Raw genomic sequence first — 57,454 nt, 5'->3', positions numbered from 1 at the left:
TTCCGGTACAGGTTGCCGCCGGTGTCGCGGGAGACGAGGTCGGACCTGCCGTCGTCGTCGATGTCCCCGACGCCCACGACCACGTTGTAGGAGGCACCCCAGTCGGAGAAGACCTTCACCCGGGAGGCGAAGGTGCCGTCGCCCTTGCCGTTGTAGCGGTAGAGGGTGTTGGTCTTGTCCTGGGCGAGCAGGTCGGCCTTGCCGTCGCCGGTGATGTCACCGACGCCCACGATCTTCTTGTACGTCTTCCAGTTGTCGTAGAGCTTCACGCGGGCGGCGAGCTTGCCCGTGCTGGTGCCCTCGTGGAGGTAGACGGTGCCGGTGGAGGCGTTGCGGGCCAGCAGGTCCGGGCGGCCGTCGCCGCTGAGGTCACCCGGAGAGGTCAGTACGTCGTACTGGGTCCAGCCGCTGGTGGCGAGGGTGGTGTACGACGTCGACGGCTTGACCGCCGCGCCGCAGCCCGGCTTGTACAGGCGCAGGGCGCCGCTGCTGTAGCGGACCAGGACGTCGTTGCAGCGGTCACCGCTCAGGTCGCCGAAGGGGATGGCCTTGACGGTGGTGGGCCAGCCGGTGCCGGTCAGCTTCTCGCCGAACTTGCCCGAACCCGTGCCGGAGTGCCAGGTCAGGCCGCCGGAGGAGTTGAGGGTGAGCAGATCACCGCGGCCGTCGGGGCCGTCCACGCTGGTGAAATCGTGCCGGACCGCCGAGCCTCGCTCCATGAAGACGTTGCCGCTGACCACGGTGTTCGCGGTGGTGGTGCCGAGGCCGATGGCCTTCAGCGTCCAGGTGACGGGACCGTTCGGGAAGTAGGTTCCGTCGGCCGCCTTGCCGGTCCACGTCAGTGACACCCGGTCCGTGCTGGCGCCGCCCGTGAAGGTGCGCGTGGCCCTGCCGTTCGCCCCGCTCTGAAGGGAGGTGAAGGTGAGCGACCAGGAGGTGACCGGGCGGGACAGCTCCACGTCGGCCTCGTACGGCATGCCCGGCGTGACGAGGTCGGCGTACGCGCTGTCGAAGGCGGTCACTGCGGAAGGGGTGATGCCCGTGGTGGTGACCTGAACGCGCTCGTAGAGGTCGAACCAGGCGACCAGGCCCGTGTACTCGTCGACCGTCCAGCGGTAGCGGCGGTCCAGGGCAACGCCGCTGTCGGGGAGCCGGGAGGCCAGCACCCGGGTGGTGCCGGTGGCGGCCTCGGTCAGCACCAGGGCGCCGGTGGCGTGGTCGTGGCGGACCGTGAAGCCGTCGCCGAGCAGCACGTCACCAGGGGCTACCGCCTTCGCCGTACCCGCCTTCGTGTCGTACACGCCCGCCGAGGCCGACCCGCAGGCCCAGTACACCCAACGGCCCGCCGCCTGAAGCTCGCTCGGCACACAGCCGAGGCCCGGCACGGTCACCGTGGCGAGGGTCTTCCGCGTGGTGAGGCTGTACGAGGTCAGCTTGCCGGCGGTGGTGGTGGCGCTCCACAGGGTGGGGCCGTTGAGGGCGGCGGCACGCGCCGAACGCTTCAACTGCTGCCCCTGGCCGAATTCGCCGACGTACTGGGTGGATCCGGCGTTGTAGACGGCGTAGTCGTCGGAGACGTCGACGATCGAGCCGCCCCCGGTGCCGAACTCCAGGTCGCTGCCCGCGATGGCGGTGATCCGGTCGGCGTTCTCCAGACCGACGTCGGCAAACGTGCTGAGGTAGACGTCATCCGGCTCGGCGCCGGTGTTGCCCCACAGGGGTATGCAGGTGGTGCTGCCCTTGTGCGGGCAGACCGCTTTGGACGAGAGCTGGGCGCTGTCCACGGCGGCGGTCGCGGTCAGTTCCGTGGAACCGTTGGTGGTCAGGGAGCGCAGGGTCGAGTAGCGACCGGAGTCGACGACGCGCAGGCTGCCCCGGCTGAGGGCGAGGCCACGCTTGGCCTTTTCCAGCGCCGGGACCTGCTGCAGCTTCTCCAGCGCCGGGGTGCCGTCCTCGGCCTCGCTCACCCGCTGGAGCCACCAGTCGTCGGCGCCGGTGCCGCCGGTGACCAGGGCGCCGCCGGGGGCGGGGAGCGCGTATTCGCCGGCGTTCGACAGCAGCGTTCGCGTGGAGCCGTCGGTCAGCGAGAGGGCGACGACTTCGAAACCGGACGGCAGCAGGAGCCAGTCGCCGACCAGGACCGGCTCGCCGTTGATCTCGTCGGGATACGGCAGCGTGACGACCTGCTCCGGGGCGGTGAGGTCGGTGCGGGACTTCAGGTGCAGTTCGCCCGTGCTGCCGTCGTACCAGCCGACGCGGTCCGCGCTCAGCACGTAGTCGTCGGCGTCGCCTGCGAACACCTCGGTGCTCACGGCCGAGTCGACGTCGATGTAATGGATGCCGCCGTTGCGCGCCCACAGCACGCCCTTGGAGTCCGCGGCGACGACCTGGTTGTCCAGGATGTTCGTGGTCTCGCCGGTGAGGCGGCGGGTGCGCTGGGCGCCCTCGACGAAGTCGATCAGAGCGTTGTTCGTGACGATGGTGTCCCCGGCCAGGGCCCGGTAGTAGCCCTCACTCGAGCTGCTCCAGGTCACCGCCCTGGACGTGGCCGTCGCCGGGTCCCAGAGGGTGACGGACGGGGCGGACAGCGCCGAGGGCAGGGCGACCAGGTTGCTGTCCGAGCCGTACCAGGCCGTACGGCAGGCGGAGGTGAGGTAGGCGCAGCCGGCGCCGGGCGTGTAGACGCCGTCCGCGGTCTCGACGGTGACCGTGTCACCGGTCGCGTAGTCCGTCCACAGCAGCCCTGCCACACCGTCCGCCCGGTGCAGATAGCCGCTCTCGCCCGCGACGAAGGGGCGGTCCTCACGCGGATCGGCGGAGCTGGGATCGCTCAACGTGATCCTTGTGGTGGCGGCCTCGGCCGCCTGCGCCGTGTCGCCGCCCTCCGACAGGACGACGACGGACGCGGCCGCGACGGCGACCACGAGTGAGGAGACGGCAGCGGCCAGACCGCCCCGTCTCAGGGCGTGTCTGCCCACGTGAGGTTCCCTCCCCTGCGAGGGCCCTCGCCTTCGCACAAGTGGCCGGATGCTATCAGCGGTTGATCATCAGGCGGACGGTGCGGTGGCGCCGTCCGCCTGAGGGGGCCGCTAGCGGGCCACGTACTGGGTCAGGATGGCCTGGACCTCGTAGATGTCGACGCCCTTGGTGAAGGTCTTGGTGATCGGGAGCTGGGCGCCGGAGACCCAGATCTTCAGTTCGGCGTCGAGGTCGAAGGTGCCGGCCGTCTCCACCGCGAAGTGCGTGATGCTGCGGTAGGGGATGGAGTGGTACTCCGTCTTCTTGCCGGTGATGCCCTGCTTGTCGACCAGGATCAGGCGGCGGTCGGTCAGCAGGATGGTGTCGCGGACCAGCAGGTAGGCGGCGTGCACCTGCTCGCCCTGGCCCAGCAGCCGGGCGTAGTCCTGCGCGGCCTGCGCCGGGTCGATCGGGTGTGCGTTGCCGAAAAGAGCCATGAGAGGACCCCCCACTCGAATGTCACGCGGCCTTGGCCGGTCACGTGATCTTGGCCAGATATATCTGGTGAGTGAGGGGTCCGAGAAGGGCTGTTACGCGGCTGTGTCCCCGCCGAAGCGCTCCTTGTACGTCTCCAGGTCCTCGTCCGTGAGCTTGGCGAACAGCACCGGCGGGACCGTGAAGGGCGTGCCGGCCGGGACGAAGGACAGGGACTTCGCCTCGTCGGCCGACACCCAGGCGGCGGTGTCGTCGGCGAGCGTGAAGGCCTGGCGCATGGCCGCCGAGGTCGCCGGGATGAAGGGCTCCGAGACCACCGCGTACAGGTGGATCAGGTTCATCGCGGTACGCAGCGTCAGGGCCGCGGCGTCCTTGTCGGTCTTGATCTCCAGCCAGGGGGCCTTCTCCTCCAGGTAGGAGTTGCCCGCCGACCACAGCGCGCGCAGCGCGGCCGCGGCCTTGCGGAACTGCAGGGCCTCCATCTGCTGCTCGTACTCCGCGAGCAGGCGGGCGATCTCCTCGCCGAGGCGGGCCTCCGCCTCGCCGGGCGTGCCGCCGGCCGGGGCCTCCTCGCCGAAGCGCTTCTTGGAGAAGGACAGGACGCGGTTGACGAAGTTGCCCAGGGTGTCGGCCAGGTCCTTGTTCACCGTCGCCGTGAAGTGCTCCCAGGTGAAGGACGAGTCGTCCGACTCCGGGGCGTTGGCGATCAGGAAGTAGCGCCAGTAGTCGGCGGGGAGGATGTCCAGGGCCTGGTCGGTGAAGACGCCGCGCTTCTGGCTCGTGGAGAACTTGCCGCCGTAGTACGTCAGCCAGTTGAAGGCCTTGACGTAGTCGACCTTCTTCCACGGCTCGCGCACGCCCAGTTCGGTGGCCGGGAACATCACCGTGTGGAACGGGACGTTGTCCTTCGCCATGAACTCGGTGTAGCGGACGGTGTCGTCGGCCTCGTACCACCAGGACTTCCAGTCCCGGTTCTCCGGGTCCTGGTCCGCCCACTCCTTCGTCGCGCCGATGTACTCGATCGGGGCGTCGAACCAGACGTAGAAGACCTTGCCCTCCGCCGCCAGCTCCGGCCAGGTGTCGGCCGGGACCGGGACGCCCCAGTCCAGGTCACGGGTGATGGCGCGGTCGTGCAGGCCCTCGTTCAGCCACTTGCGGGCGATCGAGGAGGCGAGCTGGGGCCAGTCGTCCTCGTGGCGGGCGACCCACTCCTCGACCTCGTGCTGCAGCTTGGACTGGAGGAGGAAGAGGTGCTTGGTCTCGCGGACCTCCAGGTCGGTGGAGCCGGAGATCGCCGAGCGCGGGTCGATCAGGTCGGTGGGGTCCAGGACGCGGGTGCAGTTCTCGCACTGGTCGCCGCGGGCCTTGTCGTAGCCGCAGTGGGGGCAGGTGCCCTCGACGTAGCGGTCCGGGAGGAAGCGGCCGTCGGTGGGGCTGTACACCTGGCGGATGGCGCGCTCTTCGATGAAGCCGTTCTCGTTGAGGCGGCGGGCGAAGTGCTGGGTGATCTCGACGTTCTGCGGGCTGGAGCTGCGGCCGAAGTAGTCGAAGGCCAGCGCGAAGCCGTCGTAGACCGCCTTCTGCGCGTCGTGCGCCTGCGCGCAGAACTCGGCCACCGGCAGGCCCTGCTCCTTGGCGGCCAGTTCGGCGGGGGTGCCGTGCTCGTCGGTGGCGCAGATGTACAGGACGTCGTGGCCGCGCTGGCGGAGGTACCGGGAGTACACGTCCGCCGGGAGCATGGACCCCACCATGTTGCCCAGGTGCTTGATCCCGTTGATGTAGGGAAGGGCGCTGGTGATGAGGTGTCGAGCCATGGTGTGGCTGCTCCCGGGTCGGTCGTTTGCGAACCTAGGAATCGTAGCCGACATGGGTGGGCCGCCCGCTTCCCGTTTTGAGGGGTGGGAAGGGGCGGCCGTCGTCTTTCGGATGGCGTCTTGCGGTTGGCGTCTTTCGGTTACGGCTTCCAGTTCGCGAGTACGCCGGTGTAGAGCTCGGTGTCGGTGAGCTCGCGGGGGGTGGGGCCCGCGTGGAAGAAGGACGTGTTGCCGGTCTTCAGCTTGCGGAGGTAGTCGAAGGCCTTGTTGTCGTGCTCGCCGAAGGCGACGAAGGCGAAGTGGATGTGGGGGTGGTTCTTCGCCGCGTCGGTGAGGGCCTGGGTGGCGGGGGTCTTCGCGTCCGGGGCGCCGTCGGTCTGGAAGATGACGAGGGCGGGGGTGCGGGGGGCGTCGGGGTCGTCGGAGGTCGTCTTCTCGTGGTGGGTGACGACTTCCTCCACCGCTACGTGGTAGCTGGTGCGGCCCATGCGGCCGAGGGCCGCGTGCAACTCGTCGATCTTGTTCTCGTGGTTGGTGAGGGTGAGTTCGCCGGTGCCGTCGAGCTCCGTGGAGAAGAAGGTGACGTGGACCGTGGCCTCGGGGTCGAGGTGGGCGGCGAGGGCGAGGGTCTGTTCGGCGAGGGCCTGGGCGGAGCCGTCCTTGTAGTACGGGCGCATGGAGGCGGAGCGGTCCAGGACGAGGTGGACCTTGGCCCGGGTGCCGGTGAGGTCGTTCTTCTTGAGGGTGGTGGTGGCTGCGCGGTAGGCGGTGGCCAGGCTGGGGGCGGCGGTCTTGAGCTGGGTGAGGGTGGTGGCGGGGGACGTGGTGGCGGGTGTGGGTGTCTGCTCGGCCTCGGCTTCGCCTTCGGCCGGGTCGTTCCCACCCGCACCACCCGTGCGGGTCTCGTTGTCGGCCGCGGGTGGCCCCTGTGGGGCTTCCTCGCCGTCGGCGGCCGCGGGCTCCGGCTCTGCGGCGGCCTTCGGCTCCACGGCGGCCTTCGGCTCTGCGGCCGTTTCTGCCTCTACGGCCGGCTCGGGCTCTGCGACTGCGACGGGCTCCGCCGTCTTCGCGTCGGGCTTTGCTGTTTCCGTGACCGGCTCTGCCGTCTCCGCGACCGGTTCGGGCTCAGCCTCCGCCACCGGCTCGGGCTCGCGCTCCGTCACCGGTTCGGGCGTCTCCAGCTCCGGCTCGAGTTCGATCACCACCACCGGCTTCTCCGGCTCGGGCGTCTGTGACTCCGGCTCGGCCACCGGGGTCTCCGCCTCCGGCTCCCGGTCGATCACCGGCTCAGCCGTCTCCGCCGTCGGCTCGGCCACCGGCTCCGGCGTTTCAGCCTTCGGCTCGCGCTCTGCCGCCTGCTCAGCCGTCTCCGCCGCCGGCTCGGCCACCCGCTCCGCTGCCGTCGGCGGAGCCGTCTGCTTCGGGACCGTGACGTTGTCGAAGGCCGCCGCTACCAGTTCGTGGTCGTCCGTCGCCGGGCGGGGCTCGGGGACCTGAGCCGGTGCCGGGGCGGGGGTCTCGGCCGCCGGGGTTGTGGCGGGGGTCTCGGCCGCCGGGGTCGGGTCGGGGGTCGCCGTGGGCGCAGGCTGCGTCGGCACGGTCGGCTTTGTCCCTTCCGCACCCTCTGCCTCGGCCGTACGCCCCTTTCGGGTGCGGCCCAATGCGTTCCGCAGGAGAGTGAGAATGCCCATGTGCGCAACCCTTCGGATGAGTTGTAGCCCGTAAATCCCTGGCCAGGACGGACACGTAAGGTTAGCCGCCCCGGGCGATGATCTTCGGCTGCCCTCCCCCGAGCCGCGTCGCCCGCGACAACCGAGGGACCGATACCCCCAGTTCACTCGTCGTTCATCGCTCGTCCCCGCGTTCGCACAAACGCCCACCTACCGTCCGTCACGCTGGATCCAAGGGGAAGCTAGGGGAGAACAAAGTGCGCATTCCGCTGCCGCTCATCAGAACGAACGGTTCACATCCCGGCGGTCGTTCCGCCATGACCTGCCGTTTCCGGTGTGGTGACGCCTGTTTCCACGAGGTGCCCAACACCACCGCAAACCCGTACGTCGGCGACGTCATCGCCGGCGCCCTGAGCCGCCGTAGCGTGATGCGTGCCGCCGCCGTCGTGACCGCCGCGGCCGCCGCCGGCACCGCCGTGAGCGTCGCCGCCGCGCCCGCCGCCGAGGCCGCGCCCGCCGGCACGGGCAAGCCCGGCACCGCCAAGGGTGCCCGGGGCCTGCGCTTCACGGCCGTCGCGCCCAACACCGCCGACGCCGTCACCGTGCCCGAGGGCTACGGGCAGAACGTCGTCATCCGCTGGGGCGAGCCCATCCTGCGCGGTGCGCCCGCCTTCGACCCGGAGAAGCAGACCGCCAAGGCGCAGGCCCAGCAGTTCGGCTACAACTGCGACTACCTCGCCCTGCTCCCGCTGCCCGGCGAGTACAACCGGCAGATCCTCGTCGCCAACCACGAGTACACCGACGAGATCCTGATGTTCCGCGGCTACGACGCCGCCAACCCCACCCGCGAGCAGGTCGAGATCGCCTGGGCCGCGCACGGGCTGTCCGCCGTGGTGGTGGAGGGCAACAAGAAGAACGGGCAGCTCAAGCCCGTTCCCCGGCACCCGCTCAACCGGCGGATCACCGCCACGACCGAGTTCCGGATCACCGGCCCCGCCGCCGGTTCCGACCTGCTGAAGACCTCCGCCGACCCCTCCGGCACCAAGGTGCTCGGCACCCTCAACAACTGCGCCGGCGGCACCACCCCGTGGGGCACCACGCTGCACGGCGAGGAGAACTTCAACCAGTACTTCGCCAACAGCAGCCGCGCCACCGACAAGCGGTACGGCATCGGCACCGGCCCCACCGAGCGCAAGTGGGAGCTCTTCGACAAGCGCTTCGACGTGGCCCAGGAGCCCAACGAGGTGCACCGCTTCGGCTACGTCGTCGAGCTGGACCCGTACGACCCGCACTCCACGCCGCGCAAGCACACCGCGCTCGGCCGCTTCAAGCACGAGGGCGCCACCGTGCGGCTCACCCACGACGGCCGTCCCGTCGTCTACAGCGGTGACGACGAGCGGTTCGACTACTTCTACAAGTTCGTCGGCAGCAAGCGGATGAAGAAGGGTTCCGGCCGCGCGGTGCGCGAGCACAACCTCTCGCTGCTCGATGAGGGCACCCTCTACGTCGCCAGGCTCACCGGCGACTCGCCCGCCATCGAGATCGACGGCACCGGCAAGCTCCCGGCCGACGGCGAGTTCGACGGTTCCGGCGAGTGGATCCCGCTGGCCACCGCCACCGCCAAGGGCGCCGTCAGCCATGTCGAGGGCATGACCGCCGAGGAGGTGTTCGTCTTCACCCGGCTCGCCGGTGACAAGGTCGGCGCTACCAAGATGGACCGGCCCGAGGACGTCGAGCCCAACCCGCACACCGGCAAGGTGTACATCGCCCTCACCAACAACAGCAACCGCGGCAAGACCGGCTACGCCCCCGCCGACGAGGCCAACCCGCGCAACAGCAACAAGCACGGCCAGATCCTGGAGCTGACCGAGCGCTGGAACCGCGCCGACAGCACCCGGTTCGCCTGGAGCCTGTTCCTGGTCGCCGGTGACCCGAGCGACCCGGCCACCTACTTCGCGGGCTTCCCGAAGGACCAGGTCAGCCCGATCTCCTGCCCGGACAACGTCGCCTTCGACCCGTACGGCAACCTGTGGATCTCCACCGACGGCGCCCAGCTGGGCTCGCACGACGGCCTGTTCGGTGTCGCCACGCGCGGCGAGCGGCGCGGTGAGCTGAAGCAGTTCCTGACCGTGCCGAAGGGTGCCGAGACCTGCGGCCCGATCATCCAGGACCGCCGCGTCCTGGTCGCCGTGCAGCACCCGGGCGAGATCGACGGCGCGACGGTCGAGGCCCCGGCCTCCACCTGGCCCGACGGGCCCGGCACCTACGTCCGCCCGGCCGTCGTGGCCGTGTGGCGCAAGGACGGCCGCGACATCGGCGTCTGACCCGCAGCGGGGGCCGGGCACGGACCGGCGCGGCGGCCGCGTCCGTCCGTGCCCGGCGCCTCAGCGCGGGGAGGCGATGGCCCTGGCCGCCGCCACTTCCTGCCGCAGCGGCTCCAGGACGCTGCCCGACGGTCCGGTGAGGTCGGTGCGGACCGCGTACAGCACGTCCACCTCTCGCAGGCCCTCCGACAGCTCCCTCAGTTGCCGGGCGACCTGCGCGACCTCCGCCTGCGACGGCGGCACGGCTCCGTGCTTGACGCGGACCCGGGCCGCCGTCGTCGCGTCGACGATCCGTTCCACGGCGACGACCAGCGGCCACCAGGCGGCGGCCCGGCGGCCGGTGGGCGGCGGTTCGGTCAGGGCGCGCTGGAACTCCGTACGGATGACGGACAGGTCGCGGTACAGGCCGCGGCGCATCCGCGCGCGGGCGGGCGGGTCGACCGCGTCCGCGCCGAAGGCGCCCTCCACATAGCGGGCGGTGGCCGCCACCGCCTCCGCGAGCCGGTCGCCGACCCGGGTGTGCCAGCTCTCCGGCCACAGCAGGTACCCGGCGACCAGCGCGATGCCGCAGCCCATCAGCGAGTCCACCAGCCGGGGCAGGAGCAGCGCGGTGCCCTGCTGGTTCAGCACGTCGGACAGCAGCAGGATCACCGGTGTGATGGCCGCGGTCTGGTAGCCGTAGCCGCGCGGGGTGAGGGCCGGGATCAGCGGGGCGAGCAGCAGCATCACCGGTACGTCCCACCAGCCCCGGGGCACCTCCGAGAGCACCGCCGCCGCGACGACCAGTCCGGCGACCGTGCCGAGCGCGCGCAGCAGGGCCCGGGAGAAGACCGAGCCGAAGTCGGGCTTCATCACGAAGGTGATGGTCAGCGCCACCCAGTAGGAGCGCGGCACCGGCACGATCGACACCAGCACCTGGGCCACCCCGATGCACAGGGCGAGCCGCAGGCCGTAGCGCCAGGAGGCGGCGGACAGGGCGACGTTGCGGGCGGCGCGGGCGGCCCGGATGCCGAGGGCCGCGGGGCGGCCGAGCCGGTCGTCGATGCCGCGGGGGTCCACGTCGGGGGCGGCGACCACGTCGGCGGCATGGCGCAGGGCGTGGTCGACAGCGCGCCCGGTCTCGGTCGTCGGGGTGGGCAGCCGCAGCCCTATCGGGCCGGTGAAGCCGGTCTCCACGGCGTGCGCGAGGTGCCGTACCGCCTCGGGGAGTTCGGGGGGCAGCGGTCTGCCGTCCTGGTGAGCGGCGGGGGCGGCCTCCACGACCGGGATGACCGCGTTCAGCTGGGCGAGCAGCCGGGTCAGTTCGGGGCTGCGGCCGTGGTGGCGGGTGCGCCGGGCGAGGACGAGGTCGTAGGACTGGTTCAGGGACTGGGTGACGGTGTGCCGGACGGTGTCGTACGACTCCGGGTGGCCCGTCGCCGCCAGCAGATCGGCGACCGTGCGGTACGTGTCCGCCACCGCCGTCCGCTCCGGCACCCCGCCGCGCAGCGGCCAGGCGAGCAGCGCCAGCAGCAGCACGAGCAGCCCGCCGCCCGTCATCAGCACCGGCGCCAGCCACCAAGGGCCGGGCATCGGCAGCCCCGCCCCGACCACCGAGTTCAGCAGCAGGAGCAGCCCCGACACGGAGGCCACCGCGCCGATCGTCGAGATCATCCCGGAGACCAGCGCGACGGCGGTCACGACGGCGACCGCCACCCATCCGTGCCCGAACACCAGCGCGCCGAGGGTGATGCCGACCGCGCCGAAGAGCTGCGGCACGGCGATGTTGAGCAGCCGCATCCGGTAGGCGTCGGCGGTGTCCCCGATGACCCCGGACAGCGCGCCCATCGAGGCGAGCGCCCCGTACGCCGGTTCCCCGGCGGCGAGTCCGACGGCGAGCGGCAGCGCCATCGCGACCGCCGCCCGTGCCACGGCCGCCCGGTTGACGGGGGCCGGCTGGGTCTGGAGGTTCCGGACCAGCCAGTCGGGAGGGGTGAGGTCGATGGGGAACTCGCGGGACATGCGCCCATTATGGGCGGGCGGTGCGGATCAGCCGGGCCCGTGCAGCGTGAGGTCGGCGAGCACGGCCCGGTGGTCGGTGTCGGCCAGGTCCAGGAAGCGGGTCCGGCGCGCGGAGAACTCCCGGGACACCAGCACATGGTCGATCTGCACCCCCAGCGCCGGCGCCGTGCGCGAGGGCCAGGTCGGCGTGCGGTCGTCGTCGGTGAGCCGGGCCGCGTCCCGCAGACCGGCGTCCAGGACGCGGCGGAAGGACGCGTGGTCCTGGGAGGCGTTGAAGTCGCCCGCGAGGATCGTCGGGGCGTCGCCGCCCCGCGCCGCGAAATCCCGCAGCGCCGCCAACTCCTCCCGCCAGACGCCGACCTGACCCGGCACGGGGGGCATGGGGTGCGCGAGCTGGAGGCGTACGGCGTGACCCCGCACGTCCGCCACCGCGCCGGGCATGCCCATCGTGCCGGGGACGCCCCCGGTGCCCCGCAGCGGGAACCGGCTGAGGATCAGCGAGCCCGTCGAGCCGGTGCCGGGCACCGCCTCCCGGTGCGGGTAGCCGGCGTTCGCGCCGAGCCGCGCCTCGCACGCCGGATCGCACTCCGAGACGAACACCACGTCAGGTCGCTCCCGGCGTACGGCGGCGATCAGCGCGGGCGTACCGTTCCCGAACTCGACGTTCGCCGCCAGCACCCGGACGGAGGCCACGGCCGGTCCGCCCGGGGCGCCCGCCGTGCCGTACGGCTCCAGGAACCAGGCCAGCAGCCCCAGCAGCACCGCCCCCCACAACAAGCCGGGCCACCACCGGGCGAGCAGCGCGCACAGCACGCCGAGACCGGTGGGCACCAGCAGCCAGGGCAGGAAGGCCAGCATCTGCGGCACCGGCGTGATCCCGTCCGTGTCCGCCGCCCGGCACCCGACCACCACGCTCGCCCCGGCGCACGCCAGCCCCGCGCACCAGGCAAGGAACCGCCGCCCGTTCGCCCCCACCGACCGCCCCCTTCCCCCTCCTCAAGGACGGGGCGCCGCCACCGGAGGTTGCCGGTGCCGGGTGATCAGCCAGGTGGTGAGCGCCACCGCCAGACCGACGGCGACCAGCAGCCAGGACACCGTGCGCAGGGTCGCGGTGAGCGCGTCGTACACCGCTTCCGCGGCCGGCCGGTGCACGGTCTCGGGCAGGTCGGCCAGGGTCAGCCGGCGCCCCAGGAAGACGGCGAGGGCGAGGAAGGCGCCGCCCAGCGCGGTGCCGAGCGCGGTCGCGGTCACCGCGCGCCGGCGGCAGGCGGCGACGGCGATCCCGGCGACGGCGAGCAGCGCGGCCGTGACGGGCAGCCAGAAGGCGGCGACCTCCACCACGGACAACCCCCGGCGCAGCCGGTCCAGTTCACCGGCGGGGAGCACGGCGACCTCGGTGTGCTCGACCGGGATCCGGTCCGCCAGCGGCACGTTGTCGGCGGCCAGTTGCTGCTTCACCTCGGCGGCGACCGGGGCCAGATCGACCCGCACCTCGCCGCCCCGGCCGTCGCGCACGGCTCGCAGGACCGCGTCGTGGACGGCCCGGTTGCCGCTGGCCCAGGCGGTGCGGAAGGCGTCGGTGCCGGTGAAGGACCGCACCGCGTCGTGCACGAACGGCCGCATCGGCGCCCCGGCGTCCGTCTCCCGCACGATCCCGTCACCGACCGTGTCCGCGACCGCGTCCCGCACGGCCGGATCGGCGGCCAGCGGCGCCATCGCGGTGACGTACCGGCCGGTGTCGGCGAGCCCGTACGACACCCAGGCCGCCAGCGCGCCGAACGGCACCAGGAGGCAGGCCAGCGCGATCAGCGCGGCCGAGAGGGCGTTGTGCAGCCGGGAGGACACGTCCTCAGGCAAGCCCGGCCGGGCCGGGCCCGCCAGCGCTGAGCGGCCGTCCGGCGGAGCCGTGGACCCCTTGGGGGGACCGGGCCCCCGGCTCTCCGGTGGAGGGTTCACCCGAACGGGTGTTTCCTGGTGCTGGGGAGAAGGAGGCGATCATGCGCACCACTCCGGCCCTGCGGACCCTGGCCGTGGCCCTGCTCACCGGCGGCTCTCTGACCGCCGCCACAGCGGGCGCGACGGCAGCCGCGGCAGCACCGCCCGGCTACGCCGACGGACACGGCGGAGGCGGTGGCGGCCATGGCGGTCCGATCTGGGGCACCGTCGTTTCCCACACGAAGCTCAACGTCAGGCTGGAACCGACCGTTCACTCGCCCGTCGTGGCCCGGCTCGCGCCGGGCAGCCAGGACCGCGTGGACTGCAAGGTCCGCGGCCAGAGCGTCAACGGCAACCCGCACTGGTACTGGCTCGAGGGTGTCCAGGGCTGGGCCAGCGCCGCCTTCGTCGACACCGGCGGGGCACGGGTGCCGAACTGCTCGGACCCCTGCCCGGTGTGGAAGGACGGGTCCTGGACCAACTGGGAGGATCCGTACGTCAACGCCTCCTGGAGCGTGTCCGCGTCCGGCTCGTGGAGCTGGAGCGTCTCCGGATCGTCGTCCAGCGGCTGGAGCCTGCTGGGCGGCTGGTGAGGGGTAGGTGAGGGAGCGCGTGGGCCCCGGCAGCAGTGCCGGGGCCCACGCGTGCGGTCAGCGGGGCAGGGGATTGCCCTCGCCGTCCTCGTGCGTGTAGTAGCGGTAGAAGAACACCGCGAAGACGGCCGCGGTGATCAGCAGGCTCATCGTCACGGACCTGAGGACGGTGGCGCCGGCCTGGCTGTAGAGGAAGCCGAACGCCGCGCCCGCGAAGGCGGACTTCGTCAGCGAGTGCAGCTCCCTCTTCAGCCTGGGCGCCAGCACGGCCACCGCGATGCACAGCACCATGAACGTGATGGCGGTGGCGAAGCCGAACAGGATGTTCCAGCCGGTGATCTCACCGCCGTCGCGCCGGTTGGCCGCGGCCCAGTAGCCGTAGACCAGACCGAGGACGACCGGGATGCCGAACCGCGCGAGGGTGTGGGTGCGCTCGCTGAAGACGTCGGGTGTGACCGTGACCCTGCCGGTGGACCGGCCGGGTCTGGGTGCCGCATGAGCCATGGGAGCACCTCCTCCTTGGGGTTGTCCGCCCCCGGCTTCCAGAGCACACCCGGGGCGGGGACCCTGGCAACTCGAAGATGCGGTGCGCACGGCCGCGTGTTTCGCTGGCGGCATGAGCGGGCGCGGACCGAGACCGGTGAGCGGTCCCCCGGCCCGCCGCCGGGGACTTCCGGCCACCGCCGCCCCGGACCGTCTCCAGCGGCACCAGCTGCTGCGGGTGGGCGGCCGGAGCATGGCGTGGGTGCCGCCGCTGCTGCTGCTCGTGGGGATCGTGGCCACCGACTGGAACACCGCGCGGGACTTCCGGATCATCTCCTGGGTGGTCCTCGTGCCCGGTATCGCCGCGGCGATCTGCGGGGTGTGGGGCACGGCCGCGTTCGCGGTGCTGACCACGGCCACCTACTTCGTCGCGGACAGCGCCTGGCCGCGGGAGTTCCAGGCCGGCCTCGCCGACTTCCTGCTCTCCGCGATCGGCGGCGTCCTGGCCACGCTGGCCTGCGCCGTCCGGGTGCGCGGCGAGCGGCGCATGCTGCACATGCGGGACGTCACCGACACCATCCGCCGTACCGTGCTGCGCCCGCTGCCGCCGGGCTGGGGCGGCCTGGACCACGCCGCCGTCTATCTCACGGCCGACGTCGAGGCGGCGGTGGGCGGCGACTTCTACGACATCCAGCCCGGTCCGCACGGCACCCGCGTCCTCCTCGGCGACGTCCAGGGCAAAGGGCTCGGCGCGGTGGAGGCGGCCGCTGCCCTGCTCGGCACCTTCCGCGAGTCCGCCTACCACGAGCCGGACCTCGCCACCGTCGCCGAACGCCTGGAGATCCGGATGGTCCGGCACGCCGGCCACTGCGCGGACCTCGGCCGGGACGACGCCGACCGCTTCGCCACCGCCGTCCTGCTGAGCTTTCCCGCCGACGATCCCGGCACCCTGGAGTCGGTCGTCTTCGGCCACGACCCGCCCCTGGTCACGGGCCCCTCGGGGGTACGGCAGCTGCCCCCGGGCGAGGCCCTGCCGCTGGGCCTCGGCGAACTGGCCCGCCGGGCAGGCCCGCCCCCGGTGCTCCGCTCCGCCCTGGCCCCCGGCGAGACAGTGCTGCTGACCACCGACGGCGTCACCGAGGCCCGGGACACCGCCGGCGCCTTCTACCCGCTCGCCGACGAGGTCGCCCGGGCGGTGGCCGCCGACCCCCGTCTCACCGACCCCCACCTGCTGGTCGCCTTCGTCCGCGACGGCACGCTGCGGCACTGCGGCGGCCTGCTGGCCGATGACACCACCGTGTTCGCCGTACGACGGGCGGGCTGAAAGCCCGTTACGGTGCTGCCGTACGTGATCGACGGGGGATGGGGAGGGACCGATGCCCGGAACCGTGCTGCTGCTCGCCGCCGCCCCGGCGGGCAAGGGCTGTCTGGTGGACGCGGCGTCCGTGCTCCCCGTCCTAGCGGCGGTACCGCCCGCCGTGCTCGCGGGCACCGACACCGCGAACGTCGTCGAACTCGCCGACCCCCTCGAACCGCAGGCCGTCCTGACCCGGCTGCGCGCCGCCGCCGCGGCCCCCGGCCCGCTCACCGTGTTCCTCACCGGCCAGCTCCAACTCGACCGTCGGCAGCGGCGGGTGCACCTGGCGCTGGCCCGCACGACCGCCTCGACCGTGCGCTACACGGCCCTGCCGTGGCACTGGATCCGTGACGAGCTGCGGCTGCGGGCGCCCGGCAGCACGAGCCTGGTCCTCGATCTGCACGCCGACGCGGACACCTGGGAGCTGCTGCGGACCGAGCCGCTGGACTGCGGGGGCAACAGCGCGGTCTACGGCCGGATCGCGCCGCCCCCGCGGCGGCGGACCGTGGCGGTGCCCTCGTACATGAAGGCGGTCGCCACGATCCTGCGCAGCGGCCGGCGGCCGGAGCTCGGGCAGTTGCACGAGCAGGCGTGGGCGCGGGTGGGCAGCGAGGGGTACGCGGACCTCGTCCTCGGCTCCCTCGGCGCCCCCGCCCCGGACCCCCACTCCGTCCTCGCCGAGGCCGTGAGGGCGGGCCGGCACGGGGATGCCGACGCGCTCGCCGCCCATCATGAGCGCGGCGCCCTGCGGGCCCACGGGCCGGGTTCGCCCGAGGCCCTGCACTGGGCCGAGGTCCGGGCCGATCTGGCGATGTTCGCGGGCGACGCCGTACGCAGCTGCCGTGCCTGGCTCCAGGTGGCGTCCGCCCGGCTGGCCGCCGGGCAGTCGGCGGCGGACCCGGACGTCGAGTCCGCCGTGGACCGGGCCCACCACCAGTGGGGCCGCATCGGCGACCCGGCGCGGGCCCGCGAACTGGGGCTCGCGCTGGCGGAGTTGCGCACCCGGGTGCCGGGGCGGCGGCAGGGCGCGCTGGACGACGTCCAGCGGCAGCTGCAGCGGCTCGGATCCTGACCGGCTCAGGCCACGGACAAGAAGGAGAGCGCCCCCGACACCAGGGTCCGCACCCCCGTGGGCACGGTGGCCAGGTCGGGGGCGAAGAGCGGGCTGTGGTTGCTCGGCACCGACTCCGAGCGGCGCAGCACATTGTCCCCGGGCGCCGCGTCCCACAGCGCGGGCGGGGTGCTCGTCACGAACCAGTAGGAGTACGGCAGCCCGTCCACGGCGAGATGCGAGAAGTCCTCGCTGCCCATCGCCGGGCCCGGGTCGAAGACGGCCTCGGCGCCGAAGACCTCGCGGTGCGCCGCGGCCACCCGGTGGTCGGTGCCGGCGTCGTTGACGGTCATCGGGAACGTCCCGCCCACCGTCACCTCCGGCTCGCGCGGGCAGCCGGCGGCCAGGCACTCCCCGGCCGCCATCCGCCGGATCGCCGTGACCATGCGGTCCCGGACGCTCCCGGACTGCGTCCGGAGGTTGAGGGAGATGCGGGCGGTGGCCGGGATGACGTTGGCCGCCGTACCGGCCTCGATCCGCCCGACGGTCAGCACGGCCTGCTCCCGCGGGGCCAGTTCGCGGCTGACCACGGTCTGCAGGCGCGTGACGAGGAACGCGGCCGTCACCACCGGATCGACCGTCGTCTCGGGCCGCGAGCCGTGCCCGCCGCGGCCGTGCACGACGATCTCCACATCCGTCGTCGCCGACATGATCAGCCCCGGCACATGCGCGATCCCGCCCACCGGGCCCGGCGTCACGTGCTGGCCCAGCAGCACGTCGGGGCGGGGGAACCGGTCGTAGAGCCCGTCCGCGACCATCGCCGCCGCACCGCCCCCGGACTCCTCCGCGGGCTGCCCCACCATCAGCAGCGTCCCCGACCAGGCGTCCCGCCCCGCCGCCAGCGCCTCGGCGGCGCCGGCCAGCCAGGTGACGTGCAGGTCGTGCCCGCAGGCGTGCATCACGCCGGGCACGGTGGAGGCGTACGGCAGTCCCGTCCGCTCCTCGACGGGCAGAGCGTCCATGTCGGCGCGCAGCAGGACGGTGGGCCCCTCGCCGTTGCGCAGCAGCCCCACGACGCCGGTACGGCCGATCCCCTCGGCCGTCTCGAAGCCCGCCGCCGACAGCCGCGCCGCGAGCCGGACCGCCGTCCGGTGCTCCCGGTAGGACAGCTCGGGGTGCCGGTGCAGGTCCCGGTAGAAGTCCTCGAGGCCGGTGACGGGCAGATCGGCGGTGAGGTCCAGCGCAACCCGGGCGGCGGGGGAGGTCATGGTTTCAGCCTGGCAGACTTCCGCGGGATCCGTCACCTGTGCGCAGCCGGGTGGTTACACCCCGCTAGCCGTTCCGCCCCGCCTGCGCCGGGCACGCCGGCCTCGGTTCCGCCGCCGGGTCCGCGGCTTTGGCCGGGCCGGCGTTCGCGGCCAGGATCAGCGCGGCAACCGCCACCACCGCGGCGGCGATGCCTCGGGCGTAACGCTCGGTCGTGCTGGTGCGTTCGAGCACGGCAACCTCGCAACAGCGGTGTAAGCACGCTTAATTCCCGGTTTAACCTAGGGGCTGTCCGAGGTGAACGGCAAGAGGCACCAGGAGAGTTGGGCATGTCGGAGCGCGACGACCCGGTGACGATCGGGCGCAGGGTGCAGCAGTTGCGGGCGGAACGCGGGCTGACACAGAAGCAGTTGGCGGAGCCCGCCTACACGCCCGCCTACGTCTCCACCCTGGAGGCCGGCCGGGTGCGGGCCTCCGACGAGGCGCTGCGGCACATCGCCGAACGGCTCGGCGTGGCCTACGACGAGCTGGTCACCGGGCGCTCCGCCCGGCTCGCCACCGAGCTGCGGCTCCGGCTCACCGGCGCCCAGCGCACCCTGGCCACCGGCGCCACCGAGGCCGCCGCCGAGGCGTTCACGGCGGTGCTCGCCGAGGCGGAGACGCACCGGCTGGCCGAGGAACGGGCCGCCGCGCTGCTCGGGCTCGGCGAGTGCGGGATCGACACCGGCGACCTGGACGCCGCCCGCCGCCACTTCGAGCAGGCCGAGCAGGCGCTCGGCGCGGCCCCGCTGCCGGCCCGGGTCCCGGCGCTGCGCGGACGGGCCGTCGCCCACTACCTCGCCGGGGAGCTGCGGTACGCCGTCTACCTGCTGGAGACCACCCTCGACGAGCTGAACCGGGGCGGACTGCACGACCCCGACGCGCTGCTGCTGCTGTATGCCAGTGTCATCGGCCCGTACATGGACCTGGGCGCCCACGCGCGCGCCGCCCAGGCCGCCGAGCTCGCGCTCGCCCTCGCGCCGCGGGCCGGGGACCCGGCGCTGGTCGCCCGGATGCACCGGTCCGTGGCCCGCACCCTCCTCGCCGAGGGCCGGATCGCGGAGGCCGACGCCTCCCTGGCCAAGGCTGCCGAGCTGTACCGCGGGCTGCAGATCCGCACCGAGCTGGCGCACTGCCACTGGATGCGCGGCTACGTCTGCGCGCAGAACGGCGAGCTGGACCGGGCCGAGGCCGAGCTGCGGGAGGCGCGGACCATGCTGTCGGCCAAGCGCGCCGCCCTCTACACCAGCCAGGTCGCCGTCGAACTGGCCGACGTACTGCACCGGCGCGGCAAGTCCGACGAGGCCGCCGCCCTCCTGAAGGAGGTGCTGGCCGACCTCGGCTCCGAACGCGGCGCCCTGCACTCCGCCGCCGCCCACCGGCTGCTCGGCATCATCGCCGAGGACGCCCGTGACACCGAGGCCGCCGAGGAGCACTACGTCCGCGCGCTCAGCCTGCTGGAGCGGGCCGGCGCGGCCGGCGACCTCGCCGACCTGTGCCGACTGCTCGGTGACCTGCTGCGCCGTACCGGACGGGTGGAGGCCGCCCTGGACGCGTACCGGACGGGTCTCGGGCACCGCACGGCCCCCGGCACCACCACCCTCGGACCCGCCCCCGCGCAGCCGCCGCTGTGACCGCGCCGGGCCGGCGCACGGCACGGGCGGTTAGCCTTCCCGGGGCACAGGGCGAGCGGGATGTCGGGGCGGGCACGTGGCGAATCAGCGGACGATGGTCCTCGGCGGCCTGCGCGCCCTCGTGTACACCGTGGTCGGGGGCGCCGCGCTGCTCGCCGTCGCCACCGTGGCATCCGTGCTCGGACCCGTCCTCGCCCTCGACCTGTACACGCCCGCCGTGGCCGCCTGGTGGACCGTGTTCACCGCCATCGCCGTGCAGGGCGTGCCCTTCCTGCTGCTCGGCACCGTGGTGTCGGCGGCGATCGGGGCCTTCGTGCCGGAGCGGGTCTTCACCCGCCTCCTGCCGCGCAACCCGGCGCTCGCCGTGCCGGTCGCCGGTGCGGCCGGGGTCGTGCTGCCGGGGTGCGAGTGCGCGTCCGTGCCGGTGGCGGACAGCCTGATGCGCCGCGGGGTCGCCCCCGCCGCCGCGCTCGCCTTCCTGCTCTCGGCGCCCGCGATCAACCCGGTGGTGCTCGTCTCCACCTCCGTCGCCTTTCCCGGACAGCCCGGGATGGTGCTGGGGCGGTTCGTCGCCTCGCTGGCCACGGCGGTGGTGATGGGCTGGCTGTGGGTGCGCTTCGGGCGGGAGGAGTGGCTACGGCCCGCCAAGCGCCGCGGGCACGACCACGACCACGGCTCCGGCGCGGGCGCCTTCGTCGCCGGACTCCAGCACGACTTCCTGCACGCGGGCGGCTTCCTCGTGGTGGGCGCGGCGGCAGCGGCCACCTTCGACATCGTCGTGCCCCCCGCCCTGCTGGACGTCCCCGGCTGGGCGGCCGTCCTGCTGCTGGCGCTGCTCGCCGTGCTGCTGTGCGTGTGCAGCGAGGCGGACGCCTTCGTCGCCGCCTCGCTGACCGGGTTCTCGCCGACCGCCCGGCTGGCGTTCATGGTGGTCGGCCCGATGGTCGACCTGAAGCTGATCGCCTTGCAGGCGGGCACCTTCGGGCGGGCCTTCGCCATCCGCTTCTCGGCGGCGACCTGGGTGGTCGCCGTGACGAGCAGCGCGCTCGTGGGGTGGTGGCTGCTGTGAGGCGGTACGGACCGGCCGTCGTGCTGCTGCTCCTCGGCGCGGCGGTGCTGCGGATCTCGCTGTTCAGCGAGGTGTACCTGCGCTACGTCCAGCCCGGGCTGCGGCCGTACCTGGTCGTGTCGGGGGTGGTGCTGGCGGTGCTGGGGCTGGTCGCGGGGGCACTGGTGGCGGCGGGGCGGTCCGCCCACGCGGGCCCCGGTCCCCGGGTCGCCTGGCTGCTCGTCCTGCCCGCCCTGGCCCTGCTGTTCTTCCCGCCGCCCGCCCTCGGCTCCTACAGCGCCGAGCGCGAGGCCGCCCAGCGGGCCGCCCGGAGTGTCGGCACCTTTCCCGCGCTGCCCGCGAAGGACCCGGTCACCCTGAGCCTCGGCGAGTTCTCCTCCCGGGCCGCCTACGACAGCGAACGGTCCCTGCGGGGCCGCACGGTCCGCCTGACCGGATTCGTCACCCGCGACGCCGACGGCACCTGGTACGTCACCCGGCTGCAGATCTCCTGCTGCGCCGCCGACGCCGGCGCCGGCAGGGTCGAGATCCGGGGTGCCGCCGCCGCGCCGGAGGACACCTGGGTCACGGTCACCGGCACCTGGCACCCCGAGGGGACGCTGGGCGGCGACGACGCCTGGCCGGCCGTCCTCGACGCGGAGTCGGTGCGGCGCATCGGGCAGCCGGCCAACCCCTACGAGCAGCGGTGAGCGGGTTTCGCCCCCCGGGCCCCGGGTAGTCGGGCGGAGTCCGGGGCGGGGCGGCCGCGAGGCGGTCGCACACGGGGGACGGTGTGCGCCGCGCCGACGCGTGAGGAGGCGGTGACCGTGCGGCCCAGGGACGACCACCGCGGTGCCGCAGGCGGCGACGGCCGGCCGGCCGAGGGCAACGGCCCCGCGGAGATCCCGCGTCGGCTCTGCGCCGTCGCGCTCGAACTGCTCCCGGTGACCGGGGCCAGCGTCTCGCTGCACGACGACGAGATGCCGGTACGGCTGTGCGCGACCGGCGCGCAGGCCGCATATGTGACGGACATCCAGGCCACCTTGGGCGACGGTCCCTGCCCCAGCGCGGTGCGCAGCGGGCGGCCGGTGCTCGCCTCCGACCTGACGCAGGGGCAGGACGTGGACCGTTGGCCCGTCTTCGCCGAGGAGGCCACGGAGGCCGGGGTGCGGGCGGCGTACTCGCTGCCCCTCGGCGACGACGCGGTCTGCGTGGGCACGCTCGACCTCTACCGGGACACCCCCGGAGGGCTCACCGCCACGGAGCTGCGTACGGCGCGGGCCCTGGCCGGAGCCATGACCATGGCGGTGATGGCGCTGTCCCGGGACGGCGAGGACGGCGAGGACGGCGGGCGCGGCCCCGAGCGGTCCGGCTGGCTGGACGGTCTGGCCCCCGACCACGACGGCATCTACCAGGCCATCGGCATGGTGATGGCCCAGCTCGGCGTCGGCGCCCACGAGGCCGTGGCCCGCCTGCGCGCCCACGCCTTCTCCCACGGCCGCACGGCGGCGGACGTGGCCCGCGACGTGGTGAACCACCGGCTGCGCTTCTCCCCGGGCGGCTAGGCCCCGCCCGGACGCGAGGGCCTACTCCCCTTCCACCGCCGACAGCCACAGCTTCACGTACCGCTCGACGTCGACGTCCAGCGCCACGTCCACCAGCCGCTGCTCCCGCTCCCCGTGGTGGATCTCCGCCTCGCCGGGCCGGGCACGGCGGTCCACGATCGTCTGGCCGCGAGTCGGTCCCGGCGCCAACGACACCTCCACCGGCAGGAGTTCGGTGGTGATGCCGCCCGGGTCGACGACCGCGCAGACCGCACCGGCGTCACCGAGACCGCCGGACGGCGTGGGGTCGCCGGACAGGGCCGGGTCGCGGTGGGCGAGGAGTTCCCCGGCCAGCCGCAACCGCGGCTCGGCACTCGCCCGCAGCCGCTCCACGTCCCCCGCCGGGACCAGCACCCGCTGGAACACGTCGAGGCCGTACATCGTGATCGGCACCCCCGCGGTGAGCAGCACCGCCGCCGCCTCCGGGTCGTGCCACACGTTGAACTCGGCGACCGGCGTGGCGTTCCCGGTCGCCACCGCCCCGCCCATGAACACGATCCGCTCGATGTTCCGCACCACCTCGGGGTGCGTACGCAGCAGCAGCGCGATGTTCGTCAGCGGCGCGGTCGGGATCAGCGTCACCGGCCGGGGCGACGCCAGGATCTCGCGGCGCAGCAGCGTCACCGCGTCCACGTCCACCGGCCGCCTGGTCGGCGCGGGCAGGCCCAGGTCGCCCATCCCGTCCTGGCCGTGGACATGGCGCGCGGTGCGCACCGGCTCGATCAGCGGCCGCTCGGCGCCCCGCGCGACCGGGATGTCCCCGGCGCCGGCGTGCTCCAGCACCGTCAGCGTGTTGCGGACGACGCCCTCGACATCGGTGTTGCCCGCCACGCAGGTCACCGCCCGCACATCGAGCCCCGGATGCCGTACGGCGAACAGCAGGGCCAGGGCGTCGTCGACACCGGTGTCGCAGTCGATGACCACCGGAATGGGCTGACCGGTCACGGAAGCTCCCTCTTCGTCGGTCCCTACCCGACCGACCTTAGGCCCTCCGGTCCGGATCATCCCGACGTCGCGGACCCTGGGCACGCACGGATCGGCCGACCGGGCTGGTCGGCAGGGGCAGGGCTGGGAGCCTGGTGCATGTCTCGGCGGGCTGGTCTGCACGGGCAGTGCCGAGAGCCCGGTGCACGTCTCCGGCGGGCTGGTCCGCACGTCGGTGCCGGGAGCCTGGTGCGCGTCTTCGGCGGGCCGATCCGCAGCGTGCTTCGGCGGGCCGATCCGGACGGGTAGCGCCCGCAGTCTGGCGCGCGCCCCGGCCGGGTGTCCCGCTCACCCGGACGGACCGGCGCACTGGTGGACGGTCGCGCGCGATGGTGCCTTGGGAAAGCACGCCCATCGATCACGGCCGGCCCGCAGGCCCCGCTCACAGCCCCCAGGAGGCTCCCCCATGCCCCGACCCCCGGCCCGCCGCACCCGCGCTCTCACCGCCCCGGCCCTGGCCCTGGGCGCCCTGCTGACCGCGACCGCCTGCGGTGCCGGCGGATCGGACGGCACCGCCAGGCCGCCGGCGACCGCTTCCCCCGCCTCCCCCAGCGCCGTCCCGACCGCCCCCGCCCCGTCCCGGGCGTCCGCTCCCGCCCTCACCGAGGCGCAGGCCCGAGCGGCCCTGATCACCGAGGCGGACCTCGGGGAACCCTGGTCGGCGACCCAGGGCGCCGCCACCTGGCGGGACGGCATGCTCAAGGCGAGCAGCGACAAGCCCGACTGCCGCCGGCTGCTGGACGTCCTCTACACGGAGGAGTTCTTCGGCCCCGAGGCCCGCACGCGCGCGGTGACCGGGCTGGACGACGACTGGGACGGGGCCCAGCTGCGCTACCAGGTGGTGGCGCACCCGGCCGAGAAGGTCGACCGGACCCTGTCCTGGCTGCGGTCCCTGCCCGGGAAGTGCGGTGAGTTCAGGGCGGTGACCGCGGCCGGCGTGCCGCAGTCCGCCGCGGTGTGGGAGACCGAGCTGCCGGAGGTCGGCGACGCCCGCCAGGGCCTGCGCATCGCGCTGGGCACCGCCGACGGCACCACCCTGACGCTGGACCTGGCCGCGGTCCGCGTCGGCGACGACACGCTGGTCCTCACCAACGGCGGCCTCGCCGACGTCCCGGCGGACGCGACCTGGACGGCGACGGACCTCGGGGCGCGCCGGCTGGCGGAGGTACGCAGACTGGGGCGCGTGGAGGTGTGATGGCGCCTTGCGGCCATAGCCGGCGCCCGAAGTGGACAGTGTCCTGGTTGCCGCCCTGCTTCCGCACCGCAGAGGAGTCCGCGTGCCCGACCTCTCGTCCCGCAACCCCGACTGGTGGCGTCAGGCCGTCGTCTACCAGGTCTATCCGCGCAGCTTCGCCGACGCCGACGGTGACGGGTTCGGGGACATCCGCGGTGTCACCGAGCGGCTCGCCCATCTCGCCGCCCTCGGCGTCGACGCCCTGTGGCTCAGCCCCTTCTACCCCTCCGAGCTGGCCGACGGCGGATACGACGTCGCCGACCACCGCGATGTCGACCCCCGCCTCGGCACCCTCGACGACTTCGACGCCATGGTCGAGGAGGCCCATCGCCTCGGGCTGAAGGTCATGGTCGACATCGTGCCCAACCACACCTCCCACCAGCACGCCTGGTTCCGGCAGGCGCTCGCGGACGGGCCCGGATCGGCCGCCCGGGAGCGGTACGTCTTCCGCGACGGCCGGGGCGCGCACGGCGAACTCCCGCCCACCGACTGGCAGTCCGTCTTCGGCGGCAGCGCCTGGCAGCGGGTGCCGGACGGGCAGTGGTACCTGCACCTGTTCGCGGCCCAGCAGCCCGACCTGAACTGGGCCCACGACGAGGTCCGCGCCGACTTCCGCACCACCCTGCGCTTCTGGGCCGACCGCGGCGTGGACGGCTTCCGGGTCGACGTCGCCCACGCCCTGGTCAAGGACCTGGCCGAGCCCCTGCGCGACCTCGGCGATCCGGCGCTGAGCGGGGAGGAGGCGCTGTCCGGGATGCCCCCCGGCAGCCACCCCTTCTACGACCGCGACGAGGTCCACGAGATCTACCGCGACTGGCGGCAGCTGCTGGACAGCTACTCCCCGCCCCGCATGGCCGTCGCCGAGGCCTGGGTCCCGGGCCCCCGCCGGGTCCTCTACGCCCGCCCCGACGAACTCGGCCAGGCCTTCAACTTCGAATACCTGCAAGCCCCTTGGGACGCCCGCGAACTGCGGCGGGTGATCGGCGACTCCCTAGCCCAGGCCCATGCCGCCGGCGCCTCCGCCACCTGGGTCCTGTCCAACCACGACGTCGTCCGGCACGCCTCCCGCCTGATGCTCCCGCCGGGCACCGACGAGAACGCCTGGCTGCTGTCCGGCGGCCACGCCCCGGCCGTGGACCGGGCGGCCGGGCTGCGGCGGGCCCGCGCGGCCACCCTGCTGATGCTCGCGCTGCCCGGATCCGCCTACGTCTACCAGGGCGAGGAGCTCGGCCTGCCCGAGGTCGCCGATCTGCCCGTGACCGTCCTCCAGGACCCGATCTGGGAGCAGACCGGGCGGGTGCGCAAGGGGCGGGACGGGTGCCGGGTGCCGCTGCCGTGGACCACCGGCGGCCCCTCCTACGGGTTCGGCGACTCCGGTGCCTGGCTGCCGCAGCCGGACTGGTTCGCCGAGTGCTCCGTCGAGGCGCAGGACGGCGTGGAGGGATCCACGCTCGAGCTGTACCGGCGGGCGCTGCGGCTGCGGCGCAAGCTGCTGGAGGGGGAGTTCCTGACCTGGGCCGAGGACGGGCCGGAGGGCGTGCTCGCGTTCGCCCGGTCCGACGGCTGGCGGTGCGTGGCCAATCTCTCGGGGGCACCGGTGCCGCTGCCGGCGGGCGAGGTCGTCGTCAGCAGCTCCCCGCTGGAGGCGGACGGACGGCTGGGCCCCGACACGACCGTCTGGCTCACCTGACACCTGACCGGCGCCCGGATGCCGGATCACGGGCACGGGCTCGTCCGTACGGCCGAACCGGGCAGGTCGGCGGCGGAGGCGACCGTGAGAATCGCAGCAGTTGTGTCGCCCTCGGACCGAGGAGCTCTGCCGACCATGAACAGGTACCGCACGACCGTGTCCGGGCTCGCCCTGGCCGGCGCCCTGCTGTCAGGGGCGCCGGGGCAGGCCCTCGCCGGGACCGGGGGCGAGCTGTGGGGCGCCGCCACCATCGAGCCGGGCCGGGAGGGCACCGTCCGGGTCGCCGGGTACACCGGGCCCGGCCTCGGCGCCGGATCGGCGCTGACGCTGACGGCCCCTGCCCCGGCCGTCGTCACGGGTACGCCCCTCGACGCCCGCGGCTACCGCGGTGCCGTCGCCAGCGGCGGCCGCAGCGCCACGTACACCTTCGGCGGGACCCCGGCGGACGAGCCGTGGCGGGGCCGCGGCTTCCCGTTCGTGCTGGCGGTGCCCGCGGACGCGGTCCCCGGCACCCGGCTCACCGGCTGCTCGATGGTGCTGACGGACGCGGCGGGCGTGCCGCGGGACCGGGGCAGCTGCGCGGTCACCGTGGGCCTGCCCGCGCCGACGCTGCTGCGGCCGCAGTCCGGCGTACCGCTGACCGCGCGCCCGGAGACCTCCGGCACCGCCTACCCGGGCGCGCAGGTCACCGTGCGGGACGCGCTGGAGAACGAGGTCTGCTCCACGACCGCCGGCGCCGACGGCGACTGGTCCTGCGTCCCGGCCTTCCCGCTGGCCCCGGGCTCCGGCCTGCTCCAGGCGACGGCCACCCTGAACGGTGCAGGGGCGGTGAGCGACCGGATCGCGGTGATGGTCGAGGGCCGACTCGGAGATCAGCCCGCCCATAACGAGCCTAATCGGCCAATTGGGTGATAATTGGTCTATGAATGCGACGATGGTTGACCTTGCGGCCTCGGGGAGCGACGTCCTCAACGTGGTCGCCGCTCTAGCCGGTGGTGTGTTCATCGCCGGTGCGCTGGTGCTCGCCGTCTACTTCGGCATGCGGGTCATGGACCGGGAGCTTCCGCACCCGAGCCCCGAGGAGCAGCCGACGCTGCCCGCCGGTGGGGCCATCCGTGAGATCCGGGAGATGCGCGAGGCGGAGGAGATGCCGCTGTCGGCGGGCGGTGAGCGGCTCCTGCCGCACGAACTCCGGCGCCAGAGCACCAGGCGCGGCACGGACCAGAAGCGCAAGCGCTGGCTTCCGGGGTCGAGTGGGTCCTTCGGAAGCGGTGGTCTCGGGCACGTCTGAGCCGTGGCCGCTCACCGGCCGGCCGCGTGGAGCCGGGATTACCGGCCGGTGGAGGACGCGTCGCGGGACATGGCGGGCTTGCCGGGTGCCGTGGCGAGGGCCCAGATCACGAAGACGTCCAGCGCGATCATGAGGATCGACCAGACGGGCTGGTAGGGCAGGAAGAGGAAGTGCGCCACCAGGCTCAGGGACGCCAGGAAGATACCGGTGATCCGGGCCCACCAGGCGCCCTTGAGGATGCCCCAGCCGGCGACCGCGGCCAGCACGCCCAGGCAGAGCAGGATGACGCCCCAGCCGGTGAGGCTGATCTCGTAGACGTACTCGCCGATGCGGTCGTACACGTCGTCCGCGGCGAGGGCGGAGATGCCCTGGAGGATCGCCACGATGCCGTTGACGATCATCAGGACACCGGCGAAGACCAGCCCGCCGGTCTGCCAGTCGGTGCCGCCCGGGACGGGCCCGGCGTAGCCCCTGCTCCCGGGCGCGGGCCCGGCCGAACGGTGGGCGTCGTCCCAGACGGGTGCCTCCTGGGAGGGCGCCTGGGAGTGGCTCCCCCCGCCGGTCGGCGGCGTGGCGTGCGGCTGCTGGGTCATGGACCTACCCCGCTTCCTTCTTAGGCAGTCGTTGCCACCACCTTCCGCGCGCCACCGGGGCCCGGCCATGGGGGTGGGCCGTCCGGGTGACCGGGGTCAGGGCTGCGGGGTGGCTGCCCGGCGGGCGTAGGCGCGCGCTGCCCGGGCCCGGTCGCCGCAGCGGGTGGAGCACCAGTGGCGGCGGCCGTGGCGCAGGAGGTAGCGGTTGCAGGGGGGCGAGCCGCAGGCGGTGAGGCGGTCGGCGTCGGGGCCGGTGAGCAGCTCGGCGGCGTTCGTGGCGAGGTTCGCCAGCGCGTGGTCGAGGATCTGGTCGACGGGGTGGGCGGTGGCCCGGTACAGCCCCCGGCCGGCGTCCCAGTGCAGCAGGGCAGCGGCCGGCGCCCGGGTGAGCGCGTCATTGACCGCGGCCAGCGCCCCGGTGGGCGCGGGCGCCCCGTCCAGGCGGGCGGCGAGCAGGGCCCGGATCTGCTCGCGCAGCGACCGCAACTGCGCGGCGCACATCTCCCGGATCCCTGCGTCCGCGGGCGCCAGCCCGCGTTCCTCCAGCCACTGCCCGGCGCCCCGGGGGGTGCCGAGGAAGTCCATGTAGTGCCCGCCGGGCAGGGCGATCGCGCTGTTGGCGAAGTCCAGCGCCGGGTACTGATCCGCGCCGGGTGCGGGCGGCAGCGCACCGTCGACGGCACCGGTCTCTCTCATGGCTCTCATGGTACGTCTTGCGCCCATCCGTGAGAAAGGTCTACCGTCTCTCACGGATAGACCATCCATCATCCGTGAGGAGAACCTGATCCATGTCCATACCCCTGCCCGTGCGCGTCCTCGGCGGCCCGACCGCTCTCTTCGAGTACGGCGGCCTGACCTTCCTCACCGACCCCACCTTCGACGCCCCCGGCGAGTACGGGAGCCCGGGCCGCCCCACCCTGCGCAAGCTGGCCCCGGCCCCGGTCGCCCCGGCCGACCTGGGCCGTATCGACGTGGTGCTGCTCTCCCACGACGAGCACGCGGACAACCTCGACCACGCGGGCCGCGCCCTGCTGGCCGACGTCCCGCTCACCCTGACCACCCCCGGCGGCGGCAGCCGGCTCGGCGGCAACGCCAAGGGCATGGCGGACTGGGAGACCCTCGACCTCGACCGCCCCGGCGGCGGCACGGTCACGGTGACGGCCGTCCCCGCGATCCACGGGCCCGGCCCCCGGGAGGCGGTGGAACCGGTCACCGGCGAGGTCGTCGGCTTCGTCCTGACCGGCGAGGGCCTGCCCTCGGTCTACGTCAGCGGCGACAACGCCTCCCTGGACGCGGTCAAGGAGATCGCGGACCGCTTCGGCCCGGTCGACACCGCCGTCCTCTTCGCCGGCGCCCCCCGCTTCCCGGTCCTCTTCGACAACGCCCCGCTCGTCCTCGACAGCCCCCAGGCCGCCGAGGCGGCCCGTCTCCTCGGCGCCCGCCGGGTGGTCCCTGTCCACTACGACAGCTGGGCCCATTTCACCGAGGGGCGCGAGGAGCTGGTGGCCGCGTTCGCCGAGGCCGGCCTGGCGGAGGTGCTCGACCTTCAGGGCTGAAGCGGCATGCTCCAGCAGTTGGAGTAGGCCGGCCTGCCCTTGAGGCGGTCCGTGAGCCAGTCGACCGCGTCACCCTGGTCGGTGAGCAGCGGTGCGAAGTGGTTCAGCAGGGCGCTGCCGGAGTCGGGCAGGCGCACCGCGTCGTAGGTCACGTTGGCGCCCTTCGCGCACCAGTCGGTCGCCAGGCGGCGCGACTGGCCGTGGGGGACCAGGTTGTCGCTGACGCCGGTCGCCACCCGTACCGGGGTGGCCGGCTTCAGGGCGCCGATGCGCTGACTGTTCAGGAAGGACTTCAGCGCCGGGGTCGCGGCGATGATGTCGCTGACCGAGCGGCCGTCCGTCGTCCACGTCGTGCTCTTCGCCCCGCCGTACCCGAACAGCGCGTCGCCCACGCACATCGTCGACAGATCGTTGAGCGCCGCCTTGCCCGCCGCGTTCAGCTGGGCGTCCGCGATCGGCTTCAGGGCCGGCTCGGACTGGACGAAACCGTTGAGGGACCAGCCGAGCGCGCCGGCCAGGTCGCTGCCGTCGATCGCCCGGGTGACCTCGGTCAGGTCGGCGGGCGGGGCGCCGGAGTACGTCCCGGCGAGGTTGACGTCGGGGGCGTAGGAGGGCTGGAGCTCCGCGGCGGCCGCGCTCGCCCCGCCGCCCTGGCTGTACCCGAACAGACCCACGCGGGACCGCTCCGTGACCGTGGCCCCGCTGACCGCGCGGGCGGCCCGGGCGGCGTCCAGCAGGGCGTGGGCCCCGTCGACGCGGTTGACGTACGTGTGCAGCCGGTCGGTCGCGCCGAGTCCGGCGTAGTCGGTGACGACGACCGCCGCACCGGTGGCGAGCAGGCGGTAGATCGCCAGGTCCTCGTAGCCGACCGAGACCGTCTCGCCGTTCAGCCGCAGCGGGTGCTCCAGCCCCATGGACGCGGCGCACTGGTCGCCCTGGCCCATCGTGCCGGGGGCGAGCGCCACCAGGGGGCGCGGGCCCTCGCCCTTCCAGGCGGCGGCGGGCTCGATGTAGGCGCCGGTCACGGCGACCGGGCGGCCGTTGGAGTCGGTGGACTTGTACATCAGCCGGGTGGCCCGGCCCGGCAGCGGGCCGTTCAGGCTGGGCAGGCTCAGGGCCAGCTTCAGCGGCTCGGTGCGCACGAGGGTGCCGTCCGCGGCGGGCAGGGTGGCGGGCGGGTTGTAGAACGCGGGGATGGTCACACCTCGGGACACGACCTCGTCGGCCGCCGTGGCGGCGGTGCCGGTGAGGGTCTGGGCGCCGAGGCAGGCGGCGGCGATGACGCCCCCGGCGACGAGCCGTCTGCGTACGGGCATGGCGAACCTCCTGGAGAAGCGGCTGGCAGGAAGGTGCGGTGATACGGCGGCCCGCCGCACGCGCGGTCGTCCAGGACGCGGGTGCGGCGGGCCGCGGAAGGGCTCGCCAGGGACCGTACCGTCGGTAACAGCCAAGTGGATACCGGCCGGTAGGTTACGGTTGAGTAATTAAAGTCCTCACGAGAACAGCAGGCGCCATGTGAGCGGCCCGGGGTGCCCGTCGGCGTCGCCCCGCAGCTCCGGCCGTGACTTCTGGAAGTCCCGCACGTTCAGCCGGTCCGCCTCGCCCCAGGTCCGGCTCGGGCCGACCTTGCAGTGGTCGCCGAAACCCCGCTCCACCAGCCGCTTCCCGAGCCGCAGGACATGCTCGCCCACGGCCCCGGCGCGGAAGTGCTTGCGGCCCGGGAACGCCGGGATCCGCGGCCTGCTCTCCACCGGCCGCTCCTCGTCGTCCCCGAGGTCCAGGTCGCCCTTGGCGAGCTTCAGCAGCCGGGCGAAGTCGATCGCACCCGGGTCGCCGTGCAGGTTCTCCGGCACGTGCATGTGCCCGCACACCCCCTCGAACGCCTGCCACCCGGCCCCGGACATCCGCTGCCCGCCGCCGTTGGCGTACGACGACGGATACGCCGGCCACGCCCGCGGACCGGACAGCGGCACCCCGTGCTCCTCGTGCATCCACGCCAGGAACCGCGCCACCCCGAGCAGCGCCCACTCGGGCGCCTCGGGCCAGTACAGGTGCGCGCTGCCGGACCTCTTCCACTTGGCGTGCGTCTTGGTGTCGCAGGTGCCGACCAGTTCGACCTGGCAGACGTTCAGGGTGTTGGTGTCGACGCCGCCGCGCAGGTTGACCAGGGCGCGGGAGGAGGTCTCCACGTCGAAGTGCTGGTACCACCTCAGCTTCTTCGCCCCGAGGTCCGGCACCGCCGTCAGGTTCGGCGCGGACGACCCGCCGCCGTAGCCGGGCAGGGAGGTGCCCTCGGTGGTGTGCAGGACGACGACGTTGACCTGCATGGCGTCGCCGCCGAAATCGTCCTGGTACCAGTTGGCCCGACTCGCGCCCGGATAGCGCTGGGGTCCTGTCTTCGTACTCATGGCCGCCTCCTGCGTCCGACGGGCTGTCGTGCCCAACCAGGAGGAAACCTAGGGGAGTTGGGGACCGCGCACGAAGGAGGCGCGAGGGGCGTGGCACGCGCCGGTCTCGTCCCCGGGAGTGAGTTGCGAAGCGGGGCGTACTGCGTTTTGCGTACGCCGCATTGTCGGCAGCCGCACGACGACACGGCACCCCCTGCCCGGAGAGCCTGGAGGCACCTTCGACATCCAGATGTGGAGACCTCCCCCCGTGGCTACTTTCCTTTACCGATGGGGCCGCCTGGCCTTCCGGCGGCGCTGGTACGTCGCCCTGGTCTGGGCGGCCGTGCTGGCCGCCGTCGGGCTCGGCGCCATGAAGGCCCCCGGCGCCGCCGACGAGGAGTTCTCCATGCCGGGGATCGAGTCCCAGCAGGCGTTCGACCTGCTGGAGGAGCGCTTCCCCGGCACCGCGGCGGACGGCGCGACCGCCCGGGTCGTCTTCGTCGCGCCGGGCGGCGAGAAGGTCACCGCCACCGAGCACAAGGAGGCCGTCGAGGCGGCGGTCGCCGAGCTGGCCGACGGCTCCCAGGTCGCCTCCGCCGTCGACCCCTTCGAGGCGGGCGCGGTCAGCGAGGACGGCAGCACCGCGTACTCGACCGTCACCTACGAGGTCGGCGCCGCCGACCTCACCGACGCGAGCACGGCCCAGCTGGAGAAGACGCTGGAGCAGGCCCGGGACTCCGGGCTCACCGTCGAGGCCGGCGGGACCGCCATGGAGGACAGCGGCGGACCCGGCGGCGCGGCCGAGGCGATCGGTATCGCCATCGCCGCCGTGGTGCTGCTGGTCACCTTCGGTTCGCTGGCCGCGGCCGGGCTGCCGCTGCTGACCGCCGTGATCGGCGTCGGCGTGAGCATGGCCGCCATCCTGGCCCTGTCCAGCGCCCTGGGCCTGTCCACCACCACCGGCACCCTGGCGATGATGCTGGGCCTGGCCGTCGGCATCGACTACGCCCTGTTCGTCGTCTCCCGCTACCGCGAGGAACGCGCCAAGGGCACCGCGCCCCAGGAGGCCACCGCCCTCGCCACCGGCACCGCCGGATCCGCGGTCGTCTTCGCGGGCCTCACCGTCGTCATCGCCCTCGCCGGACTGTCCGTGGTCGGCATCCCGATGCTCACCAAGATGGGGCTCGCCGCGGCGGGCGCGGTCGTCGTCGGCGTACTGATCGCGCTGACGCTGGTCCCGGCCTTCCTCGGCTTCTGGCCCGACGCCGTGCTGTCCCGCCGGGCCCGCCGCCGCGGCCGTACCGAGGAGGGCGCCAAGGACAACGGCGGCACGCGCTGGGCCCGGTTCGTGCTGCGCCGCCCGCTGCCCGTGCTGCTGCTCGGCGTCGTGGGCCTCGGCGCCCTCGCGATACCCGTGGCCGACCTCCAGCTCGGCATGCCCGGCGACGAGGCCAAGTCGACGTCGACCACCGAGCGGCGGGCCTACGACGCGCTCGCCGAGGGCTTCGGGCCCGGCTTCAACGGGCCGCTGACCGTCGTCGTCGACGCCCGGGGCGCCGAGGACCCCGAGGCCGCGGCGGCCACCGTCGCGAAGGAGATCGGCGGCACCGAGGGCGTGGTCTCGGTGTCCCCCGCCCGCTTCAACGAGGCCGGTGACACCGCCGTCCTCTCCGTCGTGCCGGCCACCTCCCCGACCGACGAGAGGACCAAGGACCTCGTCACCACCATCCGCGGCGAGCGGCCGGCCGTGGCTCAGGAGACCGGGGCGACCTTCGACGTCACCGGCACCACCGCGCTGAACATCGACATCTCCGAGAAGGTGCAGTCCGCGCTGGTGCCGTACCTGATCGTCGTGGTCGGGCTCGCCGTCGTCCTGCTGCTGCTGGTCTTCCGGTCCGTCCTGGTCCCGCTGAAGGCGGCCCTCGGCTTCCTGCTGTCGGTGCTCGCCTCGCTCGGCACGGTGGTCGTGGTCTTCCAGCAGGGCCACGGCGCGGAACTCCTGGGCGTGGAGACCACCGGACCGATCATGAGCCTGATGCCGATCTTCCTGGTGGGCATCGTCTTCGGACTCGCCATGGACTACGAGGTCTTCCTGGTCTCCCGGATGCGGGAGGCGTACGTCCACGGGGAGAGCCCGGCCGAGGCCGTGACCTCCGGTTTCCGGCACAGCGCCCGGGTGGTCACGGCCGCCGCGCTCATCATGATCGCGGTGTTCGCCGGGTTCATCGGCGAGAGCGACTCCATGATCAAGATGATCGGCTTCGGGCTCGCCTCCGCCGTCCTGTTCGACGCCTTCGTCGTCCGGATGGCGATCGTGCCCGCGGTCCTCGCCCTGCTCGGCGAGCGGGCCTGGTGGCTGCCGAAGTGGCTGGACCGAATCCTGCCCCGGGTCGACGTGGAGGGCGAGGCGCTCAGCCGCCCCGCCGCCGACGCACCGGCCCTGCCCGACAAGGAGGTCGCCCGCGCCTGAGCCGGGCGACGGCCGCCCGGGACCCGGGCGGCCCGTCCGTCGTCCACCATGGACCTCAGCACCTCACCGAGAGAGCACCCGATGAGCAAGAGCCTGGAGCGCTACGCCGACCGCTTCGAGCAGTACGCGGAACGCTTCCCGCGCATCCTCGACGTGATCATGGTCGTCTCGCTGATCGGCTGCGCCGTCCTCGGCACCCAGCTCAGCCTCCCCGGCAGCCGGCCCCCCGACTCCGGCAAGCCCACCGAGATCCTGCTCGGCCTGAGCTGCCTCGTCCTGCTGAAGTACCGCACGCATCCGCGCACGGTCCTCGTCGTGGTCGCCCTGGTCACCCTGGCCGCCGTCACCCGCGGCTATCTGCTCACCCCGCTGCTGCTGGCCCCGCTGCTCGCGGCGCTGTACTGGCTGGCGGTGCTCTGCGAGCCGAAGACCGTCCGGGTCTTCGGCACCGCCGGCGTGGTGGCACTGAGCACCGCGAACGTGATCGCCGACTCCATGGACGGCCTCACCGTGCTCCTGCAAGTGATCGGCCCGGTCTTCTGGCTGGCGCTGCCGCTCGCCGCCGGGCGGATGACCCAGCTGCGGCGCGCCTACCTGGAGTCCGTGCAGGCCCGCGCCGAGCACGCCGAGCGCACCCGGGAGGAGGAGGCGCGGCTGCGGGTCACCGAGGAACGTGTGCGCATCGCCCGCGAGCTGCACGACGTCGTAGCCCACCACCTGGCCCTGGCCAACGCCCAGGCCGGTACGGCCGCCCACCTCGCGCGCCGCGACCCCGAGCAGACCCAGAAGATCCTCGACGACCTCACCGGCACCACCTCCTCGGCGCTGCGCGAACTGAAGGCCACCCTCGGCCTGCTGCGCGAGGACGACCACCCGCGCGGCGAGGGCCTGGAGCCCGCCCCCGGCCTGGCCCGGCTGCCCGAGCTGATCTCGGCGTGCGCCTCGGCGGGCCTCGACGTCACCGTCACCACGGAGGGCGTACCGCGGCCCCTGTCACCCGGCGTGGACCTGACCGCGTACCGGATCGTGCAGGAGGCCCTCACCAACGTCTCCAAGCACGCCGCCGCCCACAGCGCCCACGTCCGCTTCACCTACGCCGACTCCCGGCTGCTCATCACGGTCAGCAACGACGGGCCGGTCGGACCCGCCCCGCGGTCCGGCGGCTTCGGGCTGATGGGCATGCGCGAACGCGCCCACTCCATCGGCGGCGAACTGTGTGCGGGCCCGCGCCCCGAGGGCGGCTTCGAGGTCACCACCGCACTGCCGCTGCAGCCGTCCGCCGCCGTCCCAGAAGGAGACCGCCGATGACCATCAGGGTGCTGCTCGCCGACGACCAGGCCCTGCTGCGGGCCACCTTCCGGATCCTGCTCGACTCCTGCCCCGACATGGAGGTCGTCGGCGAGGCCTCCGACGGCGCCGAGGCGCTGGAACTGGCCCGCGCCCACCACCCCGACGTCGTCCTCATGGACATCCGGATGCCCGGCACGGACGGCCTGGCCGGCACCTCAGCGATCTGCGCCGACCCCGGCCTCACCGCCACCAGGGTGCTGATCCTCACCACCTTCGAGACCGAGGACTACGTCGCCCAGGCGCTGCGGGCCGGGGCGAGCGGCTTCCTCGGCAAGGACGTCACCGCGGACACCCTGCTGGCCGGCATCCGCACGGTGGCCTCCGGCGAGGCCCTGCTCTCTCCGGGCGCCACCCGCACCCTGATCACCCGCTTCCTCACCTCTCCGGCACCGGGCACCCAGCTGGCGCCCCCCGAGCGGCTGGCCGAACTCACGGTCCGGGAGCGGGAGGTGATGGCGCTGGCGGCGGAGGGCAGGTCCAACGGGGAGATCGCGGAACTCCTCACGGTGAGCCCCCTGACGGTCCGGACCCACGTCCACCGCGCGATGACCAAACTCAACGCCCGCGACCGCGCCCAGCTGGTCGTCATCGCCTACCAGACGGGACTGGTCCAGGCGGGCCCGGCGGGCACGGGGTGAGAGCCGTCTCGGTCGGTCGTCATCGTGTACCGGCCGGGTCCGGCGGGCGCAGGGTGAAGGCCGCCTCGGCCGTACGGCACAGGGCCTCGGCCGGTCTCCATCGCGTACCGGAGGCGGCTGGCGGGGTGAGGGCCGTCGCGGTTGTACGGCCCGGCGCTTCGACCGGTAGTCAGCGCGTGCCGGGCGGGACCGGGTCCGGCGGGTGCAGGGTGAAGGCCGCCTCGGCCGTACGGCACAGGGCCTCGGCCGCGGTGCGCAGCGATCGCCAGGAGGCGAGCCCGAGCAGGACCCCGGCCACGGCCGCCGGCCACCACCAGGCGCCGAGCACCGCGAACGCCGCACTCCAGGCGAGCGCCTCGCAGGCCGCGTCGTAGGAGTCGCGGGTCTGCGCCAGAGCGGCGCGCGGGGCCTCCTCCGCGCCGAGCAGCAGGGCGGTCCAGCCGCTCACCACGTCTCCGCCCGTGTCCCGAGCTACCTGCGCCTCGGTGCGCCGGAACCGGTCGCCGCACCAGGTGGGGGAGTCGGGGCGGCCGGCCGAGCGGGCGCGGGCGGCCCGCGCGTCGAGCCGGTCGGCGCGCAGGGCGTGGCCGTCGGCCCGGGCCCGCACCGCCTGCCGGGCCAGCAGGTCCGGCGCCGCCCACCGCCCCACCCGCCAGGCGGTCACCCGTCGCCCCACCGGCATCAGCCACCAGGGCCAGGCCCCGGACGCCAGCGCCCCGATCGCGGCGGCCGCGTACGGCACCGCGAACGCCGCGGCGACCACCGGTACCGCGAAGAGCACAAGCGAGGCGATCCCGTCGGCGCTCAGCCCGCCGCTCGTCCGCAGCGCGTCGGCGATCCGCGCGCGGGCGAGCGGGACGTCGTTCCACCGGCTGTGCCCGAGGGCCCCGCCGCCGACCAGCGCGACCACGACGAACAGCGCCGCGGGCAGCAGCCGCCGCAGGAACCAGCCGTCGGGTATGCGTTTTTGCAGCTCGGCGAGGAGTCCCAGCACGGTCAGTCCACCAGGCGCATCGGCTGCCCGTGCAGCGCGCACGCCGGGGTGCCGGCCGGCGCCGGGGCCCCCTCGCGCAGGTCGACCCGGCCGCAGCGGCGCGTGGGACACACCCAGCCGGCCGACCGGGGCGTCGGAGCGCCGGGCCAGCCGCCGACGCCCAGCGTGGGATCCAGCCCGAGTCCGCCCGGCACCCCGGCCGCCTCGACCGCGTCGTGCAGGGCGCGTACCCCGTCCCGCCACTCGGGGCTCGCGGGATCCGCGTCCCGTACGGCCGGGAAGGCGGCCTCCCAGGCACCGGGCCCGACCAGGGCGCGCAGATCTTCCATGTTGCGGCACAGATACTCGACGGCGTCCTCGTAGACCTGCCGTGCCATCGCCCCGTCGCCCACGGCGGCCTCCCTGGAACTCCCCCGAACCACTGCCCCCTGACAGGCGGTCAGACTAATGTAACGAGCGATGACGGAGCTTCGGGATCGAGTGGTCGCACGTCTCGTCACGGCACAGAACTCCCGCGACCCCGCGCCCTTGCGCGGGGCGGAGGCGGCGGACGACGCGCTGGCCCTGCTGCGGGAGGCCGCGCCGGCGCCCGAGGGCGTGATCGACCTGGAGTCGGTCGCCGCGGTGTTCTGGACCTTCTGGTTCCGGCACGGGGGCGACGCGGACCCCGAGGCCCAGCGGAACCTGACGGTCGTCTTCGGCACGTTCGGGTTCCTGTGTCCCCGGCTGCCCCCGCAGGCCGGTCTCCCCGACGTCCTCCGCCAGGGCTTCGATCCCGCGGACCCGTCCCACGAGGCCCGGTTCGCCCACCTGATCAGCTCGGCGTATGCGGAGGACGTCGCCGGCGAGGGCGGTGCGGTGGCTCTCGACCGCTCGCTGGCGTGGGCGGAGACGGCACTCGAGCACCTGCGGGACGACGACCACGCGGGGTTCGCGGAGCTGGCGGTCCAGGCCCTGGAGCTCCACGTCCTCCGCTTCCAGCGCGAAGCGGAGCCGGGCTCCCTGGCGGCGGCCGCCCGCTACGGCCGCGCGGTGTGCGAACGCCTGCCCCTCCTCGACCCCGAACTCGCGCGGGCCGCCGCCTCGGTCGCCCTGCGCACGGTCGTGGACGCGGCCCGGCTGCTCGGAGACCCCGAACTCGCCGTCGTGGACCGGCTGCTGGCGATGGCACCGGACGGCTCGCTCACCCAGGAGAACTCCGACGGCCTCGCGACGCTCCGCCTGCTGGTCGCCCAGCCCGTCACCTGGCCCGGCGAACGCGATCTCCGGATCGGCGCGGCCCTCGCGGAGGCGGGCGTCGCCGACCAGGACCCGCGCCGCATCGCCTGCGCCGTACGCCGCCTGCGCACGGCCCTCTCCGCCACCCCCGCCGACCACCCCGCCCACGCCCGGACCCGCATCGCCCTGGCGCAGGCCCTCGCGGCACTCGCCCGGGCCCGCGACGACCGGGACGCGGCCCGGGAAGCAGCACAGCTCATGCATTCCGCGGGCGCTCCGACCGGGAACGGCGTCACCGTCCCGGGGGCCCGGCGGCCCGCGCCGGCCGCCGGTCGTCCCGCGGATCCCGGCACCGGCACCGCCGTGGCCCAGGCGCTGGCAGCGCTCGCCAGGGCGGGCGAGGACGGCGGCGCAGCGCTGGAAGCGGTGGAACTCCTCGACTCCGCCGGGCTGTTGGGCGACGAGCAGCGGGCGGTGATCGATGCCTACCGGGAGTTCGAGTCCGACGGTTCGCCGGCCGCCCTAGGCCGGTTCGTCGAGCAGGTGCGGCTCCACACCACCCGCACCGGTCGCCCGCCCGACGTCGACGTCGAGATCCTCGATCTGGCCTCCGGTTTCGTCCCCGACGACACCGCCGACGAGCGCATAGCCCGCTACCGGGCGGCTCTCCCCGCCCACGGCCCCCACCGTCACGCCCACATCGCCGTCCTGGCCGCCCTCACCGGCATGCGGGCGGGGGCCCTGCGGCCGACGGCGCCCGCCCGTGCCGACCTCCTCGCGGCGGAATCCCGCGAGCTCACCGAGGAGGTGGCCGCACAGGCCCCGCCCGGCTTCCCGGCGACGGACCTGCTGCGCCGGGGAGCGTACGAGGCTGCCCTGCCCCTCGCCGTCGTGTCGGTGAGCGGGGAGGCCGTGCCGGACGAACTGGTGGCGCTCACGTCGCAGTTGTCCCGTCTGCAGGACATCCGCCTCGACGCCCCGGAGAACCTGGACTCCGACATCGCGGTCATCCGCGAGATGCTCGCGGACGTCGACGAGGACACCTCCCTGCGCCCCTACCTGGCCGCGGCTCTCGGCAGCGCCCTGTCCGCCCGGTCCGCCGGGCGGGGCGACCCGGCCACCCTGGACGAGGTCGTCGAGCTGCTGCGCTACGCCCGCGCTCACGCCCCCGACCTGGCGGGCCACCTCGACAAGCCCCTTGCCGACGCCCTGACCGCCCTGTCCGTGGGCCGGTTCGACCCGGAGAACGCCCGCGAGGCCTCCGCCCTGCTCGCCTCGGCCACCTCTCCGTCCCCCACGCAGGAACCACAACCCCCGTACGGCGAGGTGGCCCTGACGGAGACCGACCACGCGGTCCTCGCGGCCCGCACCGAGTTCCACACCGCCCTCCAGAACTACCTCCTCGGCCACGAACCGGCCCAGTTGGAGCGGGCCCGGCGGACCGCCGCCCGGATGCGGGAGCTGACCCGCGGTCCCTGGACCGGCAGCCGCCCCTGGTACGACCTGATGGGCGACGCCTACGCCGACCTGGTCGAGACCGTCGGCCCCGGCGGCGGCCCCCGCGGCGACCTCGGCGACGAGATCGTCGAGCAGTGCCGCCGTACCTTCGCGGCCTGCCCCGCCGGACATCCGATGCGTCCCATGGCCGGTACGACGCTGGCCCGGGCGCTCGTCCAGCGCGCGCTGCTGCTCCGCCCGGCGGACCCCGGGCGGGCGGCGGCCCTGGTCGCGGAGGCGGACGAACTGGGGCGCGCGCTCGGTGAGGAGACGCCGCAGGGGGCGCCGGACATCGGCGGGACGATCCGTATGTTCGTCGACCTCATGGCGCGGGGGCGGCTGCCCGACGGCACCGCCGCGCAGGCGCCGGGCAGGCCACCGGCGGACCTGTTCGACACGGTCATGGGCCCCCTGCGGGACCGCCTCGCCGGCGCCGCGGACCCCCTCGTGTGGCGGGACCGGGCGGTTCCGGTGGGGATGCGGGCGCACGGCGAGATCGGTGCCGCGGCCGGTGCGCTGAGCGGGCCGCGGCCCCGGGTCGACCTCGCCCTGGACCATCTCGAAGCGGGCGTCGAGGCGATGGCCGGGCTCACCGACCGGGGCAGTGACCAGCGGTCCGCCGAGCACGGCCTGTCGACGTTCGAGGGGGACATCCGGACGATCGTGGAGCTGATCCTCACGCACCTCGTCGGACGGGACCTGGCCGCACGGCTGCCGGGTGAGGCGGCCGGCCTCAAGGCGGTGATGGCGCGGGCGGCGGCGGGCGACGACCCGGACGCCGTACGAGAGGCCCTCGCGGCCCTGCGCCTGCCGTCCGCGCACGGCCGCACCGCCTCCGGACCGGACGTCGACCGCGCCGCCGAACTCCTCGACCGGGGCCGCGGGATGCTGCTGGCCCGACGCATCGAGTCCCGCGCCGACATCGACGCCCTGCGCACCGCCCACCCGGACCTGGCAGCCGAGTACGAACGACTGACGAACACCCTCGCCGCCGCCCCTGCCGAGTCCGACAGGCGGCCGGGCGCCGAGGCCCCTGCCGGGCGTGCCGTTTTCGAGCGACCGCCGGGCACGCCCACCGCTGGTCCGGAGGGCGCCGAGGTCCCTGCCGGGCGTGCCGGGTTCGAGCGGTCGCCGGGCACGCCCGCCGCCGGTCCGGAGGGCGCCGAGGTCCCTGCCGGGCGTGCCGGGTTCGAGCGGTCGCCGGGCACGCCCGCCGCCGGTCCGGAGGGCGCCACCACCCCTGCCGGGCGCGCCGAGTCCGAACGGCTGACGAACACCCCCGCTGCCGGCCCCGAGCGCGCCGGCGCCCCCGCCGGGCGTGCCGAGTGGGCCCGGCTCGCCGGGTTGCGTGCCTCGCGCGAGCTCGACGCGCTGATCGCCCGCATCCGGACCGAGCCCGGCTTCGAGGACTTCCTGCGGCCCCTGACCGCACCGCAGTTGCGGGACCTCGCGGCCGACGGCCCGGTCGTGGTCCTGAACCAGGGCCGCCGCCACTGCCACGCCCTCGTCGTCACCGCCCGCTCGATCACCGCCCTGCACCTCGACGTCGGGGCCGACGAGGTCACCGGCGCCGCCCGGCGGCTGAGGGACGCCGTCGACGCCATCAACGCCCAGGGCACTGCCCGGCCCTCCCCCCGCCAACTGGTCGCCGCGGGCACCGCGGTCCGCGAGACGCTGGCGTGGACCTGGCACAAGGTCGTCCTTCCGGTCCTGGACCTCGCCGGCTGCGCCGGGCCGGTCCCCCGGCACGGCACCTGGCCCCGCCTGTGGTGGGTGCCGACCGGCGCCTTCAGCGCGCTGCCCCTGCACGCGGCCCAGTGCACGGCACCGGACTGCGCGCTGGACGGCTGCGGCGCAGCGCTGGACGCGGTGGTGTCGTCGTACGTCCCGGGCCTGCGGACCCTCGCCCACACCCGGTCCCGGGCCCGCCGCCGTCCCGGCCACGGCGGTGCCCTGCTGGTCGCCGAGCCGGAGCAGGAGCTCCCGGGAGTCGCCGCGGCCACCGCCTACGCCGCCGGACTCCTCGGCGCGCCCGCCCCCCTGATCGGCGCGGCCGCCACCCGCGAGGCCGTCCTCGGCGCCCTGCACCAGGCATCCTGGGCCCACTTCGGCTGCCACGCGGCCACCGACCCCACGGAACCCTCCGGCGCCCTGCTCCGCCTGCCGAGCGGCGAGCCCGTCTCGGTCCTGGAGATCTGCCGGGCCCGGCCGAGCGCGGCGCGGCTGGCGTTCCTGGCGGCCTGCGGGACCGCCCGGACGGCGGAACGCCTCACCGACGAGGCCATCCACATCACCAGCTCGTTCCTGCTGGCCGGGTTCCCCGCGGCGGTGGGCACCCTGTGGGCCGTCGACAGCACCCACGCGGACCACATGACCCGCGCCTTCTACCGGCGTACGACGGCTCCGGACGCCCCCGGAGCGGCCCACGCCCTGCACGAGGCGGTCCGCGGGCTCCGCCGCCGGATCCCCGACCGGCCGCACGTCTGGGCGGCGTACGTGCACGCGGGGACGTAGCAGCGCGGGCGGCGGCGTATTCCCCGGAACCATTGGCATTCCGATACCAGGGATCGGAATCCTCATTGGAAACCTATGGGTCGACGGGCTTACGTTCGAGATCCCACCGAACTCCACCGAACCTCTGGAGACCGCACCATGTCGAAGATCCTGTTCGTGCTGACCGGCGTCGATCACTGGACGCTCGCCGACGGCACCCGCCACTCCACCGGCTTCTGGGCCGAGGAGGCCGTCGCCCCCTACCAGCGGTTCAAGGCCGAGGGCCATGAGATCGTCGTGGCCACGCCCGGCGGAGTCGTGCCCACCGTCGACCGGGGCAGCCTCGCCCCGGAGGTCAACGGCGGCCAGGAGGCCGCGGACGAGACCGCCCGGGCCCTCGACGCGATGACCGAGCTGAAGAACCCGGTCAGCCTGGCGGACGTCGACCTCGACGACTACGACGCCGTCTTCTACCCCGGCGGCCACGGCCCCATGGAGGACCTGGCGGTCGACGCCGTCTCCGGCCGGCTCCTCGTCGACGCCCTGGACTCCGGCAAGCCCCTCGGCGTGGTCTGCCACGGCCCGGCCGCACTGCTCGCCGCCACCCGCGAGGACGGCACCAACGCCTTCGCCGGCTACCGGATCGCCGCCTTCACCGACGCCGAGGAGACCCAGGCCGGGCTCGCCGGCAAGGCGAAGTGGCTGCTGCAGTCGCGGCTCGTGGAGGCGGGCGTGCACGTGGAGGCGGGCGAGCCCTGGGCGCCGCACGTCGTCGTCGACCGCAACGTGGTCACCGGACAGAACCCGGCCTCCTCGGCCCCGCTCGCGGCCGAGCTGCTGAAGAAGCTGAGCTGAGCGCGTCCCCGGGAACGGGCATCCAGGACCTCAACCTGGTCCGGACGTTCCTCGCCGTCTACCGCTCCGGCTCCTTCACCGCCGCCGCGCAGCTGCTGGGCATCTCCCAGCCCACGGTGACCACGCAGGTGAAGGCCCTGGAGCGGCAGTCGGGCCGCGAGCTCTTCGCCCGCCTGCCCAGGGGCGTCACGCCCACGCCGTACGCCCATGACCTGGCGGCGCGGATCGCGGGCCCGCTCGACGCGCTGCTGGCGGCCACCGGCCAGGGCCCTGCGGAGTCGGGCCCGCCCGCGCCGGTCCACCTCGCGGGCCCGGCCGAGCTCCTCTGCCTGCGTGTCCTGCCCGCGCTGGCCCCGCTGGTGGCGGAGGGCGTGCGGCTGCGGGTGACGCCCGGCCTGACGGATCCCCTGCTCGACGAGGTGCGCGCGGGCCGCCACGACCTGGTCCTGGCCACCACCCGCCCGCGCGGCCGTGCGCTGCTCGCCACCCCGCTGGCCGACGAGGAGTTCGTGCTGGTCGCCGCGCCGGTGTGGGCGGACCGCATCGGCGGCCGGGTGGCGGCCGAGGACCCCGGCGTCCTGCACACGGTCCCGCTGATCGCGTACGCCGAGGACCTCCCCATCCTCCGCCGCTACTGGCGCCATGTCTTCGGCCGGCGCCTGAACTGCCGCGCCGCCGTCACCATGCCGGACCTGCGCGGCGTCCTGACGGCGGTCACCGCGGGCGCGGGCTTCTCGGTCCTGCCCCGCTACCTGTGCGAGCAGGAACTCGCTGCGGGCGCCCTCACCCTCCTGCACGACCCCGAGGACGCACCGATCAACACGGCGTACGTGGTCCAGCGCCCGGGACCGGCCGACAACCCCCATGTCGCCCTGGTGCGCGACGCCTTGCTGCGCGTGGGCCCCACCTGGTGACACAGTGGCGGGGCCCACGCTCCCGGGTCAGCCCGCGGTGCAGCTGACCGTGGGCCAGGTGCGGTTGCCGTTGTGCTGGATGGTGACGCCCCAGTTGTTGCCGCTGCCGTTGGGCTTGGCGGTCAGCACTTGTGAACTGGGGTAACCGGCACTGACGTTCCAGGTGGAGAGGACCCTCGCGGGCGCGGGCACATTCATCGTGACGGTCCAGTTGCCGGACCCGGTGACCGAGACGTTGAGGTTGTAGCGGTCGCTCCACTGCTGGCCGGCGGAGAGCGTTGCCGTACAGCTACTGCCGCCGCCTCCGCCCCCGCCGCCCGTGGGGGCCACCGCGCGGCCGGTCGCCGGGGAGATCATCCCGGCGCACAGGCCGCGTGCCGTCAGTCCCTGCGCGATGCGCGGGATCGCCGCCAGGGTGTTGGCGGACCAGTCGTGCATCAGCATGACCTGGCCGTTGGTGAGCCGTCCCGCGGCCGCCACGATCGCGTCGGTACCGGCGCCGTTCCAGTCCTGGGAGTCGACGTCCCAGATGACCTCGGTCAGACCGTACTTGGCGGCCACGGTCTTCACGGTCGCGTTGGTCTCCCCGTACGGCGGACGGAACAGCACCGGCGTACCGCCGCCCGCGTTGGCGATGGCCTGCTGGGTGCGGGAGAGCTCGGAGTCGATCTGCGCCTGGCTGAGCTGGGTCAGATGCGGGTGCGTGTAGCTGTGGTTGGCCACCCACATGCCCGCGTTCACCTGGGCGCGGACCTGAGCGGGGTTGGCGGCGGCGTACTGGCCCTGGTTGAACATCGTGGCCCGCAGGCCGTTCTGCGTGAGTGCGTTCAGCAGGGCCGGGGTGCTGCCGGAGGGGCCGTCGTCGAAGGTGAGGGCGACATAGCCGTTGCAGGTCGCGGCCTGTGCCGGGGCGGAGTTGGCGGTATGGACGGTGACCGTGCTTGCCACGGCGAGTGCGGCCACCGCCAGTTTCGCGAACAAGGGACGCATGATCGGGCCTCCTTCGCGGTCAGCTCGCCGTGCAGGAGACGGTGGGCCAGGTGTGGTTGCCGTTGTGCTGGATGGTGGCGCCCCAGTTGTTGCCACTGCCGTTGGGCTTGGCGGTCAGCACCTGCGAACTGGGGTAACTCGTGCTGACGTTCCAGGTGGAGAGGACCTTCGCCGGGGAGGGGACGTTCATGGTGACGGTCCAGTTGCTGGATCCGGTGACCGAGACGTTGAGGTTGTAGCGGTCGCTCCACTGCTGGCCGGCGGAGAGGGTGGCCGAGCAGCCGGTGCCGCCGCCCCCGCCCCCGCCGCCCGAATCGGTGCCGCCCACGGTGATGTTGGAGCTGCCGCTGCTCTGGTAGCCCTCGGTCGCCATGATCATGTAGTAGTTGAAGCTGCCGAGCGGCATTCCGGCGCGGGCCCACGCGTCGAAGTGGTTGCCGGTCGTGATGGCGCCGCCCGTCCGCTTCGACTGCCGGACGCTCCAGTACTGGTCGAAGGTCTTGGTGCCCTCGACGGAGGGGGCGTTGTACCGGGTGGTCTTGTAGATGTCGTACGTGCCGCCGTCGGTGGTGACCGTGCCCTTGAAGGTGCCGGTCGGGCGGTAGGTGCCCCAGTTGTCGACGATGTAGTACTCCACGAGCGGATTCGCGGTCCATCCGTAGAGCGTCAGGTAGGCGTTGCCGGACGGGTTGAAGGTGCCGGAGTAGTTCACGGTCCGGCGCGCGCCGTTGGCCCAGCCCTTGCCGGCGACGAAGTTGCCGGTGTTGCGCCAGCTGGTGCTGTAGTTGCCGCCGGAGCCGAGGTTCATGGAGACCGTGCCCTGGGCGTCGGTCCAGAACGAGTAGTAGTAGCCGTTGTTGGTACCGGTCTGGTTCGTGGTGACGACGGTGTCCGCGTGGGCGGTCACCGAGCCGATGGCGAGAAGCAGGACGGCACAGGCGCTGCTGATGAGCAGCCGGAGCCGTGCGAGTGAGTTCTCCATGCGCGGAGTGTTGGCCGGGGCACGTCAAGTGTCAATAGTTTCGTTTGCTGTTACGAAACATTCGAAAGCGTAATTACGCTGTAATCCCACGTCAGTTGCGCTTCCGATGACGCCGCACTTTTTTGCGGTGATCTTTGAAATGGGAAATCCGTCATCAATCCCGAAAGATTTCGGCGATGCGGCCGATCGCGCAAGCCGATCGCGCGGGCGGGCTAGGCGAGACGGGGCGTCTTGCCTGCCGGGCGGTGGAGGGGGTATGGTGCGGGAGTTGTTACTAGACGAGACGTCTCGTCTAGCCTTCTCGCCGAAAGAGGACCCACTTGTTCCATGCTCCCGAAGCACCCTCCCCCGCCGCCGTCGTCCCCCAGCTCACCGTCACCGACGTCAGCAAGCGCTACGGCACCCGCCTGGTGCTCGACCACGTGTCGTTCACCGTCCGCCCCGGTGAGCGGGCCGGGGTCGTCGGGGACAACGGCTCCGGCAAGTCCACGCTCCTGCGGCTGCTCGCGGGCGCCGTACCGCCCGACAACGGCGACCTCACCGTCGTGGCGCCCGGCGGGATCGGGCACCTGGCGCAGACCGTGGACCTGCCCGACACGGCCCGCGTCGGTGACGCCGTCGACCTGGCGCTGTCCGAACTGCGCACCCTGGAGCGCCGGCTGCGGGCGGCCGGCGCCGTCCTCGCCGACTCCTCGGCGTACGAGCGCTACGCCGCGCTGGAGGCGGAGTTCGAGGCACGCGGCGGCTACGACGCCGACCGCCGGGTCGACGTGACCCTGCGCCACCTGGGCGAGACGACGACCCTGGACCGCTCCCGCAGGCTCGGCACCCTCTCCGGCGGCCGGCGCTCACGGCTGGCCCTGGCGGCGACGCTGGCCTCCTCGCCGGAACTGCTCCTGCTCGACGAACCCACCAACGACCTGGACGACGAGGCGGTGGCCTGGCTGGAGGAGCGGCTGCGCGCCCACCGGGGCACACTCGTCGCCGTCACCCACGACCGCACCTTCCTGGACCGCGTGACGGACACCGTCCTGGAGGTGGACGGCGGATCCGTCCGCTGCTACGGCGACGGCTACGAGGGATACCTCACCGCCAAGGCCGCCGAACGCGCCCGGCAGGAACGGGAGCACGCGGAATGGCGGACGGAGGTGGCTCGCCAGGCCCGGCTCGCGACTCCCACATCGGGCGCCTGGACGCGATCCCGCGCAAGACGCCGAGGGCGTTCAGCGGGGCGGGCGCCTTCCGGGCCCGCTCCCGGGCGCACGGGGCGATGAGCCGGATCCGCAACGCGCGGGAACGGGTGCAGCGGCTGACGGAGAACCCGGTGCCCGCACCGCCGGAACCGCTGCGGTTCGCGGCGCGGATCGAGGGTGCGGCGCAGCAGGCGGTGGAGGTGGCCGATGTGCGGGTGCCCGGGCGCCTGCTGCTGGACTCCCTGCACGTGTCCGCGGGCGGACGCCTGCTGGTCACCGGCCCCAACGGCGCCGGGAAGACCACCCTGTTGCGGATCCTCGCCGGTGAGCTGACCCCGGAGCCCGGCGCGACGGTACGGCGACCCGCGCGGGTCGGTTTCCTGCGCCAGGTGGCAGCGCCGACGCCGGGCGAGGACGGCCTCTCCCTGCTGGCGGCCTTCGGGGAGGACCGGGCGGGGGAGCTGCTCTCGCTGGGCCTCTTCCGCGAGCCCGACCTAGACCGGCGGGTCCGGGACCTCTCCACGGGACAGCGCCGCCGCCTGGAACTGGCCCGCCTCCTCACCGAGCCGCACGACGCGCTCCTCCTGGACGAGCCGACGAACCACCTGGCACCGGCCCTGGTGGAGGACCTGCAAGGGGCCCTGGCCGACTACGCGGGAACAGTGATCACCGTGACGCACGACCGACGCCTGCGCGCGGCACTGCCGGGCCCCGTCCTGGAGCTGAGCCCGGTCTGACGTCAGGGGGGCGGCGCCGCACAGGACGGGGCGGGAGGCGCCGCACAGGACCGGGCCCGGCGGCGAGAACCGGCACGGCTCCGAACGTCCGAACGAGTGGACTCATCGGCACGCCGCCCCGCGGGCGCCTCGAAAGCGGGGCGGGCATGAACATGCTGCCCTCCGAGCCCATGACCCGGCCCCTGATCTGGAAGAGGCGCCATCCCATGAGACGTACCCCACCCCGCCGACTGCTCGCCGTGGCACTGCTCGCGGCCTCGCTGCTGAGCCCCCTCGCGGCCGCCCCCGCCACGGCCCAGCCGGCCCCGGCCGCCGTCCACCAAGTCAAGGCCCACTGCCCGCCGGGCGGCCTCGGTCACAAACTCACCGCCCGCCTGGACAAGGCCATCGCCGGGGTGCGCCGGGAGGCCGGCATCCCCGGGCTGACCGTCGGCCTGTGGATGCCGGGCAAGGGCAGCTACGTCCGCTCGACCGGCGTCGCCGACAAGGTCACCGGGGCGCCGATGCGGCCCGACCTGCACGCGCGGATCGGCAGCGAGACCAAGACCTTCACGGTCACCGCGCTGCTCCAGCTCGTCGACGACGGCCGGGTCCGCCTGGACGACCCGATCGCGAAGTACATCCGCGGCGTCCCCGACGGCCGCCGCATCACCCTCCGCCACCTCGCCGAGATGCGCAGCGGCCTGTTCTCCTACACCGAGGACGACGACTTCGTGCAGGCGCTGCTGAGCGACCCGAGGCGCCCCTACACCCCGCGCGAGCTGCTCTCGTACGCCTTCAAGCACCCGAACAACGCCCCGCCGAACACGACGTTCGAGTACTCCAACACCAACATCGTGCTGCTCGGCCTGGTGATCGAGAAGGTCACCGGACGTCACCTCGCCGACGTCATCCACCGGCGCGTGCTGCGGCCCGCGGGCATGCACCGCACCCTGTTCCCGCACGGCGCGGAGTTCCCCGAGCCGCACGCCCACGGGTACACCAACCAGACCCTGAGCGGTGAGGTCGAGGACGCCACCGACTGGAACCCCAGCTGGGCCTGGGCGGCGGGCGCGATGATCTCCGACCTCCAGGACCTGCGCCGCTGGGCCCCCATCCTCGCCACCGGCAAGCTCCTCAGCCCGGAGACCCAGAAGCAGCGCCTCAAGACGCTCCCGACCGGCCACCCCGGCACCAGCTACGGCCTGGGCATCGTCAACTCCGGCGGCTGGATCGGCCACAACGGCTCCCTGCCCGGCTACGAGACCGTGACGGTCTACCTGCCGTCGAAGAAGGCCACGCTGGTCCTCATCATGAACACGGACGTCCTCCACGAGGGCCAGGAACCCTCCTCCCTCGTCGCCCGGGCGATCACGGAGATCGTGACCCCGAAGAACATCTACGACCGTCCCGCACCCCTGAACTAGCCAAGCCCGGCCGCCTGTTGCCCCGGCCCCCGATTCCTCGTGCACGGCTATGGGAAGTTCCGGGGTGCGTCGTTACCCTCCGCCCATGATTCCCACGGTGGTCTGGGGCACAGGCAACGTCGGGCGCGCGGCCGTACGGGCCGTCGCGGCACATCCGATGCTCCGCCTGGTGGCCGTACTGGTCTCCACTGCCGCCAAGGTCGGCAAGGACGCGGGCGAACTCGGCGGCCTCGGCCGGAACCTCGGCGTGACGGCGACGGACGACGTGGACGGCGTCCTCTCCGCAGGCCCACGCGCGGTCGTGTACGCCGCCTCGGGCGACGTACGCCCGGACGGCGCGATCGAGGACATCGGCCGGGCCCTGCGCGCCGGCGCCGTCGTCGTCACACCGTCCCTGTACGGCATGTACGACTGCACCAACGCACCCGAGGAGATCCGCGGCGGCCTCCTCGACGCCGCCAGGGCCGGGGGCGGCTCCCTGTTCGTCTCCGGGGTGGATCCCGGGTGGGCCAACGACGTACTCCCGCTGCTGGTCAGCGGACTGGGTTCGGACATCGACGCGGTCCGCTGCCAGGAGGTCTTCGACTACTCCACGTACGACCAGGAGGAAGCGGTCCGCCAGCTGATCGGCATGGGGCACCCGCTGGACCACCAGCCGCTGATGCTCGCCGAGGGCATTCCGACGATGATCTGGGGCGGCCAGCTGCGGATGATGGCCCGCGCTCTGGGCGCCGAACTGGACGGCATCGAGGAGTACGTGGAGCGCCGGCCGCTCGACACGTCCGTCCGCACCGACACGATGGGGGAGTTCGCGGCCGGTACCCAGGGGGCGGTGCGTCTCGAGGTGCGCGGCATGGTGGCGGGCGAGCCCCGGCTCGTCGTCGAGCATGTCACCCGTATCCACGCCGACTGCGCCCCGGACTGGCCGGTGCCGCCCGGCGGCGGCGCGGGCGCACACCGCGTGATCATCGAGGGCCGCCCCCGCATCGAGGTCACGGTCGAGGCCACGGACGAGGGCGACAACAGGGCCGCAGGCGGCAACGCCACGGCGGCCGGCCGCCTGGTGAACGCCATCGACTGGCTCGTAGAGGCCGAACCGGGCCTCTACGACGCCCTCGACGTCCCGCTGCGCCCCGCCGTGGGCCGACTCGGAAAGAGGTGACCATGCGCATCGACATCCCCGAGGGCGCCGAGCCCCTCGCGTACGTCTGGGGCGAGCTGGTGCCCGGGATCGGCCCGGCGGCCAGTGCCTTCTCCCTCGCCGTCTACGAGCACAGCACCCTCGGCCTGCGCGAGTTCGAGGCCGCCCGGCTGCGCGTCGCGCAGATCAACGGCTGCCTGTTCTGCCTGGACTGGCGCACCGAACGCGCCGGGCAGAAGGTCGAGGAGGGCTTCCTCGACGCGGTCGCCCGGTGGCGTACGACGGACGCCTTCGACGACCGGACCCGGCTGGCCGCCGAGTACGCGGAGCGCTACGCCCTCGACCATCACGGCCTGGACGGGGAGTTCTGGGAACGGATGACGGCGCACTACAGCCAGGCGGAGATCGTGGAGCTGAGCATGAGCATCGGCTCCTGGCTGGCGTTCGGCCGCCTCAACCATGTGCTGGGGCTGGACAGCGCCTGCGTACTGCCGTCGGCGCGCGGTTGAAGGGAGCGGGACAAGGGTGTGGGGCAAGCGCGTGGGGCAAGGGTGTGGGCCGGGACCCGGAGGCCCCGGCCCACAGTGATGGACGGATCCCGGAAGGATCGGCTCAGAAATCCTCGGCGATGATCTTCTCGATGTTGCGCTCGGCGAGCGCGGTGATGGTCACGAACGGATTGACGGAGACGTTGCCGGGAATGAGCGCGCCGTCCATCACGTACAGCCCCGTATAGCCGTGCAGGCGCCCGTAGTTGTCGGTCGCCCGGTTGAGGACCGCGCCACCGAGCGGGTGGTACGTGAGATGGTCGCCCCAGATCTTGTAGGCGCCGAAGAGGTCCGTGCGGTAGATGGTCCCCTCGGTGGCGTTGATCTTGTCGAAGATCGTCTTCGCCATGGTGATCGACGGCTGCTTCCAGGCCGTCTGCCAGTTCAGCTCCACCTTCCCGGCCGCCGCGTTCCAGGTGAACCGGCCGCGGTGGGGGTTGTTGGTGATCGACAGGTAGAACGACGCCCAGGTCTCGATGCCGGTCGGCAGCGGCGCCACCTCGGCGAACGCCCCGCCCGCGGCCCAGTTGTCGATGCCCGCCGTCGGGATCGACGACTGCAGTGCGCCGGTCGGGTCCCACAGGTGGTTGGCCCGGCCGCACATGACGTTGCCGTTCTCGCCCCAGCCGGCGCCGATCTCGCCGTTGAGGTTCGGCAGTGCGCCCGTGGCCTTCAGCCGGACCAGCAGCTTGCTGGTGCCGACGCTGCCCGCGGCGAAGAACACCCGCCGCGCCCGTACCGTCCTGGTCGCGACGACGGCGCCGCCCGTGTCGAGTTGCTCCAGGGTGACGGCGTAGCCGCCTTGGGCGGGCGTGACACCGGTGACCCGGTGCAGCGGTGAGATGCCGACGCGTCCGGTCGCGCGGGCCTGCGCGAGGTACGTCTTCGGCAAGGACTTCTTGCCGTGGTTGTTGCCGTACAGGATCTCGCCGGCCAGGGCCGACTTGGGCACCGCTCCCGCGGCCTCCCGCTTCATGTAGTCCCAGTCGTAGACATTGGGCACGAACAGGAAGCGGAAACCGGACCGTGCCGCGTGCTTGCGGCCGACGCGGGCGTACCCGTAGCACTCCGTGGTGTCGAACCAGGCGGGGTCGATGCCGCTGACCCCCAGGGTGCTGTTGGCGCGCGGGTAGTAGACGTCGTACATCTCGTCGACGTCGACGGAGGGCAGGATCCCGGGGAAGCGGGAGCGCGGTGGCGTGACCGCCATCCCGCCGTTGACGAGCGACCCGCCCCCGACGCCCCGCCCCTGGTACACGACGATCCCGCCCATGTCCTCGGCGTCCAGGATCCCCGTGTACCGCGGCACGTCCTTGTCGATCGGGAAGCCGAGGAAGTTGCTCAGCGGCTGCCTGGTCCGGGTGCGGAGCCAGAAGGACCGGTAGTCCGGGCTGGTGGTGTTGGCGAAGACCTTGCCGTCCGTCCCCGGGGTGTCCCAGGCCATGCCCATTTCCACCATACGGACGTTCACCCCGGCCTGGGCGAGCCGCAGCGCGGTGACGCAGCCGCCGTATCCGGTGCCGATGACAAGAGCGTCGACCTGCTCGTCGAGAGGGAGCGCCGCGGCGGCGGGCAGATCAATCGCCCCCAATGCGACGGCACCAAAAATAGAACCAGTTCTACCAATGAAACGTCGTCGGGAGAACTCTCTTCCTTCCGGTCTGACGCCTGATCCAGATGTCACGTAGATCCCCTTTCTCTTTTCTCAATCGAAACGGGTTCTACTGAAATCAACCAAACAAGTCACGAGAAACCTGCCGGTAACTTGAACGCTGTACAGAGCCCTTTGCGGCGTCGACGAGAACCCATCCGGCCGGTGCCGACCGCGCACCCATGACCCCAAGGGCTGAAGATGGTCGAAACGTACGCAAAAACCGCGGAGGCGTGGCGATGCGCGGCAACGTCGAGAACGACGAGGACTCCGTCGAGGACTACGACGACGAATACGGTGACGAAGTCGACGCCGAGGACGGTGACGAGTACGCCGATCCCGAGGCGTACGACGAGGAGGACGCAGCCGGTGCGAGCCCTGATGTCTTCCTCGACGTTCCGATCCTGAAGGTCGACGAGATCGATCTGGACGTCGAGGATCTGCGGGCGCATGTCTCGCTGCAGGCCGAGGTGCTGGATCTGCTCAAACTGAACGTGGGCGCCGACGTCTCGCTCGGCCGGGTACACCTGGGCATCTCGGGTGTCGAGGCACAGGCCCAGCTCACGGTGCGTCTCCACAACGTCGCGAAGATCATCGACCGCGTGCTCACCACGCTCGACCGCAACCCGGAGATCCTGCACGAGCTGGCACGTGGAGTCGGGTCCGCCGTACAGGACGTCGGCAGCGGAGCCCGCCAGGCCGTGGGGGAGCTGGGCACGGGTGCCGGAAGGGCCGTCCAGGAGGTCGGCTCGGGCGCGGGAGCCGCCGTACGGGACGTCGGCCAGGGAGCCGGGGCTGCCGTCCAGGACGTGGGGCGGGGCGCAGGGGCTGCTGTGCAGGACGTGGGGCGGGGCGCCGGTGCCGCCGTACAGGAGGTCGGTGAGGGAGCCGGCGGGGCCGTTCGGGACGTGGGGGGTGGTGCCGGGCGGGCGGTGGAGGGCGTCGGCGGTGGTGCCGGGCGGGCGGTGGAGGGCGTCGGCAGTGGTGCCGGGCGAGCGGTGGAGGATGTCGGCCATGAGACGAGCCGGACCGTCGGAAACGCCGGCGAGGCGGTGGGCAGTACCGCCGGGAGCGTGGCCGGGCAGGCCGGGGGTGTGACGGAAGCGGCAGGCGACACGGCACAGGGCGGCGTCAACGCCGTAGCGGACGCTGCCGCTGCCGCTGCCGCTGCCGTTGCCACTGACGAGACGGCGAACGCCCCCGCTGAACGCACCGAGCCGGCCGAGCCGCGCGCGGCGCGCAAGGGCGCGGAGGGAGAGCGGGGCCGGGCCGGCCGGAGCCAAGGCGGCACCCGCACGCGCCGGGTGCGAGGAGAGGACGGGAAGCTGCCGCCGAGATCCAGTCGCGCCCGTACCGACAGGGAGCCGAAGGAGCCGCCCTGAACCCGAGGGGCGGGAGCCGGGAGCCCGGCCGGGGACATCTCGTTCCGCTCGACGGTCCACGCCGAACGGCTCCGCTTCACGGAGGAACCCCAGACGCTCGTTCGCTTCCCCGGCACCGGGAAGCGAGAGTCGACGAGCCACACCGACCGGACCCATCTACCGGACCCGGTCGTCCCCGGCCAGGAATACGAGGACGTCACCGTCGCCTACCACCTCGCAACCCGGCTCACCGGGGAACCGGAGACCGGAAGGAACGGCGACGACGACACGGCCGGGTGACGGGCACAGTCGTCAGCCGACGGCCTCGCTCCCGAGATCGGTGGAGGCGGTCAACGAGTGGGCCGCCGCCCTGAGATCGTTCTCCCACCCCAGGACTTCGTCCGCGCCCATCCATTCGCTGTACTGGGCTGCGACGGACAGGAACCGTGTCTCCTCCGGGGTGCGGGCCGCGAGCGCCCTGGACAGCCGGTCGACCACGCCCTTGGGGCTCAGCTCGGCATGTACGAGACCGCCCGCGAGGCCCACGAGGAGCCGGCGGCCGGCTGTCTCCTCGTCGGGAAGGGGTACGCCGAGTTCGTGCATGGCCTGGACGTACAGTTCGCGGATCTCGCTCGCGTCGCTCCTGCGTGGCAGGCCGGCCAGTTCGCGCAGGGCGGGGGAATCGTGCCCGTCGACGAGCGCATGAGCAGCGAGCATGGGGAGTTCCTCGGGCGGGAGTACCTCCGCCACATACTGCCAAGCGCTGCGCCCCAACCGGTCCATGCACTCATCGTGAGAGCAACAAGACTTCCTGGCGACCTGATTACCGACCATCCCGCACAGCAAAAAGGCCCGGGTCGATGACCTGGGCCTTCTCCATGGAGCGGGTGACGAGAATCGAACTCGCGCTCTCAGCTTGGGAAGCTGATGTTCTACCATTAAACTACACCCGCGTAAGACGCCGACCGGAGTCGGTGTCGAATGCTCGCTCACTCTACCTCATGGCAGACCCCCGGTGCTCAGGCCGCGGGGTCTGACGGCGTTTCAGGGATGAGATGCGGCTGCGGGGGAACGGAGTTGGGGGCGTACGGTGGTGGCGTGGGAGACGGTGCGGGCGGGTCGGAGTGCCGCCTGGAGAGCCGTCCCTTTCATCCCGTAATGTGGGCTTTCGGCGCCCGGCGGGCAGCAGCCGGGTGCGGCTCTTGGGGAAGGGACTCGAAGGACTTGATGGAGCGCACCGTCGTCCGTTGTGCCGATGGGCACGTATTCAGCACCGCCTCGTTCCCGATGCAGCAGGCCGAGCGGCTCGGTCCCGGACGACTGGTCCGGTGTCCGCGCTGTGCCCGGCTCCGCAGTGTCGTGCCGGTGGCGTTGGAGATCGGCAGCAAGCGGTAGCAGGCCGGAGCAGCAGAGCAAGGGCGCAGGCGCGCGGTGCCGTCCGATTCGGTCGGTCCGCGCGCCTTGCGTATCCTCGGGACGTGCTTCTCTCAGACAAGGACATCCGGGCCGAGATCGACGCCGGGCGGGTACGGATCGATCCCTACGACCAGACCATGGTGCAGCCGTCCAGCATCGACGTGCGCCTGGACCGGTACTTCCGGGTGTTCGAGAACCACCGGTACCCCCACATCGACCCCTCCATCGAGCAGGCCGACCTCACACGGCTCGTGGAGCCCGAGGGCGACGAGCCGTTCATCCTCCATCCCGGGGAGTTCGTGCTCGCCTCCACCTACGAGGTCATCTCGCTGCCCGACGACCTCGCCTCGCGGCTGGAGGGCAAGAGCTCCCTCGGGCGGCTCGGGCTCGTCACGCACTCCACGGCCGGGTTCATCGACCCCGGGTTCTCCGGGCACGTCACCCTGGAGCTCAGCAACCTCGCCACGCTCCCCATCAAGCTCTGGCCCGGGATGAAGATCGGGCAGCTGTGCATGTTCCGGCTCAGCTCGCCCGCGGAGTTCCCCTACGGCAGCGAGCGGTACGGATCCCGGTACCAGGGGCAGCGCGGCCCGACCGCCTCCCGGTCCTTCCTGAACTTCCATCGGACCCAGGTGTGAGCATGAGCGACATACGGGAGAACCTCACCTACGAGGCGTTCGGCACCGCCATCCGCGAACTCGCCCAGACCATCGCCGACGACGGCTACGAGCCCGACATCGTGCTGTCCATCGCGCGCGGCGGTGTCTTCGTCGCCGGCGGGCTCGCCTACGCCCTCGACTGCAAGAACATCCACCTGGTGAACGTCGAGTTCTACACCGGGGTCGGCACCACGCTGGACATGCCCGTCATGCTCGCGCCCGTGCCGAACGCCATCGACTTCTCCGACAAGAAGATCCTGATCACCGACGACGTCGCCGACACCGGCAAGACGCTGAAGCTGGTGCACGACTTCTGCCTCGACCACGTCGCCGAGGTCCGCTCCGCGGTCGTCTACGAGAAGTCCCACTCCCTCGTGAAGTGCGAGTACGTGTGGAAGCGGACCGACGACTGGATCAACTTCCCGTGGAGCGTCCTGCCGCCGGTCAGCAGGTCGGGGGAAGCGGTCAAGGAAAACCGGGAAGCGCTCTGATCTGCGGTCACGTAGTCTTCCGCTGATCAACGCATACTCCCTGGGGGGATCTTCATGCGCGCAGCCATGCGCTTCGCCGTGCTCGGAACCAGCGTCGCGCTGGTCGCCGGCGCGACCGGTGCCACCGCCCGGGCGGAGGACGGTGGCTCGGGCGACATCACGATCGACAAGGTCGTCGTCAACGGCGGCAAGCCGGTCGTGGTCGGCACCACCAACGTCGTGTCCGCCAAGGTCTCCGTGACCGCCTCGGACGACTCGGGCATCGACGAGACCACGTACATCAGCGCGTACGGTCCGACGCCGAACTACGACCAGATCTGGTACGACGAAGGCGAGATCACCTGCGTCAAGGTGAGCGCCACCACCTCGACCTGCACGGGCACGCTGACGTTCGACCCGCAGGGCGGCTCCGCCATCAACGGCAACAACGCGGCGGCCACCTG

Annotated in this window: 47 protein-coding genes, 1 tRNA gene and 1 pseudogene (2 of these 49 only partly in view); 27 read left to right on the top strand and 22 right to left on the bottom strand. The window is 73.2% G+C overall.

What is annotated here, in order from left to right:
* From M8H82_RS36640 to M8H82_RS27765, 4 genes are all read right to left on the bottom strand, one after another.
* Positions 1–2,978: the 5' portion of a VCBS repeat-containing protein gene (locus M8H82_RS36640; protein ID WP_250077802.1), read on the bottom strand. 79 nt of this gene lie to the left of the window's left edge; the window shows 2,978 of its 3,057 coding nt (coding positions 1–2,978); its start codon is at positions 2,976–2,978; its stop codon lies off the left edge, out of view.
* Positions 2,979–3,089: 111 nt separating this feature from the next.
* Positions 3,090–3,455 carry a PH domain-containing protein gene (locus tag M8H82_RS27775; RefSeq protein WP_250077801.1) on the bottom strand — a complete coding sequence of 122 codons (366 nt, stop codon included), beginning with the start codon at positions 3,453–3,455 and terminating at the stop codon, positions 3,090–3,092.
* A gap of 93 nt (positions 3,456–3,548) precedes the next feature.
* Positions 3,549–5,267, bottom strand: a complete 1,719-nt coding sequence (metG, locus tag M8H82_RS27770) for a methionine--tRNA ligase (RefSeq protein ID WP_250077800.1) — start codon at positions 5,265–5,267, stop codon at positions 3,549–3,551.
* A gap of 140 nt (positions 5,268–5,407) precedes the next feature.
* The gene (locus M8H82_RS27765) at positions 5,408–6,958 is read right to left on the bottom strand and encodes a VWA domain-containing protein (RefSeq protein ID WP_250077799.1); all 1,551 of its coding nucleotides are present in this window, start codon (positions 6,956–6,958) and stop codon (positions 5,408–5,410) included.
* 236 nt (positions 6,959–7,194) lie between these two features.
* Here M8H82_RS27765 and M8H82_RS27760 point away from each other — a divergent pair, with 236 nt between their 5' ends.
* Positions 7,195–9,261, top strand: a complete 2,067-nt coding sequence (locus M8H82_RS27760; RefSeq protein ID WP_250077798.1) for a PhoX family protein — start codon at positions 7,195–7,197, stop codon at positions 9,259–9,261.
* A gap of 60 nt (positions 9,262–9,321) precedes the next feature.
* Here M8H82_RS27760 and M8H82_RS27755 read toward each other — a convergent pair whose 3' ends face one another.
* Genes M8H82_RS27755 through M8H82_RS27745 form a run of 3 tightly spaced genes read right to left on the bottom strand, consistent with a single transcriptional unit; the run spans position 9,322 to position 13,107 of the window.
* Positions 9,322–11,262 (bottom strand): FUSC family protein, encoded by a 1,941-nt coding sequence (locus M8H82_RS27755; protein WP_250077797.1) that lies wholly within the window; start codon positions 11,260–11,262, stop codon positions 9,322–9,324.
* 27 nt (positions 11,263–11,289) lie between these two features.
* Complete coding sequence (locus M8H82_RS27750; RefSeq protein ID WP_250077796.1) at positions 11,290–12,237, bottom strand: endonuclease/exonuclease/phosphatase family protein; 948 nt, start codon at positions 12,235–12,237, stop codon at positions 11,290–11,292.
* 21 nt (positions 12,238–12,258) lie between these two features.
* Entirely contained in the window at positions 12,259–13,107 is an 849-nt protein-coding gene (locus M8H82_RS27745) for a hypothetical protein (RefSeq protein WP_250077795.1), read from the bottom strand.
* Between the two features lie 152 nt (positions 13,108–13,259).
* Between M8H82_RS27745 and M8H82_RS27740 the strand changes: the two genes are divergently transcribed.
* Positions 13,260–13,790 (top strand): SH3 domain-containing protein, encoded by a 531-nt coding sequence (locus tag M8H82_RS27740; protein ID WP_250077794.1) that lies wholly within the window; start codon positions 13,260–13,262, stop codon positions 13,788–13,790.
* 57 nt (positions 13,791–13,847) lie between these two features.
* On the opposite strand, the gene M8H82_RS27735 is transcribed toward M8H82_RS27740, so the two are convergent.
* Complete coding sequence (locus tag M8H82_RS27735) at positions 13,848–14,294, bottom strand: hypothetical protein (protein WP_250077793.1); 447 nt, start codon at positions 14,292–14,294, stop codon at positions 13,848–13,850.
* 112 nt (positions 14,295–14,406) lie between these two features.
* On the opposite strand from M8H82_RS27735, the gene M8H82_RS27730 reads away from it, so the two are divergent.
* Positions 14,407–15,597 (top strand): PP2C family protein-serine/threonine phosphatase, encoded by a 1,191-nt coding sequence (locus tag M8H82_RS27730; RefSeq protein WP_374211703.1) that lies wholly within the window; start codon positions 14,407–14,409, stop codon positions 15,595–15,597.
* A 52-nt stretch (positions 15,598–15,649) separates the two neighbouring features.
* Entirely contained in the window at positions 15,650–16,702 is a 1,053-nt protein-coding gene (locus M8H82_RS27725; RefSeq protein ID WP_250077792.1) for a hypothetical protein, read from the top strand.
* A 5-nt stretch (positions 16,703–16,707) separates the two neighbouring features.
* Here M8H82_RS27725 and M8H82_RS27720 read toward each other — a convergent pair whose 3' ends face one another.
* Together M8H82_RS27720 and M8H82_RS27715 are read right to left on the bottom strand one after the other, a co-directional pair.
* Positions 16,708–17,949, bottom strand: coding sequence for an amidohydrolase (locus M8H82_RS27720; protein WP_250077791.1), 1,242 nt, complete (start codon positions 17,947–17,949; stop codon positions 16,708–16,710).
* Between the two features lie 64 nt (positions 17,950–18,013).
* The gene (locus M8H82_RS27715; RefSeq protein WP_250077790.1) at positions 18,014–18,181 is read right to left on the bottom strand and encodes a hypothetical protein; all 168 of its coding nucleotides are present in this window, start codon (positions 18,179–18,181) and stop codon (positions 18,014–18,016) included.
* Positions 18,182–18,276: 95 nt separating this feature from the next.
* Between M8H82_RS27715 and M8H82_RS27710 the strand changes: the two genes are divergently transcribed.
* The 4 genes from M8H82_RS27710 (at position 18,277) to M8H82_RS27695 (ending at position 22,233) form a co-directional block, all read left to right on the top strand.
* Complete coding sequence (locus M8H82_RS27710; protein WP_250077789.1) at positions 18,277–19,620, top strand: tetratricopeptide repeat protein; 1,344 nt, start codon at positions 18,277–18,279, stop codon at positions 19,618–19,620.
* A 94-nt stretch (positions 19,621–19,714) separates the two neighbouring features.
* Positions 19,715–20,689 carry a permease gene (locus M8H82_RS27705; RefSeq protein WP_250077810.1) on the top strand — a complete coding sequence of 325 codons (975 nt, stop codon included), beginning with the start codon at positions 19,715–19,717 and terminating at the stop codon, positions 20,687–20,689.
* Entirely contained in the window at positions 20,686–21,378 is a 693-nt protein-coding gene (locus M8H82_RS27700) for a TIGR03943 family protein (protein ID WP_250077788.1), read from the top strand. Before M8H82_RS27705 ends, M8H82_RS27700 begins: the two co-directional genes overlap by 4 nt.
* Positions 21,379–21,489: 111 nt before the next feature.
* Complete coding sequence (locus tag M8H82_RS27695) at positions 21,490–22,233, top strand: GAF and ANTAR domain-containing protein (protein ID WP_374211702.1); 744 nt, start codon at positions 21,490–21,492, stop codon at positions 22,231–22,233.
* A 21-nt stretch (positions 22,234–22,254) separates the two neighbouring features.
* Here M8H82_RS27695 and M8H82_RS27690 read toward each other — a convergent pair whose 3' ends face one another.
* On the bottom strand, positions 22,255–23,217 hold the full coding sequence (locus tag M8H82_RS27690) for a nucleoside hydrolase (protein ID WP_250077786.1): 963 nt from the start codon (positions 23,215–23,217) through the stop codon (positions 22,255–22,257).
* A 445-nt stretch (positions 23,218–23,662) separates the two neighbouring features.
* On the opposite strand from M8H82_RS27690, the gene M8H82_RS27685 reads away from it, so the two are divergent.
* The 4 genes from M8H82_RS27685 to M8H82_RS27670 all read left to right on the top strand — a co-directional run bounded on the left by M8H82_RS27685 (position 23,663) and on the right by M8H82_RS27670 (position 27,471).
* Positions 23,663–24,451, top strand: coding sequence for a hypothetical protein (locus M8H82_RS27685; protein WP_250077785.1), 789 nt, complete (start codon positions 23,663–23,665; stop codon positions 24,449–24,451).
* An 82-nt stretch (positions 24,452–24,533) separates the two neighbouring features.
* Entirely contained in the window at positions 24,534–26,180 is a 1,647-nt protein-coding gene (locus tag M8H82_RS27680; RefSeq protein WP_250077784.1) for an alpha-amylase family glycosyl hydrolase, read from the top strand.
* A 135-nt stretch (positions 26,181–26,315) separates the two neighbouring features.
* A complete protein-coding gene (locus M8H82_RS27675) occupies positions 26,316–27,092 on the top strand; it encodes a carboxypeptidase regulatory-like domain-containing protein (protein ID WP_250077783.1) in 777 nt (258 codons plus the stop codon).
* A 22-nt stretch (positions 27,093–27,114) separates the two neighbouring features.
* Positions 27,115–27,471 carry a DUF6479 family protein gene (locus tag M8H82_RS27670; RefSeq protein WP_250077782.1) on the top strand — a complete coding sequence of 119 codons (357 nt, stop codon included), beginning with the start codon at positions 27,115–27,117 and terminating at the stop codon, positions 27,469–27,471.
* Positions 27,472–27,509: 38 nt separating this feature from the next.
* On the opposite strand, the gene M8H82_RS27665 is transcribed toward M8H82_RS27670, so the two are convergent.
* Together M8H82_RS27665 and M8H82_RS27660 are read right to left on the bottom strand one after the other, a co-directional pair.
* Positions 27,510–28,064, bottom strand: coding sequence for a hypothetical protein (locus M8H82_RS27665; protein ID WP_250077781.1), 555 nt, complete (start codon positions 28,062–28,064; stop codon positions 27,510–27,512).
* A gap of 96 nt (positions 28,065–28,160) precedes the next feature.
* Positions 28,161–28,769: an ABATE domain-containing protein gene (locus M8H82_RS27660; RefSeq protein WP_250077780.1), complete on the bottom strand. Its 609-nt coding sequence runs from the start codon at positions 28,767–28,769 to the stop codon at positions 28,161–28,163.
* Positions 28,770–28,852: 83 nt separating this feature from the next.
* Here M8H82_RS27660 and M8H82_RS27655 point away from each other — a divergent pair, with 83 nt between their 5' ends.
* Entirely contained in the window at positions 28,853–29,620 is a 768-nt protein-coding gene (locus M8H82_RS27655) for an MBL fold metallo-hydrolase (RefSeq protein ID WP_250077779.1), read from the top strand.
* Here M8H82_RS27655 and M8H82_RS27650 read toward each other — a convergent pair.
* A complete protein-coding gene (locus M8H82_RS27650; RefSeq protein WP_250077778.1) occupies positions 29,611–30,936 on the bottom strand; it encodes a lipase family protein in 1,326 nt (441 codons plus the stop codon). The genes M8H82_RS27655 and M8H82_RS27650 overlap by 10 nt on opposite strands.
* A gap of 177 nt (positions 30,937–31,113) precedes the next feature.
* Positions 31,114–32,028, bottom strand: a complete 915-nt coding sequence (locus M8H82_RS27645) for a peptidoglycan-binding protein (RefSeq protein ID WP_250077777.1) — start codon at positions 32,026–32,028, stop codon at positions 31,114–31,116.
* Between the two features lie 247 nt (positions 32,029–32,275).
* On the opposite strand from M8H82_RS27645, the gene M8H82_RS27640 reads away from it, so the two are divergent.
* The 3 genes from M8H82_RS27640 to M8H82_RS27630 all read left to right on the top strand — a co-directional run bounded on the left by M8H82_RS27640 (position 32,276) and on the right by M8H82_RS27630 (position 36,465).
* The gene (locus tag M8H82_RS27640; protein ID WP_250077776.1) at positions 32,276–34,477 is read left to right on the top strand and encodes an MMPL family transporter; all 2,202 of its coding nucleotides are present in this window, start codon (positions 32,276–32,278) and stop codon (positions 34,475–34,477) included.
* 81 nt (positions 34,478–34,558) lie between these two features.
* Positions 34,559–35,785: a sensor histidine kinase gene (locus M8H82_RS27635; protein ID WP_250077775.1), complete on the top strand. Its 1,227-nt coding sequence runs from the start codon at positions 34,559–34,561 to the stop codon at positions 35,783–35,785.
* The gene (locus tag M8H82_RS27630; protein ID WP_250077774.1) at positions 35,782–36,465 is read left to right on the top strand and encodes a response regulator transcription factor; all 684 of its coding nucleotides are present in this window, start codon (positions 35,782–35,784) and stop codon (positions 36,463–36,465) included. Before M8H82_RS27635 ends, M8H82_RS27630 begins: the two co-directional genes overlap by 4 nt.
* Before the next feature lie 169 nt (positions 36,466–36,634).
* Here M8H82_RS27630 and M8H82_RS27625 read toward each other — a convergent pair whose 3' ends face one another.
* Positions 36,635–37,459 carry a hypothetical protein gene (locus M8H82_RS27625; protein ID WP_250077773.1) on the bottom strand — a complete coding sequence of 275 codons (825 nt, stop codon included), beginning with the start codon at positions 37,457–37,459 and terminating at the stop codon, positions 36,635–36,637.
* 2 nt (positions 37,460–37,461) lie between these two features.
* Entirely contained in the window at positions 37,462–37,851 is a 390-nt protein-coding gene (locus M8H82_RS27620; protein WP_250077772.1) for a hypothetical protein, read from the bottom strand.
* A 67-nt stretch (positions 37,852–37,918) separates the two neighbouring features.
* Between M8H82_RS27620 and M8H82_RS27615 the strand changes: the two genes are divergently transcribed.
* The 3 genes from M8H82_RS27615 (at position 37,919) to M8H82_RS27605 (ending at position 44,436) form a co-directional block, all read left to right on the top strand.
* Positions 37,919–42,688: a CHAT domain-containing protein gene (locus M8H82_RS27615; RefSeq protein WP_250077771.1), complete on the top strand. Its 4,770-nt coding sequence runs from the start codon at positions 37,919–37,921 to the stop codon at positions 42,686–42,688.
* Positions 42,689–42,826: 138 nt separating this feature from the next.
* Positions 42,827–43,522, top strand: coding sequence for a type 1 glutamine amidotransferase domain-containing protein (locus tag M8H82_RS27610; protein WP_250077770.1), 696 nt, complete (start codon positions 42,827–42,829; stop codon positions 43,520–43,522).
* Positions 43,519–44,436 carry a LysR family transcriptional regulator gene (locus M8H82_RS27605; RefSeq protein ID WP_250077809.1) on the top strand — a complete coding sequence of 306 codons (918 nt, stop codon included), beginning with the start codon at positions 43,519–43,521 and terminating at the stop codon, positions 44,434–44,436. The genes M8H82_RS27610 and M8H82_RS27605 overlap by 4 nt, the downstream gene beginning before the upstream one ends.
* Before the next feature lie 27 nt (positions 44,437–44,463).
* Here M8H82_RS27605 and M8H82_RS27600 read toward each other — a convergent pair whose 3' ends face one another.
* Together M8H82_RS27600 and M8H82_RS27595 are read right to left on the bottom strand one after the other, a co-directional pair.
* A complete protein-coding gene (locus tag M8H82_RS27600; RefSeq protein WP_250077769.1) occupies positions 44,464–45,426 on the bottom strand; it encodes a polysaccharide deacetylase family protein in 963 nt (320 codons plus the stop codon).
* A 19-nt stretch (positions 45,427–45,445) separates the two neighbouring features.
* A complete protein-coding gene (locus tag M8H82_RS27595; protein ID WP_250077768.1) occupies positions 45,446–46,408 on the bottom strand; it encodes a glycoside hydrolase family 11 protein in 963 nt (320 codons plus the stop codon).
* Between the two features lie 320 nt (positions 46,409–46,728).
* Here M8H82_RS27595 and abc-f point away from each other — a divergent pair.
* From abc-f to M8H82_RS27575, 4 genes and pseudogenes are all read left to right on the top strand, one after another.
* Positions 46,729–48,338, top strand: a pseudogene (gene abc-f / locus M8H82_RS27590) (ribosomal protection-like ABC-F family protein).
* A 206-nt stretch (positions 48,339–48,544) separates the two neighbouring features.
* Positions 48,545–49,744, top strand: a complete 1,200-nt coding sequence (locus M8H82_RS27585; protein ID WP_250077767.1) for a serine hydrolase — start codon at positions 48,545–48,547, stop codon at positions 49,742–49,744.
* Between the two features lie 85 nt (positions 49,745–49,829).
* Positions 49,830–50,906: a dihydrodipicolinate reductase gene (locus tag M8H82_RS27580; RefSeq protein ID WP_250077766.1), complete on the top strand. Its 1,077-nt coding sequence runs from the start codon at positions 49,830–49,832 to the stop codon at positions 50,904–50,906.
* A gap of 2 nt (positions 50,907–50,908) precedes the next feature.
* On the top strand, positions 50,909–51,394 hold the full coding sequence (locus M8H82_RS27575; RefSeq protein WP_250077765.1) for a carboxymuconolactone decarboxylase family protein: 486 nt from the start codon (positions 50,909–50,911) through the stop codon (positions 51,392–51,394).
* 103 nt (positions 51,395–51,497) lie between these two features.
* Here the strand turns inward: M8H82_RS27575 and M8H82_RS27570 are convergent, their stop codons facing one another.
* Positions 51,498–53,015 (bottom strand): GMC oxidoreductase, encoded by a 1,518-nt coding sequence (locus tag M8H82_RS27570; protein ID WP_308293283.1) that lies wholly within the window; start codon positions 53,013–53,015, stop codon positions 51,498–51,500.
* Between the two features lie 308 nt (positions 53,016–53,323).
* Between M8H82_RS27570 and M8H82_RS27565 the strand changes: the two genes are divergently transcribed.
* A complete protein-coding gene (locus M8H82_RS27565; RefSeq protein ID WP_250077763.1) occupies positions 53,324–54,466 on the top strand; it encodes a hypothetical protein in 1,143 nt (380 codons plus the stop codon).
* 291 nt (positions 54,467–54,757) lie between these two features.
* Here M8H82_RS27565 and M8H82_RS27560 read toward each other — a convergent pair whose 3' ends face one another.
* Together M8H82_RS27560 and M8H82_RS27555 are read right to left on the bottom strand one after the other, a co-directional pair.
* A complete protein-coding gene (locus M8H82_RS27560; protein ID WP_250077762.1) occupies positions 54,758–55,162 on the bottom strand; it encodes a hypothetical protein in 405 nt (134 codons plus the stop codon).
* Positions 55,163–55,324: 162 nt separating this feature from the next.
* Positions 55,325–55,398: transfer RNA gene (locus tag M8H82_RS27555), tRNA-Gly, on the bottom strand.
* A 525-nt stretch (positions 55,399–55,923) separates the two neighbouring features.
* Between M8H82_RS27555 and dcd the strand changes: the two genes are divergently transcribed.
* The 3 genes in view from dcd to M8H82_RS27540 are tightly spaced (at most 54 nt apart) and all read left to right on the top strand, a layout consistent with a single transcriptional unit that may run on beyond the window.
* Entirely contained in the window at positions 55,924–56,499 is a 576-nt protein-coding gene (gene dcd, locus M8H82_RS27550) for a dCTP deaminase (RefSeq protein ID WP_250077761.1), read from the top strand.
* Positions 56,500–56,501: 2 nt separating this feature from the next.
* The gene (locus M8H82_RS27545) at positions 56,502–57,011 is read left to right on the top strand and encodes a phosphoribosyltransferase (protein WP_250077760.1); all 510 of its coding nucleotides are present in this window, start codon (positions 56,502–56,504) and stop codon (positions 57,009–57,011) included.
* 54 nt (positions 57,012–57,065) lie between these two features.
* A protein-coding gene (locus M8H82_RS27540; RefSeq protein ID WP_250077759.1) for a calcium-binding protein crosses the window boundary here: on the top strand, positions 57,066–57,454 show its beginning. It continues 394 nt past the right edge of the window; 389 of the gene's 783 nt are visible here — the first part of the coding sequence; it begins with the start codon at positions 57,066–57,068; the stop codon falls past the right edge of the window.

Origin of the sequence: Streptomyces sp. YS415, from assembly GCF_023544665.1 — a bacterium.
Taxonomy (GTDB): domain Bacteria; phylum Actinomycetota; class Actinomycetes; order Streptomycetales; family Streptomycetaceae; genus Streptomyces.
Note: the sequence above shows the minus strand (reverse complement) of the source record. Positions and strands in the feature narration are given on the sequence as shown.

Bases quoted from the DNA above. Each gene is read 5' to 3' on its own strand.
- M8H82_RS27665 (WP_250077781.1), bottom strand. From the start codon at position 28,064: ATGACCCAGCAGCCGCACGCCACGCCGCCGACCGGCGGGGGGAGCCAC.
- M8H82_RS27600 (WP_250077769.1), bottom strand. From the start codon at position 45,426: ATGCGTCCCTTGTTCGCGAAACTGGCGGTGGCCGCACTCGCCGTGGCA.
- M8H82_RS27735 (WP_250077793.1), bottom strand. From the start codon at position 14,294: ATGGCTCATGCGGCACCCAGACCCGGCCGGTCCACCGGCAGGGTCACG.
- M8H82_RS27660 (WP_250077780.1), bottom strand. From the start codon at position 28,769: ATGAGAGCCATGAGAGAGACCGGTGCCGTCGACGGTGCGCTGCCGCCC.
- M8H82_RS27560 (WP_250077762.1), bottom strand. From the start codon at position 55,162: ATGCTCGCTGCTCATGCGCTCGTCGACGGGCACGATTCCCCCGCCCTG.
- M8H82_RS27545 (WP_250077760.1), top strand. From the start codon at position 56,502: ATGAGCGACATACGGGAGAACCTCACCTACGAGGCGTTCGGCACCGCC.
- M8H82_RS27585 (WP_250077767.1), top strand. From the start codon at position 48,545: ATGAGACGTACCCCACCCCGCCGACTGCTCGCCGTGGCACTGCTCGCG.
- M8H82_RS27670 (WP_250077782.1), top strand. From the start codon at position 27,115: ATGGTTGACCTTGCGGCCTCGGGGAGCGACGTCCTCAACGTGGTCGCC.
- M8H82_RS27635 (WP_250077775.1), top strand. From the start codon at position 34,559: ATGAGCAAGAGCCTGGAGCGCTACGCCGACCGCTTCGAGCAGTACGCG.
- M8H82_RS27765 (WP_250077799.1), bottom strand. From the start codon at position 6,958: ATGGGCATTCTCACTCTCCTGCGGAACGCATTGGGCCGCACCCGAAAG.
- M8H82_RS27610 (WP_250077770.1), top strand. From the start codon at position 42,827: ATGTCGAAGATCCTGTTCGTGCTGACCGGCGTCGATCACTGGACGCTC.
- M8H82_RS27725 (WP_250077792.1), top strand. From the start codon at position 15,650: ATGCCCGGAACCGTGCTGCTGCTCGCCGCCGCCCCGGCGGGCAAGGGC.
- M8H82_RS27755 (WP_250077797.1), bottom strand. From the start codon at position 11,262: ATGTCCCGCGAGTTCCCCATCGACCTCACCCCTCCCGACTGGCTGGTC.
- M8H82_RS27710 (WP_250077789.1), top strand. From the start codon at position 18,277: ATGTCGGAGCGCGACGACCCGGTGACGATCGGGCGCAGGGTGCAGCAG.
- M8H82_RS27655 (WP_250077779.1), top strand. From the start codon at position 28,853: ATGTCCATACCCCTGCCCGTGCGCGTCCTCGGCGGCCCGACCGCTCTC.
- M8H82_RS27575 (WP_250077765.1), top strand. From the start codon at position 50,909: ATGCGCATCGACATCCCCGAGGGCGCCGAGCCCCTCGCGTACGTCTGG.
- M8H82_RS27565 (WP_250077763.1), top strand. From the start codon at position 53,324: ATGCGCGGCAACGTCGAGAACGACGAGGACTCCGTCGAGGACTACGAC.
- M8H82_RS27740 (WP_250077794.1), top strand. From the start codon at position 13,260: ATGCGCACCACTCCGGCCCTGCGGACCCTGGCCGTGGCCCTGCTCACC.
- M8H82_RS27775 (WP_250077801.1), bottom strand. From the start codon at position 3,455: ATGGCTCTTTTCGGCAACGCACACCCGATCGACCCGGCGCAGGCCGCG.
- M8H82_RS27615 (WP_250077771.1), top strand. From the start codon at position 37,919: ATGACGGAGCTTCGGGATCGAGTGGTCGCACGTCTCGTCACGGCACAG.
- M8H82_RS27595 (WP_250077768.1), bottom strand. From the start codon at position 46,408: ATGGAGAACTCACTCGCACGGCTCCGGCTGCTCATCAGCAGCGCCTGT.
- M8H82_RS27650 (WP_250077778.1), bottom strand. From the start codon at position 30,936: ATGCCCGTACGCAGACGGCTCGTCGCCGGGGGCGTCATCGCCGCCGCC.
- M8H82_RS27630 (WP_250077774.1), top strand. From the start codon at position 35,782: ATGACCATCAGGGTGCTGCTCGCCGACGACCAGGCCCTGCTGCGGGCC.
- M8H82_RS27720 (WP_250077791.1), bottom strand. From the start codon at position 17,949: ATGACCTCCCCCGCCGCCCGGGTTGCGCTGGACCTCACCGCCGATCTG.
- M8H82_RS27685 (WP_250077785.1), top strand. From the start codon at position 23,663: ATGCCCCGACCCCCGGCCCGCCGCACCCGCGCTCTCACCGCCCCGGCC.
- M8H82_RS27705 (WP_250077810.1), top strand. From the start codon at position 19,715: ATGGTCCTCGGCGGCCTGCGCGCCCTCGTGTACACCGTGGTCGGGGGC.
- M8H82_RS27675 (WP_250077783.1), top strand. From the start codon at position 26,316: ATGAACAGGTACCGCACGACCGTGTCCGGGCTCGCCCTGGCCGGCGCC.
- M8H82_RS27645 (WP_250077777.1), bottom strand. From the start codon at position 32,028: ATGAGTACGAAGACAGGACCCCAGCGCTATCCGGGCGCGAGTCGGGCC.
- M8H82_RS27580 (WP_250077766.1), top strand. From the start codon at position 49,830: ATGATTCCCACGGTGGTCTGGGGCACAGGCAACGTCGGGCGCGCGGCC.
- M8H82_RS27730 (WP_374211703.1), top strand. From the start codon at position 14,407: ATGAGCGGGCGCGGACCGAGACCGGTGAGCGGTCCCCCGGCCCGCCGC.
- metG (WP_250077800.1), bottom strand. From the start codon at position 5,267: ATGGCTCGACACCTCATCACCAGCGCCCTTCCCTACATCAACGGGATC.